A 57,671-nucleotide genomic window follows, 5' to 3' on the forward strand; every position below is an offset into this window, starting at 1 on the left:
TAATCCTCACAAGACGTTGTGGTACTCAAAATCAGCACACCAGCAAGAGCTATGTTTAATATCTTTTTCATTTTCAATGTCATTTGGATTAAAATGTAAGATTCATGCCAACAGTAAACTGCCTGCTACGTGGATAGGCTGAGTAGTCCACACCCGGTGTGAGTGGGGTTTTTCGTCTGGTGGACACTTCAGGATCAAATCCCGTATAGTCTGTCAGGATAAACAGATTGTAACCCGTGATATAGAATCTAAGATTTTCAATACGGGCTCTTTCAATAATCGCCTCTGGTAAAGTATAACCTAAAGTGAGCGTATTGAGCCTTAGAAAGGATCCATCTTCTACTGCCCAGTCACTAAAGATGTACCGATCCATGTATGGACTCCACATGGTGGTGTTGGCATTCACCGCCGCCAGTTGTGCAGGGTCAGTGATCAGTTGACCGGTATTCCAATCTATATTAGTCCATCTCTCTCCCTCTTCCTGAGCGGAGATCAGGTTTCGATACTGATTGTTTTGATTGGCTGAAGTGAACTCCACTTTATTGGCATTGTAGATATCATTCCCATAGCTCCAGTTGAAGGCGGCCGTGAGGTCAAATCCATAAGCGTAGGCGTTGAGCACAAAACCACCTGTATGTTTGGGGTTGGCATTGCCTATAAACCTTCTATCATCGATAGAAATGGTATCATTTCCATCAAGATCCATCAATTTCATCATTCCCGGACGTGGCGTTAATATACCATCTGAAGTCACCACACCTTCCTTGAGTACCCACTGTCCTGAGCTCTCATCATATTCTTCGAAATCATCTACTTCATACCGACCATCAGATACATATCCGTACATCCTGCCAATTGGATCTCCTACTCGGGCCAGGTAGTCGTTGGCAATCTGAGTAGAAGCCCATCCAGTGGTTACTTCCGTGCCCACCAACTCGTCCATCACGCCAAGTGATTTGATGTTATTTCTGTTGAAAGCAATATTGAAGTTGAAATTCAGGCCATAGTCCTTTTTATCCAAAGCGATACCATTAAGGCTTAGTTCGATCCCTTTGTTCTCCGTTTCACCCATATTTCGGTACTGATATTCATAGCCTGTACCTGCTACAGGGAAACGAATCAGCAAGTCGCGGGTGTTATTTTGATAAGCCTCTATCGTACCGGTGACCCGGCCTTGAAGCAAGCCAAAATCCAATCCGATATTTTTAGTTTCGGTGGTCTCCCACTTCAAGTCAGGATTGGCCATGATGGTAGAAGCCGCCCAGTAATTATTTACATCGTTGATGTAAGTGGTATTTCTGGATTCAAATGTTTGTACGGTCTGGCCTCTTGGTATATTGTTATTCCCTGCCAACCCATAACTGGCCCGAAGTTTCAATAAGTACATCCATTTGGTCAACCCGCTCATAAAGCTCTCTTCGGTAATCTTCCACCCGGCAGATAATGACGGGAAATACCCCCAAACATTGTCTCCCTTGAATCGGCTGGATCCATCTGCTCTGTAAACCGCACTGATTAGGTAGCGATTCTTATAATCATAATTAGCCCTTCCGAAGAATGACAACAGCTTATCATCCGGGCTAAAATTGTTATCCGCATAGATAGACTGGCCTTGTGTGGTCAGCTTGAAAGCTTCATCTGCACTAAATAATACTGGATACCCCTGAATTTCATATTCCAACTCATTGGTCTGGGTAAATAGCATTTCATGACCCCCCATCACTTTTAGGTTATGTAACTCCCCCTTGAGAACATCATAAGTCACTGTATTGGTATTTCTTAGTCTTACCTCTTTTCTATCGCTAAAGAGTGCTGACGGCTGATTGGGGAATGCAGGTGAGCGATCCCTTGCTTTGTAGGTGGTCACCCCATAAAAACGATTATCCTGGTAATTGTAGTTATCCACGGTAAAAGAAGTGCTTAGCTGCAATGGATCAATTATTTTCCAGGCAAAGCTCCCTGCGATGTTGTAATTATTCCGTTTTTGCAATCGGTCATTGTCATTGGTGGAAACAATCGGATTTACCAGGTCTCCTGAAGTTTGCTCATTGGTATCATCTGACAGACTCACACCCGATATCGGAATAGGTGCATACGCTACTGCGTGTTTCAATCTGGAGTCCGCAGAAGATACCTCGTTCTGTTCATTGGCTCCACCCCCATTGATTTCTGTATCAGAATAACGCAATGAAAAATTCAGATCAATCTTATCATTCGGAGAGTTTTTGAATTTTAAGGTAATGTTGTTTCTCACATAGTCAGAACCAATCATAATAGCCTTGTCATCATACCTTGCGAAGTTGGCTGAGTAATTGAACTTTTGGCCGCCACCGCGGATGCTGAGATCATTACTAAAAGTGGTTCCTGTGCGGCCATATATCTGTCTTTGCCAGTCATTGGCTGCTTGTCCTTCATATTGATCAAGGTCACCAAATAATCCGAAGTAGTCCTCATAAGATGAGTAATCACCTTCCTCACTGGCATCCAGTACGGCATATTCGTACTGCCACCTGGCGTAATCTTCCGGATCAAGCACATCCAGGGTTTTGGCAATCTTCTTCACGGCATAAAAGGAATTATAATTCACGGTGACTTTACCCTCAGTACCACTCTTAGTAGTAATAATTACTACTCCGTTTGCTCCACGAGAGCCATAAATGGCCGTTGATGAGGCATCTTTTAGCACATCGATGGACTTGATATCTGAGGGGGATAAATCCGATATAGTGCTGACAGGAAAGCCATCCACAATAAACAGCGGTGAACTGCTCTGCGTCAGGGAAGCCCCACCTCTGACCCTTATCCTGACTTCTGCGTCGGGTGAGCCCTCAGTGGTAGATATTTGCACTCCGGCTAAACGGCCAGTCAATGACTCTGCTACACTCGCCACAGGTACCTTCTTCAAAGCATCTCCGGTTACAGAAACCACAGACCCAGTCAGGTTTGACTTTTTCTGAGTACCATAACCAACCACTACCACTTCATCCAATGCCTGTACATCAACATCCATTGACACGTTGATAGTACTTTTCCCGGCGACTGGTATTATTTGGTTAGCGTAACCAATAAAACTAAAAGTCAATGTTGCATCCTCGGCAACAGTCACCTTGTAGTTTCCTTCAATGTCAGTGATCGTTCCCTCTGAAGTTCCCTGAACTACAACGCTCACTCCTGGCAGACCCTCTCCTGTTTCCCGATCAGTAATCGTACCTGTTACGGTCAGATCTTGGGCTGTTGCGCTTGTCATAGATACCAGTACCAATATTGGTAAGAAAAGTACCTTTATCCATGATTTGCGAATAGTGATTTTAGTACACATAATTCATCATATTATAGGTTAGTGGATTTATTAAAAGGTAATGTGATTAAAATCTGAACTCACATTTTGTGTAATCGATTGCACTCTGCGATCAAAAAAAAGATTCTCCCATGAGCCTGAAAGCCCGAAATGTAATGTTGACCCGTAGAATTTATTCATAATCTTCATTCTTTTTGGTTGAAAAAGTTCCTCTAAACAAATGAATTATTCTGATAAATCCGAATTTAACAATTATTAATTATTCAATATTTACGGAATTAACCAGCTCAGCAAATCAGTTATTTACTCATTTCGCCTATTTATTTTAACGATTTTACAATAATATAAGCAAAGCATTGAGCATTAACATGCAATTAACTCTAATCATTGTAAGCATCTCTTATTACAATATTTAAATCTCATTCATACCCATGTATTTCCATTTATTTTTTTCACCTCAATGCACCCTGATTCGATCACTCTCTCCTCGCCAATCCTTTCATTACCGCTCATTTTGTGCTATCCTTTGCACACAATTTGACCTGATCATCATTCACTTTGTTCATATTTCTGAAAATGAGAAAACTCTGGCTATTCACCCTCATGGTCGTCATATCATTCGATGGATTGGCTCAGTATGCCACTGAAATAGTGGTAGACAAATCCGGACAAGGAGATTTCACCTCCATTCAGGAAGCCATCTATTCGACTAAAGCTTTCCCGGAACAGGACATTACCATTTATATTAAGAATGGAGTTTATCGAGAAAAGGTGACCATTTTCTCCTGGAACAACAGGCTCACCCTGAAAGGAGAAAGTACCGATAGTACAAGGATCCTTTGGGGTGACCATTTCGCCTCGATAAACCTTGGAAGAAACAGCACTTTTCACACATTTACTCTCAAAGTAGAGGCCAACGATGTTCGATTGCAAAACCTAACAATTATAAACAGCTCTGGCCCAATAGGTCAGGCAATAGCATTGTACCTGGAAGGAGATAGAATTCAGTTGATCAATTGTAATATCCAGGGGCATCAGGATACGGTCTATACAGCCGGAGAAGGTTTCAGGCAATACTTTAAGGATTGTTACATTTCAGGAACTACCGATTTCATCTTTGGAGGAGCCACTGTCATCTTCGAAAACTGCACCATTGTGTCCAGGTCAAACTCGTACATCACCGCAGCCTCCACCCCTAAATCTGCTCAATTTGGTTTGGTATTTTTGAAATGCAGAATTACTAAAATGGATGAATCTGTGAACAAGGTTTATCTGGGAAGGCCATGGAGGAGTTATGCAAAAACTGCATTCATTGAATGCTATATGGAAAATCACATTCTCCCTGTTGGTTGGCACAACTGGGGGTCTGCCGAAAAAGAAACCACAGTAAGCTATGCTGAGTATGCCTCTAAAGGCCCCGGAGCTCACATGAATGAACGAGCAAGGTGGGCAACAATCCTGAACCCAACAACAGCTGCCAATTATGAACTTGAAGTTATTTTCAATGGATGGATACCTTAATTAATCAACGGCTAGAACCTGAAGTGGCTGATTGAGGCGAAGGACCTCTTTCCTTAATAAAGTCATGAAGCTATCCATTGATTGGATAGGATTGGTACCTTTCTCCCAGACCGCCATAAAGTGATAAGTAACTTCCTCTGATGGATTAAACAAAACTACGTGACTTCCTGCTCCATCAACTACCTCACTAATGGAAGGTGTTTCCACAATCACTGCAAGCCCCAGCTTGTCATCGTTCAAGCTAAACTTGCCATATGTCGCAAAAATGTGATAATTATCAACCACTTCATTGACGTACTCCTCCCCAACATTCTTAACCAGCCCCGTACAGAAACCATCTATTGGATTGCTAAAGCTTATTGAATGAGTGGTCAATGCAGAGCCTGCCTGAATGCTAATGGCAGACCTCAAATCAGTGCGATCACCCCCATCGGCCCATCCATAATAGTTAGTCCTGATTGCTGACTCCAGTAATCCATTCTTCACAATCTGACAGGTTACTGAATCAACCACCCTAAATCGATGAAGGGTGTCATTCCTAAATTGTCCGATTGAGCCCAGGCCTAAAGTCTTCCCCACCTTCAGCAAGTCCATCCCCCACTCACTCAATTCGTGATAAGAGTCAAAGCCATCCAGACCTACACTTTGCAAAACCGGTTCCGGCTTCAACTTTCCAAACACATCCATTCCATTTCTCCAATCCAGATAAAAGCGGTAAGCCATTTGGTCCGATTCCCAGCCCGGCCCTTCATACCTGACAAAATAGGTGTGATCAGTGTGCTGATCAGGTACCCTTAAAAAATCAAGGTTCACAAATGATCCGCCAACGTATTCCTTCTCCGTCCATGCTCCTCCCTGCTTGACGGATAACTCCGCCTGAGTCATTTTGCTGAAATTGGTAGAGCCATTTGAGGTCACTATCTCCAAATTTGTAGTCTCTCCAGGCTCAAGCTCTAGTAGCACCAGGGCTTTCTCAATCATGCCATCTTCATTTTCATCAATAAATTCTGTCGGTACTGTTCTTCCATTAAGTAGCCCTTGCAATGGTTTTTCTGCATCCACATTCAACGCCATAGTAATCACCTCCTTCCGGGCTAAATCCGATGGGTTACGAATAGCAATAGAAGCCATCGGGACATCACCGGTACAAGAAAACAGACATGAAAGGCCAAAAAACAAGATAGGAATGAATTTCATTTTGTGAAAATAGTAAGGATTAAAGGTCACTGACCCATTGGTACAAATGGGAAATCTATGTGAATTCACTCAAATGCGCAATCGTTTACACATTTTTAATGAATTGATCTTGTCAAATTTGTTGTTTCACCAGAAAAATGGTTAATATGAACCTTTAAATTGATTAGCTTCAGGAAATTGTGAAGTATGGTTTTATAACTGCAACCAGAAATTCATTACCGCAAACAGAGCCACAATTAGTGACTACATTCGCGCTGTCTGTACAAATAACAAAAGTTTGAAAGGAAAAAAGACCACCATTCATGAGATTGCAAAAGAGCTGAATACCACCGCATCTACGGTATCCAGAGCCCTGAATAATAACCCGCGAATCAGTGAGGAAACCAAAAAGAAGGTTTTTGCTATGGCCGAAAAACTGGGCTATGAACCCAATACCATGGCCGCCTCACTGCGCAAAGGACGATCACAAATCATCGGAATCATAGTACCCTATGCTGACCGGATATTCTTCTCCTCAGTCATCAGGGGCATCGAGGAGGAAGTGAAAAAATCTGGTTATAATGTTATTATTTGTCAGTCGTACGAGAAAATTGAAAATGAGATAGATGATGTGAATGCACTCCTATCGGCTCAGGTGGCTGGTATTATCATCTCCCTGTCACGGGAAACAAGTACCTATGAGCACCTGAAAAAAGTCATCCAGAAGAACAAAACACTGGTACTTTTTGACCGGACAACTGATGCGCTCAACACTTCCTGTGTGGCCATTGATGACTATCAGGGCGCCTATTCCTCTGTCAGCCACCTGATAGAAAATGGCTACAAGAAAATCGCTTTCTTTTCAGGTAATAAGAAGGTCAGTATCTTCAGAGAGCGTTTCAGGGGCTACCTGGCAGCTTTGAAAGACCATGATTTGCCAGTGGTGGATGATTATATCATAGAAGTACCCAGTGATGTAGAACAAGGCAAACTGGTAACTGAAAAGCTTATGTCCCTCGCGGTAAAGCCTGATGCCATATTTTCTTCCTCTGATTTTTCCGCTCTGGGAGCCACCAAATGGCTTTTGCAGAACAATTATCGCATTCCTGAGGACATAGGAATTGTCGGGTTCGGAAATGATCCCTTCACACAATACCTGGAGCCAACCATCTCTTCAGTCGACCAAAAAGGCAAGGAAATGGGCAAAACCGCGGCACAGGTCTTTCTGGAGCAAGTGGAAGGAAGGAACTCAATCCACCGCAAAGTACTACTAAGCCCGGAGCTCATCATACGCGAATCGTCAACCAAACGATCAATTAACAAAATGGTAATTTAATTCGGGGATTTGGATTGCTAAATGAAAATTCTATAAATTGTGCAATCGTTTACGCAGATTAAGTAATGCTGTAGAAAACGAAAATAAGATCTGAATCAATGAAAAAATTAAGCATCGCAGACCGAACCGCACAGCATCCCATTAAAGCCATTCAATTTGGAGAGGGCAACTTTCTCAGGGCATTTGTAGAGTGGATGATAGAACTACTCAATGAGCAATCCGATTTCAACGGGAGTGTAGCCATCGTGCAACCTCTAGAGAATGGACTTATACACCTGCTCAAAGCGCAGGACGGACTCTATCACCATGTAAGACAAGGCATTGAAAATGGAGAAACCATCGATGAGGTAAAATTGATCCAGTGCGTATCCACGCTTGTCAACCCTTTCGAAGAGCAAGCCGAGTATTTTGCGCTGGCGGAGATTCCCTCTGTGCGGCTTATTTTCTCCAATACCACTGAAGCTGGTATTGTCTTTGACGATTCGGACCGCCCGGAAGCCGGTCAGCTGGCCAATACCTTTCCCGGCAAGCTCACCCAACTACTCAAACACAGGTTCGATCATTTTGAAGGGGACAAAGGCAAAGGTGTGGCGATGATACCCTGTGAGCTCATTGAGCAAAACGGAACCAAACTAAAGAAATGCATTGCTCAATATATTGACCTATGGAATCTGGGCGAAGATTTTCAGACCTGGGTAAATGAAACCTGTGCATTCGCCAATACGCTGGTAGACAGAATTGTGCCCGGATACCCCAAAGATGAGATTGAAACCCTCACCGAGCGCATCGGCATCCAGGATCAGTTGGTGGTAAAGTCAGAGTCTTTCCACCTGTTTGTAATCGAAGCACCTGAGTTTGTTCAGGAACTCTTCCCTGCCCACCGCCTGGGATTAAATGTGAAGTACGTCAAGGACATCACGCCTTACCGCACGCAAAAAGTTCGCATCCTGAATGGCGCTCATACCTCCATGGTACCTATAGGACTGCTCTATGGTCTGGAAACCGTCAGTGAAACCATTGATGATGCCGAAACCGGTAAACTGATGCGGGAGATCATTTTTGACGAAATTGTAGCCACGATTCAAATACCCGGGGAAGATCCAAAAGAGTTTGCAGATCAGGTGATTTCAAGGTTTAAAAACCCCTTTATCAGGCATGAACTCACGGCTATTTCACTTAACTCAATCGCCAAGTTTAAAGTGCGGGTGCTTCCAACCATACTGGATTACCTCAGTATCAAAGGACACCTTCCCAATAAACTCATTTTCTCGCTGGCATGTCTGATTCATTTGTACCTGCGGGACACTCATAGCCTCAAGGATGATGAAACTTATTTGAATTTCTTTGAGTCTATCAAATCAGATGAGCCCGAAACATTGGTGAAAAAGGTGCTGGCCAATTCATCACTTTGGGATCAGGATCTTTCTGTTATCGAAGGTCTGTCCGATTTGCTGACAACACACTTTAAAGCCATTGCTTCTGAGCAATTGAAAGAGGTATTACTGAACATGTAATGATGATACAAGCAATTACCATCCACGAGAAAGACGATCTGGCAGTAGCCCTTACTGATCTTCAAAAAGGAACTGAGGTCACGGTGAATGGCACGACCATCACCCTTCAACACACCATTAATGCCAAGCACAAATTTGCCATGAAGGATTTTCAGGCAGGTGAAGAAGTGCACATGTATAATGTGACGGTGGGCAGAGCAAAAGAGGCCATCAAAGCCGGGGGAGCTGTGACCACAGCCAATCTGACACACCAGTCAGAGTCCTTCAGTGCAGAAGATAAAAGTTCAGAGCCTTTTCAATGGACTGCTCCGGATACCTCTCCGTGGAAAGACACCACCTTTATGGGCTATCACCGCAAGGATGGGCAGGTGGGGACGGCTAACTATTGGTTAGTCTTTCCATTGGTATTTTGTGAAAACAGAAACATAGAAACGATCAAAAAAGCTTTTGATAAAGCCCTTGGTTTTGAAAAGCAAGACCCCTACGTGGCGCTGGTGCAAAACATGGTGGATCGCTTTGAGAAAAACGAACTGGGTGATGGATCTTCATTGGATTTCAAACTGGAGACCATCACACCATCCAGAAAAGCACGGGTGTTTGAAAACATTGATGGCATCAGGTTTCTCACCCATCAGGGTGGATGTGGAGGCACTCGCCAGGATGCAGAGACACTTTGCCGACTGTTATCCGGCTATGTGAATAATCCCAATGTGGCTGGTGCTACAGTGCTCAGTCTTGGGTGCCAGAATGCCCAGGTCAAAATGTTTACTGACGCCCTGCACAGTATCAACCCTACCATCGATAAGCCGATCATTATTCATGATCAGCAGGATACGGGAAGAGAGCAGGAGTTAATCAAAAATTCCATCACCGAAACCTTTATGGCACTGGTAGAAGCCAATAAGCAAACCAGGCAGCCAGCTCCACTCAGCAAGCTGACCATCGGGCTGGAATGTGGTGGATCAGATGGGTTTTCAGGTATTTCGGCCAACCCGGCCATCGGCTACACCTCCGACCTGGTCGTAGCTCTTGGAGGCAAGGCCATCCTGTCGGAATTTCCCGAGCTATGCGGTGTGGAGCAAGAGCTCATTAACAGAATGGATACTCAGAAATTGGCGGTCAAGTTTGTGGACATCATGCGGAGGTATGAAAAAGCAGCCGTAGAAGCCGGATCTGGTTTTGATATGAACCCGTCTCCTGGCAACATCAAAGATGGCCTGATTACAGACGCGATGAAGTCTGCCGGAGCAGCCAAAAAAGGAGGCACCTCCCCTGTCCGGGATATTTTGGACTACACTGAATATGCCAACAAACCTGGTTTGAACCTGCTGTGTACTCCTGGAAACGATGTGGAGTCTACCACAGGCCTGGCCGGATCCGGGGCCAATGTGATCCTCTTCACTACCGGCCTGGGCACACCCACCGGCAATCCGATTTCTCCGGTTCTCAAGCTTTCGTCCAATTCAAAATTGGCAGCCAAAATGCCGGACATCATCGACATAGACACCGGTAAGGTCATCACAGGAGAAAAAACCATAGAAGAAATGGGCAGTGAAATCCTGAATTACATAATAGAGGTGGCCAGTGGTCGTAAAACAGCCAAAGCCATGGACCTGGAGCAGTTTGACTTCATACCATGGAAGCGAGGCGTATCCCTTTGATCTATTAAATCCAGAACCAGAAAAAACCAAACCATGAAAAACCTACTCTACTTAGGCGCGACTATCCTGCTGGCCTGTTGCAATACGCCGAAAGAAACTGCACAGGAAAAACAGGCAGAGGTTCCATTATATGTGCAAATGGCTGACTCTGAGATGAAACGTACCCCAGATCCCAGACTGCTGGATTTCAGAGAAAAGCCAAAGTGGGAATACACCAATGGGTTGGTGTGTCTCTCGTTTTTCAAAGTATGGAAAAGAACAGGAGATGACAGGTTTTTAGATTATGGGAAGTCTTATATGGACTCCATGATCACCGATGAAGGGAAAATTCTTACCTATAAGCTCAGTGACTACAACATCGACCGAATCAACCCTGGAAGGTTCCTGATAGAACTCAACCAGATAACTCCCAAGCCCGAGTACAAAATGGCCATTGAAACACTGCGTGAACAGATGCGCAATCATCCACGCACCGCTGAGGGAGGATTCTGGCACAAAAAACGCTACCCTTCTCAGATGTGGCTGGATGGGCTCTACATGGGCAGCCCGTTTCTGGCGCAATATGCCCAACTTTATGATGAACCAGCGCTCTTTGACGATGTAGCTAACCAGTTCCGGCTGATCGATAAATATGCTTACAGTAATGAGACGGGGCTATACTACCATGGCTGGGATGAAAGCCGGGAGCAAAAATGGGCCGACCCTGAAACAGGCTTGTCACCAGAGTTTTGGGGGCGGGCCATGGGCTGGTTTTCGATGGCTGTTGTGGATGTACTGGACTACTTCCCGGAGGATCATCCTCAGCGAGACAGCCTCATTGTGATCGTAAACAAAATAGCCCGGGGAATCCAAAAGCATCAGGATCCGGCTTCCGGGGTGTGGTGGCAGGTGCTGGACAAAGGCGGCAAAGCTGGCAATTACCTGGAAGCTTCATGCTCCAGCATGTTTACCTACTTTCTGGCTAAGTCTATTCAAAAAGGATACCTCGATAGCAGCTATCAGGCAATGACCAAAAAAGCTTATGCTGGTCTGCTCAGGGAGTTTATCAAAGAGAATGAAGATGGCACCATCAGCCTTACCAACGTATGTGGTGTGGCCGGACTGGGTGGTGATCCTTACCGTGAGGGCACCTATGAGTACTACGTGGGTGAAATCAAACGAGACAATGACCCGAAGGGTGTCGGGCCATTTATTATGGCGTCACTTTGGATGCAGAGTCTCTAGCTTACAGTTTATCGTCCTATAGCGCTGCTTCGGCTAGACTCGCAATGAGCCATTAATCCGTTGTTTCGACAACTGGAGATAATTTCATAACGTGCAAATTCCTTGTAATATAGATTTAGGAAACTAAAACCTGATATGGCCTGTATTTTAGAATCATTTCTAATGAGATAGCTTCTGTTCAGCCTTCACTCAATATCTCGATCTTTCGTCTGAACTGCTCCGGATAGATCTGAATGGCACCACTGTCAGACACCCCAAAACCACCCACCAGATTGCCCATGCGTGCCGAGTGTCTAGGAGCTTTAGTCCTTAGGTAGGTATTCAGAAAGGCCGCACAAAATGCATCACCAGCTCCGACACTGTCTTTTACCGGCATCATTTTAGCACTTACCCTATAGTGTTCGCTACGGGTGCGAATCACACAGCCCTGACCCCCACCAGTAATAATCAGCAAATCGATGTTTGGGTAATCCGCTAGAATCCGAACCGTGAAATCATCCTGGCTCATCTCTGACTCGTATAGCAATGAGCTCAACACCCTCACCTCTTCATCATTCATCTTAGCTATGGTGCAGTAGCCAAATGAAGACTCAATCACCTCTTTGGTATAGGCATCCCGGCGCAAATTCACATCATAAAATATGGTATTGAACGATCCTCTGGCCATGATGAAATCCATCGCTGCTTTGGATACGGGGTGTCGCTGGGCGAGTGTACCGAAGTAAAACGCCCCATATTCGTTCAGTTTGGCTGTATCTATGCCGGACTGCTCGATGTAGTCATAGGCGACATCATTTCTGATGCGGTAGGTGGGCTGACCCTCCTCCAAAAACACCATCACCCGACCGGTGAGGTGGCTATTTCGCTGTACAAAATCCTGACCCACACCGAGTTTGGTCATCTCCTCCACGGCCTGATCGCCAAGCTTATCTGTACCAACAGCCGTGACAATAGACGCCTCTCTACCGCACTGCACCATATGCGCTGCGAAATTGACCGGTGCTCCGCCAAAATGTTTATATCCTTCTATGAAGTCCCATAACACTTCCCCAAAGGCCAATACTTTTGTGTTTTCCATCTGCTGATTAGAGTTAATATTCGCCCTCCCGTGGGAGGGCGAATGTCTATTAAGGTGTTGTAACTTCGATATTTGTAAAGGTCACGTCGCTGTGATCTGCGAAGATGCCCCAGTTGGTACCCGGCGCCCGATAAATTCGAGAAGAAAGTGCCACGTCATCGTTGATATAAACGACTACCATTGAGTTTTCAATAACGATTCTTACATTGTAATCAACGCCTGGACTCAACGTGACAGGCACATCATTGTCCGGAACCGTGCTGGCATCAAGGTTAGGCCTATTGGTCTTGTCAAAGCTGAACCTATTCTCCTGAGGGACAAACCTTAGACTGAACAGGTCATTCCAACCATCGCAGGCACCTACCATAAATCCAAAATCACGAGCCGACGAGACATAATTAACTGTGGCACTGATCTCATAGCGCTCAGCCATCACAGGATCAAAAATAACATTAGTCATGTCATAATCTGCCGGACTGTATAGCCTATAACTATGTGACCCGGTCTGTGTATTGGTGACATCTCCCCACTGACTATTTTTAACTATGGTATAGGGAGTGGTTTCGAGGTGATTTTCCACTGTATGCGGGATCGTCACGGCCAAATCCCCATTGCCCTTCTGAAATAACTTATGCACCACCAGGTTGCCACCCCAGCCGGGGTTTCCACCATCTGTGTGTCCAATATTGACATGCGTCCAGCCCATCAGGTAGCGATCATAACCATCTGATACTGACTTGGCAGCATAAATTCCCTTTCCCTCAAACCGCTCAATTCCAGCGGGCTTGCTCCATGGTCCATTTGCCGACGAGGATTTGCGATAGTAAACATACTTGGTGTCGATATCCGAAAACAGCAGGTAGTAGGTGCTGTTGATTTTAAACACCTCAGCGCATTCCATCATGAAATAATTGTCGGCTCCCCCGTCATAGAGTACTCCATCATAGGTCCAATTCAGGAGATTTCCAGACGTATATTTAGCCAACACACCTTTCCAGGTTCCGTTCACATCCTTTCTGGCACTAATCAGCATCACATATTCATTGTTTTGGGTATCCTCATATACGAAAGGGTCTCTGAAATTATCCTGTTCGTCAAAACCCTGTCCGGTAGGCGGGTATATAGTGCTAAAGTTCGCCTTCTTAGTAAATTGCTGATTCGGCCAGTTAGACGTAGCCAACATCACCCCCTCCTTCTTGCTCACACAGCCCGAAGGGTAATTGGGGTTGTGGCCAGTGTAAAAAGCGTAATACTTTCCACCTTTCTTGATGACACTCCCTGTCCCCACAGCGAAATCCTGATCACACCCCTGATCACTACTAGCCAGCAGCGCATCAGTGCATGTATCATCATACTCATAAAAATTATTGGTAGTAAAGCCATACCAGGGATGACGTTCATTGGATGGATCATCCCAGATATCCTTCAGATAATACACAAAAATCTCACCAGTACCTGGTTCGAAATAAGGCATTACATCTCCGATTCTGTATCCATCAGAGGTCATCGGAAAGATTTGATAATCTTCCTCTTCCGCCTGAGCAGTACAGTTTAATGAAGCTGAGGTAACAGTCTCTGACTCACTTTCAGGTCCTCCGACTTGAGTAATATGAAGCTTATCACAGCTACATACAACAGCCATCAGGGCCAAACTCATCATTTTAAGGGTTTTGTATTTCATTGGTTTATTGTTTGGTTACTCTTTTGCATACACCTGCTCAACCAATCAACCTCCTCAAATAGGCTTCTTCACCTCGATCTTTCTGTACTCAAACCTTGCCTCAATTTCAGCCTCTGAAGCTACCATCTGCACTCGCTGTAATGGCGATCTGGTGAAAAACAGATCAGTAATATTTACTTCTCCATCATTGGCAAATACCTCCATAGATGACCTATCCAGGAAAATCGATAAGTTCCTGATCCCGTCTAATGATGCCTTGTGTTGCCTGGAGAATATTGTGGCCAGGGATACATTGCCACACCCAGACCGATCCACGATAAGTTCGTTGTTGGATACACTCAAAAACAATGAGTCTTTATCCTCATTAGTAAAAACCAATTCAACCGTGCCTTCCATGGATTCGATTTGTACATCCAGTCTGTACGCTTCATTTGTTTGCATTCCCTTTTCCAACTCTGTCAATGCTCCACTTGTGCTTAACACACCAATACTTTCCATCTCTCTGATAGGCACCATGGCCAATACATGATCATTCTCTTTTCTCCTCAGGCTTACTTCCCGCGGAATCGTCATCATATTTCTTCTATTAACCAGACTTACTTTGTTGGCATATGCCCAATTGCTCATCCAGCCTACAAATAATTTTCGACCATCAGAATCGGGAATGTTGTTCCACAATACCCCGGCGTAGTTATCCGCTCCGTAATCAATCCATTTGACCTTCTCCTGATTAGTGGAAAATACACGACCATCAAACTCTCCAACAAAATATTGGGTACCAGATCCACCCTGATAACCACCAGGATTGATGCTCACCAGCATCACCCATTTCCAGTTGCCTTGATCATCCTGAATCCTAAAAAGATCAGGACACTCCCAAACCCCACCATGAGCACCTTCTTCCTTTCCAAAATCGCTCTCGTGTGTCCATTCCAAGAGGTTTTTAGAGGAATAAATGCTCACGTGATCCTTTACAGCCAAGACCATCACCCACTTGTCAAACTCTTCCATCCAGGTCACTTTTGGATCACGAAAATCTTTAATCCCAGGGTTGCTTATCACCGGATTATCCGCATATTTTGTCCAGGTTCGCCCACTATCCAGACTATAAGCCAACGCCTGATTCTGAAAAGTAATCGATCCCTTCAACTCCTCTTGCTGGTTGCTATAAGTGAAAATGGAAACCATCGCAGGGTTTAACTCAGAGCCAAATCCGGTCGTATTATCATAATCCACTACTGCGCTGCCTGAAAAAATAAACCCAAGCGAATCGGGATATAGCGCAATGGGAAGGTGCTCCCAATGAATCATATCTTCTGACACCGCGTGTCCCCAATGCATCGGCCCCCAAACATTGCTATCAGGAAAATGCTGATAGAAGAGGTGATATTCTCCTGCGTAATAGACCATCCCATTGGGGTCATTCATCCAATTGGATGGTGTCGTAAAGTGATATACGGATTGATAGCTGTCTTCTTCCGTCTGCTCGGAGTTCATAGATTTCTGCTTAAACTGACAGGACTCCATCAGACAAAACAGCACGATAAATGCGTTAAGATATTTCATAAGTATAGTGTTTTGATTCAATGATACCGTTCGCTTTTCGGCAAAGGTTGAAATCGTTTATTGTCTTATAATGAGGCACCATCTCATCCATCCACTGACACCTGGCAAAGGTCATCACCGACGAATAATGATTCTATCGGAATAATGCCTACCATCACTGATGTACTTCACCAGATAAAGACCCGGACTCAAAGTATCTGGTATCTGTACCTGATTGGCACCAGCCGATTGTGTGAAAATGACCCTGCCGCCCATATCACAGATCGATACATTACTAATATTATTCTTACCAAATGTTATATATTGACCTGCACTTACCGGATTTGGGTAAACGAATGAATGACCACCATCTACCTTAAGCGGGTCTTCCTGCACCTCCGGCCTCTGAACCTGATCAGCCGTCACTCCCCAGATAGAGGTAAGATCCCAGGCTTCTAAGGACAATAACTCGGTCGGCCCATTTTCACTAAAAAGGGACAATCCGGTACTTAAAACATTGGTGAATGCCAGTGAGCTTATGGAAGTCTGATAATCATTAGCAAACACCTCTACTGATGCCTGATCAATGAAAATATGTAAATCAAGAACACTATCCATCGGAAAATGGACCGGTGCTACTGACTTGCGCTTATAGGCAAAACTAAACGGCGTGCCTGATCGATCAAGTTCCAATGTGGATGACGCTGCATCATAAGTAATTTTAACACCTTCATTATCATCGGACTGGGCGAGGGTTATTCCAAAAACCTGATCTCTGTTGCTGACTTTAAAGGATAGTTTCAGCTCATAGACGTTCCACTCTGGCTGAAATACTGTGACCGGTAGTATTCCATCCACCTGCTGTTTTGTTATTGAATATTCGTTGCCTCGGAGCCCTTTCAACTCCTCAATAGGCTGCTGAATCAGCTGAAACCCAAATTCATTTTTTACCAGACTCAATGCTCGTGGAATGGATTGATTTCCTTTCCATGGCCGAGTGGGCACATCGCGGGCATATGTCCAGTTGCCCATCCATGCCAACCAAACCTTGCGGTTATCGTCAAAGTCATAGTTTCTAAACGTCTTCCCGGCATAAAAATCATATCCCCAATCAGCCCAGTTGGCATTTTCTGTCCGGGTGTCATACAGCTCATCAGAAAACACAATGTGATCGACCAATACATGTCCCCATCCTCCTGTGGCTTCATCTACTATCTCAATATGCCCGGTCTGCCCGATAAATTCACTCACAGACACCCCCCGCCATTGCATGATTTCAGTATTGCTGGAACTTGCTATTGACTGTACAACCTCTCCATTTACAACTAACCTGAAGCCCAATTCATTGGCTGAAGCGCCACCACCTATTTGAAAATTGATAAACGGCCTGCTAATTTCAAATTCCGGGGAAATGAGCTTCCCGGTAGAACCATCACCATTCAAAAAACTATTGACGAGACTTTTGCCTGTATATCCCATCACTTCCTGCTGATCAGAGAAGGTACCTGTAGCAGGAGCATCCCCAAAAGATTCACCCTGCACAGTCCAATCACCATATCCAGCTTCGAAATCCTCAAACACCTCTCCGCCAACGTGACTTCCCGTGAAGAAATTCTCCTCCGGGTCAATCCTAAAAGTAGTGCCATCAAAATCCCCTACCCAAAACTGCATTCGGTTGGGTCCCATGCCACAGGTCATCACCCATTTCATATTTTGGGGATCACCATTAAGTGGCAGCTCAAACAGATCTGGCACTTCCCATATTTCCTTGCGTGCGCCATACCCTTCAAAAGTGCTTTCGTAATCCCATACTTTAAGATCATCAGAAGTATAGATCCTGATGCCCCGGTCTACAGGTTTCGTAATGACCATTACCCATTTACCGGTTTGTTCATACCAAAAGACCTGTGGGTCTCTGAAATCAGGCTCATTACTTTCAATGACGGGGTTGCCATCATAGTACTCAAATGACCCATGGTTGAGACTGGTAGAAATGGCCTGATGCTGGTGACCTGTGGCATCTTCGTGCAAGGTGTAAACAGCGATCATAGCAGTATCTTCAGCTGAATTAAATCCAGCCGTGTTCTCAATATCCATCACTACAGACCCAGACCAGTTTCCGAAACCAGAGGGTGTACCATGAAGCGCATTATTATTGATTTCTTCCCAATGAACCATGTCTTCAGAACGCAGGTGTCCCCACCAAAACAGGTGGTACTTACCACCGAATTTCATAGGCCCATTTGGGTCACCCATGAAACCACTGCGAGGAGAAGCGTGATACTGTGGCCGATACATCTCCGTATACACATCCTGCGCACAGAGTTTGCCTGCCACACACATCAACATCAACAAACGTATAAATATCCTTGTCATAATTGGGATTTAAATAGAACAAGTAGCCATGCCAGGCGGCACGGCTACTCGCAAAAATGTTTATTCCTCCAGGGCCTTATCTGCCAGATACAGCAGGCTGTTTTTTGTAAGAGATGGAATGTTATCATTGTTAGTAACATCACCTACATACCAGTCGTATGTACCGCCCAAAATGGCAATTACGGTTCCCTTATTACCACTTGCAGCCCATTCCACCATTTGAGGCTCGTTTTGTCCACAATTTTCAACCAGGATGGATGCTCCTGTCATTTCTTCAAAGGCAGCACGACGATCATCCAATGGATCAGTATCACCATTTGGTGCCCATGGACCAAAGTTGAGGTTGTATTGGTTAGATCTGTTTTTCTTCTTAGTGCCAGACTCCAGCGTGATAAAAAATGGCGCAGGGCACCCTTCATCAGTACTCGTCACAATGCCGCTAAACAAAGGACTAGAGGTTTCTCCGGCCCATCTTACTCCCCAGGCTCCGTCAGTAGCACCTTCATCCACAGCCAACCCTCCAAAGGAATTGTTGGGAGCAAGGTCAGCAGAAGCTACTACACCTATTTCGTCTACCATTGACCCTGCGAAGTTGCCTAAAAACAGGTTACCTCCTGCTTCATAATAGGTCTTGACAGCAGCTACAAAATCAGCGGACAAAGTCTCACAAGGCGTGTCAAACCCAATCCCTGATTCCATCAACAGGCAGTGATTTGAATTGTTTGGGAACTGAGCGACTTCACCGCCCCACCAGCCTCCATCAAACTGAATCCATACGGCATGATACCCACTAAGATCGGCACCACCAGCCACGTCCTCTATGGAGTGATAGGCCACCTCTGTAGTGGAAGACGCCATATTCTCTGCAAACCATGTGGCAGCCTCCTGATCATCATTGAGATCAAAGTCTGAACCATCCAGGACATCCCAGGAAGCTGCAGTATTCTCTGCTGCCACACCTACGAAAGCAATCTTCCTCAAATCCGCCTGTGAAATAGAAACTGTATACGCTACGGAAATGCTACCAGACTTGTCAGTCACGGTATAAACCACAGGTTCGGTGAAATCAACCGCCGAGCCAGACTCGGGGCTTACACTTGCACCCTCAGACACAGTTACTACCGGAGTGACCGCTGTAATATCTGCTGCGGCCGGCAGCTCCAGCATAACCGTCTTATCTGCTTCATCAATAGATCCACTAATTTCGTCTACCGTGAAACTGATCATAAATGCATCACCAGGAGTGACTTCCTCATCCTTACATGAGATTACCATCATAGTAGCTGCTACCATGAGCAAAGCCACCAAAAACTTCATATTTGTCTTCATCATCTTCATTTGTTTGGTTATTTTATCAGTTATATCCTTTATTCTGTATGTACCTGCCATTGCTCAGGTTAATCTGCTGCTGCGGTATCGGCAAATACTCATGTTTGCCCGCTTCAAACTGTGCTGATTGCAGATATTCTCTTTTTGATTTTTCGGTAATGAAATACTCATTGATCTCCTGAGCGGCTACTCCCCACCTGACCAGATCAAAGAATCGGTGTCCTTCCATGGCGAGTTCAAGGCGCCTCTCCCACCTGAGCGCCTGGCGGGCGTAAGTCTGTGTCCAGGAAGAGCCTTCATAAAGAGCCACATTGTAATTGGAAAGGGGTGCGCCATTGGAGTACTGGAGCAATTCTGTGCTATTAATGGTCCGTTGCCTGATTTGATTAATAATAGGCAAGGCTTCCCCTTGTCTGCCGAGTTCTATCAATGCTTCTGCTTTCCACAAGAGCACATCGGCGAACCTGATCAAAATCGTATTTTTAGAACTTGACATAAATGGAGGGATCCGTTCAAAGCATTCACAATTGGGTGATACATTTTCCTTTAGTGAGGAATAAGGTCCATAAATGCCCGGCTGACGTGCCCATTCATCTTCAGTATAAATAATGGAAGTCTCATACTTCCAGGGCTTCTCAGGCTGTGCCACGGTGTGGTCTAACCGCGGATCAACAGTTTCTGAAGTTAAATCCAAATCGTTCTCATTAAAAGCATCAAACATCGGGAGTCCTGCTTCATCCGTTTTGAAGCTATTGACCAAATTTTGACTCGGTATATGAAACCAGCAGCAACCCAATTCGGTGCTCATTGGATTATTGAGCATAGATGAAAAATCAATATTCCCGGTGGTTGTGCCATCATCATGAGACCGCTGGATGGCCCAAACGGATTCCCTGCCATTTTCAAATTCCCAGAGGAAAGGATTGGCAAAATCTGACTCCAGACTATACTGCCCTGATCCGATTACCTCGTCCACCAGTGTAACCACTTCTTCCATTTTTTCGGCATTGACAGCAACTACCTGATGGTCTTCGTTTTGCTCATAGGCCTGATACAGGAGTACTTTGGCCAGATAAGCCTTGGCAGTGAACTTGCCAGGCCTGCCGGCATCTGTCTGACTTTCAGGTAAGCCACTAGCCGCTGCCCTAAATTCTGATGCTACCAAATCCCATAGCTCCTGATCGGTATATACGGTATTGGAAATAGCCTCAATCTCTTCTACCGATGCTTGCTCATCTATCCATGGGATGTGCTTGAAAAGTATCTTGAGATCAAAGTAGTAATGTCCCCGCAAGAACCTCATCTCAGCAATTCGCTGACTCTTCTTAGGATAGGCGGTTTCATCCACATCCTGCAACCTTCTGAGGGCATTGTTTACTCTGGAAATAGCCGTGTACTGCCTTTCCCATTTTTTGTTATCCAAATCACCTAACACGGATGGCGCATATGCACTCATATCCGGCTGGATGGTGGAAAAAACCTCCATGGCATGATAGATAGAAATATCAGCCGGTCCGTCACCACCTTTGTAGGCATCTCCTGATCGAAGATCACCCCATGGCCACAGCATATTGGGCACGGTATAATGATCGTTACCCAGCATAGCGTATGCTGCGATCACCAGTCCATCGATATTTTCAGGTGAATTGAGGGCTTCATCGCCTACCACTCCCTGGGGGCTCACTTCGAGAAAATCACTACATGAGATGCTCATCATGGCAACCAGTAGTATGAGAAGGTATCTTTGTATCAATTTCATCTCTTATTTGATTAAGGTGTTTAGATTAAAATCCTAGACTTAAACCAGCGGTATAAATGGTCGGAATTGGAAATGCATAATTTGGGTTTTCTGGATCTGGTGCGGTAAAGCCCTTGCTCTTGAAGGTGAGTAGGTTTTGACCCTGCACAAATACCCTTACCTTTCTGACTCCAAGCCGATCTAACGTCGATTGTGGTAAACTGTAGCCTATCTGTAGGTTTCTAAGCTTCAGGTAGGAAGCATTTTCTATGAAATAGGTCGACACTCTACCTTCGTTATTATTGTCAACTATGGTAAGTCTGGGAATGTCAGAGTCCTGATTGGTAGGTGACCATGCATCCAGGGTGCGCTCCCCCCAGTTGGTACCGGGCCACAAGGAGGCAAAATCCGTATAGGTCTTATAGCTATTGTAATACTCTATTCCTGCGACACCCTGCGCAAATACAGCGAACGAAAAGTTCCCGTACGTCGCATTGATATTGAGTCCATAGGATAAGGAAGGATCAGCTACCCCAATGAACGTCTGATCCTCATTGTTAATCACATTGTCTCCATTGAGGTCTTTGTAACGAATCCGGCCCAACCCTTTTCCAGGCTGACTGGCATGACTGTCCACCTCTCCCTGAGTCTGAAACAATCCATCGGCCACATATCCATAGATAGAATTGACGGAGCGCCCTACCAGCGTCTCACCCAAAAGCTCTATTTTGGCATCGTTTGGCACAGCCCCGCTCAGAGGAGTACGGATAAACAAGCTCTGAGGCATGCTCACCACCTCGTTAGTCAGTGAAGCCACATTACCAGACACATCAAAAGCCAGCTTTCCTATATGATCTTCATAAGTAAGGATAGCTTCTAAACCTTGGTTTCTGATGGTACCACCATTTACAAACTGTCCGCTTGCTTCTCCCACAGCTGACAAAAGGGTGCGGAAATAAAGAATATCGCTCGTCTCTTTGATGAAGTAATCCACCGATCCGGAGAATTTTCGCAAGACATAATCCATTCCAAAATCCCACTGTGTGGTAGTCTCCCACTTAAGGTTATCATTGGCTTGTTGATTGGTGATGTAACCAGAAGGAAGCTCTCCCATGTCAGCACCGGCTATGTCATAAGCCGTGCCCAGCGCCGGTCGGTAGCTTGGAGGATTTGGATTGTCCCAAATTGCATCTTCTTTTCCGTAGACAGGTCGGTAAATATTATACACTGCCAGAGGATCAATCTCCTGGTTACCATTTTGCCCCCAACTGGCACGAAGTTTTATATCTACAGGAGTGGCAATTAAACTTTTGAAAAACTCCTCGTTACTCAGCCTCCACCCAACGGAAGCTGCGGGAAAATTCCCGTACCTGTTATTCGCTCCAAACCGTGACGATCCGTCTCGTCTGATAGTGAATGATGCGAGGTATTTATCCTGGAGGCTGTAATCAAATTTACCAAAGAAAGACATCAGGGCCCATCGGTTTCCACCTCCACTATTTAATTGGTTCTCTGCACCAGCGCCGAGGTAAGCGTAGTTTGGATCCTCACTTATATAACCTTCCCTTGACGCACTAAACCATTCCTGAGCGTATTTGATCTGCTCTGTTCCACCCAGAAACTTCAACGACTGATTCTGTAGGTTTAAGTCATATGTAGCTGTGTTGGTCCAGATCCAGTTGCCACCGATACTGGTGTTATTGGCCACCATATTGTCCGGTTCAGATAAAAATCCGGAAACATACCTTTTCCTGATTGATCGATTATAAAACAGGCTATAGTCTACCCCAAAGTTCGTTTTGAACTGTAAGTTCTTGACCGGATTGATCGCTATATAGGCGTTGCCAAAAGGCCTCACAAACTTGTAGCGGTTTTGCTTATTGTCTTCAATTAGCCGGACAGGATTTTGGCGGTCTGTCATACCGGATACGGGGCCACCCCAACCTCCTGCTTCGGTATGTACTGGCACAATTGGGTGCTGTACAAGTGAGGTAAACAATATCTCCCCGGCATTGATCTGAGTTTCTTCCTGATAGGTGACCTGGAAATTTTCCCCAATAGTGATGAGATCATTCAGAAAACTGAAACTCGAATTAAATCGAGCATTGATCCGTTCGAAATTTGATTCCTTTATGGTTCCGTCGTTATCAAAATACCCCACAGAAAACATTATGTTTCCATTCTCCGATCCTTTGGAAATCCTGAGGTTATAAGATTGAATCACTGAGGGCTGAGAAACCTCATCAAACCAGTCCGTATCGGCCGGACGCATGGTCTGTTTGGCATCCAGGTACTCATTGTAGGTAATACCGCCAAGTGCCGGATTGTTGAGATCTCCGTTCCAGGAATAATTGTATATGGGGCTCGTTGGCTTAAGGCCAGCGTTGACAGAGGCCTGCCAAAAAACCTTACCTCGCTGATAGGTATTGAGTGGGTTCAGCTTAGTGGTATACTGCTGTAGTGACCATGAAGCATCAAAATCGATCTGAGCTTCTTTGCTTTTCCCTCTTTTGGTGGTAATGATGATTACCCCATTGGCCGCCCGTGCCCCATAGATACTCGCTGAAGCCGCATCCTTAAGCACCTGTATAGAAGCGATATCGGCTGGATTAATTTCGTGCATTCCGGCCTTGGACGGCACTCCGTCTATGATATATAAGGGATCATTGTTGTTGAGGGTGCCATTTCCCCTAATTCTAACAGTAGCTCCTGAACCAGGCGAACCATCCGTCGTAATAGAAACGCCTGGCACTCTCCCCTGTATATTTTTGATGATATTTCCAGGGGGGAGGTCCTTCACTTCCTCGAGATCAACGACTGCCACGGATCCGGTCAGGTCCTTCCTCCTTTCACTGGTATAGCCTACAACCACCACTTCCTCCAGGGCTGTCACGTCAAACCCAAGGGTCAGATTGATAAGGGAGCGATCACCTACCTTAACCTCCTTTGGCTCATAGCCAATAAATGAAACCACTAGTATATCGGCTTCAGAAGCCTCAAATTGAAAGGTCCCATTGACATCCGTAATCGTTCCGATGGAGGTTCCCTTTATCTGCACTGATGCACCTGGCAAACCCTCTCCGGTTTCCTCATCGGTGATGGTACCCGATATTATCTTCTGTTGGGCATTAGCCAGCATACCCGTCAGCAATAATAAAAATGTCAAAAACTTCTTCATTTTTTAGTTATTAAGGTTTAATGAATGTTGTGCAGATAAACCTGCTACTGCTTCGTCTCCTGCTTCTATTTCTTCAAGTGATTTTCCTTTGGTTTCAGGCATGGCCTTCCAAACAAATAATAATTGGAGTATCATCATTGAAGTGAAAATCAAGAAGGTATTAGATGGCCCTATTTGTCTGGTGATGTATGGAAAGATCAGCGCCACTGCTGCTGCAAGTATCCAATGAGTAAAGCTGCCTAAAGCCTGACCCGCCGCACGCACCTGATTGGGGAATATCTCTGAAATGAACACCCAGATAACGGCCCCTTGAGAGAATGCAAAAAAGGCGATATAAATAAAGAAATAGATAGAAATACTCCCAAAATCTCTGATGTGGAACGACCAGGATATTAAGCCCAATGTGATGATAAGGCCGAAAGACCCTACGAGCATAAGAAAGCGCCTCCCAAACCGATCAATAAATGCCAGAGCCAGTAGCGTAAAGCAGAAGTTAACCACCCCAATCCCGATCGTGGAAATCAAGGAGCCAGACTTGCCCATTTCGGCCATCTCAAATATTCGAGGAGCGTAGTAAATGATGGCATTGATACCCGAGAGCTGATTGAAAAACGCAAAACACACGACCAGAAAAATTTGGGTCTTATACTTAGTATTCCAAAGCGATTGTCTTTCCTCTTTACCTACTGATGAATTTAATATGGAATTGATCTCAGCCTCTACCAGCCTGTGGTCGCGAATGGATAGTAAAATATCCCGCGCCTCGTCCACCTTGCCTTGCTTCACGATTAGCCAACGCGGACTTTTCGGAACAAAAAGCACCGCAAACAGGAATATCAGAGCCGGAATCGCTTCTACCCCCAGCATCCATCGCCAGGCCATTTCACCCATATCTGCTAACCCGTAGTTAGATAAATAGGCGATCAGTATGCCAAAAACGATATTGAACTGGAAGAGCGCCACCAACTTCCCCCTCGATCTGGCGGGAGCGATCTCTGAGATATACAGGGGGGCCGTCACCGAACTTACACCCACACCTATTCCACCAATAAATCTAAAAAACAAAAAGAGGTTCCAGTCAGTCGCCAATGCCGAGCCAACCGCCGAAATCCAATACAGCACGGCAATCCAAAACAATGAATACTTACGGCCCAGCCGCTCTGAGGGTATACCACCGAACAAAGCACCTATCACGGTACCTATTAATGCTATAGAGACTGTAAAGCCATGCTGAATAGCAGTTAACCCCCAGATGCGCTGAACTTCCTGCTCAGCTCCCGATATCACAGCTGTATCAAACCCAAAGAGAAATCCGCCCAGAGCAACTACTATAGCATAGGTGAGGATACGTACATCGTTCTTCTCAAAAACTTTCATGCTAGCAAGTTATGAGATGAGTATCCTGCCGGATGTCAGAAATGTTTCAACAAATTACAAATTCGTTAACACAAATAGATTTATTTGAAAAAAGCTCATTAAAGCGACTTTTAAGGTGATTTAAATTATCCAAATCATAATTCGGCTATTTAGTTTTTGTATCAAATTTTAGAATTTGTATCAAAAACCGCCTAAGTCAAGAACGATCTTGTCATGAATGGGACATAGACACCCACAAGAGGTTAATAGATTCCGGAGAAAAGTGAGGGGATTTTTAAGAGTTTACCCGATTTTGACGGTATTCGCTCGGCGAGATATCAAATTTTGACTTGAAAGTAGACGAAAAATAAGATGGGGATGAAAAGCCAACCTCATAGCATATTTCACCAATGCTTTTATCTGTAGTACTTAGGAGGTATTTAGCCTTTTTTAAACGCACAGTAGTGATATAATCATTTACACTGTAGCCGAGCATAGCTTTCACTTTTCTGTAGAGTTGAATTCGGGAAAGCCCCAGCGATTCGCAAATCACATTTACATCGAGTGACTGATCGGCAATGTTTTGCTCAACCACCGCAGTGAAGTCATTGACAAACTTCTTGTTGAGCTTACCCTCACTCCGCTGAGACTGATCTGAAGGTATTTCGTGAAGGTAATGCTCACGTAATTTCGCCCTATTGGCCAATGTGGTTTTGATTCGCTCCGACAAGAACCTGAAACTAAATGGTTTAGTGATGTAATCATCGGCACCCTCTCTCACACCCTCTACCCGCTCCTCCTCAGAACTACTGGCCGTCATGATGATAAAGGGGATGTGAGCAGTACGAACATCAGATTTCATCTTGGCCAGGATATCACGCCCCCCCAGCTTGGGCAGCATCAAATCACTCAGAATCAAATCAGGAATTTGCTCTTTGGCAAGTGTTACACCAGCTTCCCCATCTTTAGCCCATAGCACCTTGTAAGATTCGGCCAGTTTCCGTCTCAAAAACGCAGCCAGCTCTTGATTGTCCTCAATAATCAAAATGGTAAACTCATGATCAGAAGTAGAATCCTCCTCTCCTTCTTCATAACCAAAACCCTCTTCGATCTCATGGTCATTGACCCACTGATCCCCATCGCTACTCAACTGCTCTGCACTGAAGTGTGAATCTCCCATTTTCAACCTTACTTCAAAAGTAGTCCCAACATCCTCCTGACTCGAAATCTCAATCGAACCATCATGCATGGCGATCAATTCTCTTGAAAGTGCGAGCCCTAATCCTGTTCCATCAGCCCTTGAGTCATCTCCCTGATAGTACCTATCAAACGCCCGGGCCCGCTGATCCTTACTCATACCCATTCCGGTATCGGTAAGCTTTATGACAACTTCATTTTTTTCAGGCTCTGACAATAGCATCACTTTTATGGTGCCGCCTGAAGGGGTAAACTTGAAAGCGTTAGATAGGAGGTTAAAAAACACTTTATCGATCATCGTTTTATCTACCCAGAGATCAATCCGGTCTTCCGGACTGTCGAATATCAGGGTATACCGACCCTTCTTAGCCAGATTTCTGAAAGAATCAGTAATCTCCTTTAGAAATCCCACCAGCTCCGTCTTTGATGCCCGGACTTTCATTCTTCCATTTTCTATCTTTTGAAAGTCCATCAGCTGGTTGACTAACCCGGTCAGACGCTTAACATTTCTCTTAGCAAGCTCCAGATCCTTTTTCATAAAACCTGTGAGGGCATTGCTGCTATGGAGCTCATCCAAAGGCCCCTGGATCAGGGTAAGGGGTGTTTTCAATTCGTGAGAGATGTTGGCGAAAAACTGTATTTTGCTTTGATTGGCTTTGTTCACCTGCTGGGACATCTCCATCACTTCCGATTTTTGTCTGGACACCTCCTCGTTTCTCTTCTTTAAGCTCTTGTTAATCTCTCTTCTTTCCCTTAGGAGCTTCAGGGTAAAGGCAAAAGACAAGGCACTGATCACAAATAACACTGCAATGACATATAAAATGTATTGCTGATTCTTATAGACCACCCTTTGCTGGTCAATTCTCTCAGCCAGTCGATTAATATCCGACTCATGCGCCAGGATCTTATTGGTCTGCATGCGCATCACATGTACATTTGAACTATCTATAACTGTAGTGACCAACTCATTGTCTTTATCATACGGTCTGCCATGTAAAATATCGGAAGCGATCTGAATGGCTACATCTCCGCCTGTGGGGTACAGTAGTGAGGCCTTTAAGATGCCTGATGTCACATAATCAATTCCCCCGCCAGGCCCTGAGAGCGCATCCACTCCGATGATCTCCAGTGTTCCACCGGGAGCTAACTCCCGATAGCTCTCATAGGCAGCAAAAGCCATGATATCATTATGGGCAAAAGCCAGATCAAATGAATTACCGCCTTCCACAAGTTCAACAAAACGCTTTCGGGCAGTCTCCTCCCCACCCCACTCACCTTCTATTTCCGTCACCTCTATTCGAGGAAAGGTTTTAATCTGGTCACGGAACCCATTGTGTCTCTCTATAAAGGGTGTGGATCCCTTCAACCCCTTGATTTCCAGCACTTTTCCCTGCCCATCCAATAGGCTGGCAATGTAAGTAGCTGCTATTTTGCCAATCTTATAATTATTAGCTCCTACGTAAGCTGTGTAGAAATTGGAGTTGGTCTTTCGATCAATCAGTATAACGGGGATACCGCTCCTATACGCCTGATCAACGCTGCGGGTCACCGGCTCTGCCTCATTGGGAGAGATAATCAGCAAATCCACACCCATTTCCACAAGTTCATTGATGTGCTTGTTTTGAGCGTCATTGTCTCCCTGAGCATCCTTGATCACCAAATGCATGTCTCCATGAAACGAAAGCTCTCTTTGCATTTCAGATTGCATCGTCTTTCTCCAGCTATCAAACGAGGTACATTGGGAAAAGCCAACGAGGTATTCTTTATCCTTGACCTGCGGTTTGCATGCCAACAAAAGCACTGAAAGCAAAAAGACTATCGTCTGAAAAGAATACTTCAAGTAATTTGAATAGTTAAGGCGTCACAAAGATGCTATTTATGGGTCATCCCATTTTGAAAAAACATTAAAAATATCATTTTTTCAGAATCATCAAATAGAATTACCCAATATACCACTTTAGTGAATTCACACAGATATAGGTAAGCACCGAGCTAAATCCCTACCCTCAACCCGCACTCAATATCTCGATCTTCCGCCTGAACTGCTCCGGATAGATCGGAATGGCACCACTTTCAGACACCACAAAACCACCCACCAGATTGCCAATGCGTGCCGATTTTCTAGGATCTTTAGTCCTTAGATAGGTATTCAGAAAGGCCGCACAAAATGCATCGCCCGCTCCGACACTGTCTTTTACCAGCATCATTTTAGCACTTACCTTGTAGTGTTCGCTACGGGTGCGGATCACACAACCCTGCCCCCCACCAGTGATAATCAGCAAATCGATGTTTGGATAATCCGCAAGAAGCCGAACCGTGAAATCGTCCTGACTCATCTCCGCCTCATAGAGCAATGAGCTCAACACCCTCACCTCTTCATCATTCATCTTGGCTATCGTACAGTAGCCAAATGAAGACTCAATCACCTCTTTGGCATAGGCATCCCGGCGCAAATTCACATCATAAAATATGGTATTGAACGATCCTCTGGCCATGATGAAATCCATCGCTGCTTTGGATACGGGGTGTCGCTGGGCGAGCGTACCGAAGTAAAATGCCCCATATTCGCTCAGTTTGGCTGTATCTATGCCGGACTGCTCAATGTAGTCATAAGCGACATCATTTCTGATGCGGTAGGTGGGCTGACCCTCCTCTAAAAACACCATCACCCGACCAGTGAGGTGGCTATTTCGCTGCACAAAATCCTGACCCACGCCGAGTTTGATCATCTCCTCCACGGCCTGATCGCCAAGTTTATCTGTACCAACAGCCGTGACAATAGACGCCTCTCGACCACACTGCACCATATGTGCTGCGAAATTGACCGGCGCTCCGCCAAAATGTTTATATCCTTCAATGAAATCCCATAATACTTCTCCAAAGGCCAATACTTTCGTGTTTTCCATTTGCTTATAAATTTTAGAGTTCTACCTGATCAGATTTTAAAGAAGACATTTTCACATCCAATCCTTCCGTAAATGAAATGGACGTATATACCTCATTGGGAAACATCAGATCTGTCATCACCACCAGTCCGTCATTTACAAAGACCTCTATGGAAGATTTATCCATAAAAATCTGAAGCTTTTCTATCTCTACATCCGGCAAAGGTGCTTTATGAACAGACGCAAATAAATCATTAAAATCAGAGAGGCCTGATGATGTTCTATCAATGAGCAATTCATCTTTAGACAGAGAAATAGTGAGCTTTTCAGCCATGTTATTTTCGAAGATCAACTCCAATCCCGACTCAGGAATATTGGACAGTTCCAACTTGTAGGCCGCAGATTCGAGCTGACCACCCGAATCAATAGAACTTGATGTCTCAAAGTGCTCGCCGAGTTCCTCTACTGGCATCGACTGCAAAATGGGCTGATCATTGATCGTGAGCAGCTTCAGTTCTCGTGGTAAGGTCATAGCGCTTCTCCAGTTATCGGTAGGCACGGCTACAGCGTACTGCCAGTTACTCATCCATCCCAAAAACAACCTACGCCCATCTGACTCAGGCACATCAGACCAGGTCACTCCGGCGTAGTTGTCCGCTCCATAATCTACCCATCGGATAGTAGAATCACCAGGTGTAAATACAGATCCATCAAAATCGCCCACAAAATACTGGGTAGCCGAACCTCCCTGTGGCCCTCCCGGATTGATGCTCACCAGCATCACCCATTTTTCAGTTTCATTTTCGTCCGTCAAAGGAAAAAGGTCTGGGCATTCCCATACGCCTCCATGGGCCCCAATAGACTGACCAAATTCACTTTCCAACTTCCATTCTTTTAGGTCTGGAGAAGAATAAATATTCACATGATCTTTCACTGCTAAGATCATCGTCCATTGCTGGAACTCTTCGTTCCATGATACTTTTGGGTCTCTGAAATCTATGATCCCCGGATTGTCCAAAACAGGGTTTTGTTGATATTTGGTCCAACTTCTTCCCCTATCCAGGCTATATGCGATTCCCTGGGTTTGAAAATCAATTCTTCGGGCATCGGCTCCAACCGGATCATGATAGGTATAGATAGCTACCATTGGTGGGTTGTCCCTGGTTCCAAAACCTGAGGTGTTTTGCCAATCGATGACCGCACTACCGCTAAAAATATAACCCAGAGAGTCTGGATATAAGGCAATAGGCAGATGCTCCCAGTTGACCATATCCTCAGAGACGGCATGCCCCCAATGCATAGGCCCCCAAACATTGCTGTCGGGAAAATGCTGATAAAAAAGATGATACTCTCCTTCAAAATAGACCATTCCATTTGGATCATTCATCCATTTAGCAGGGGGTGTGAAATGATAAGCCGGTCGGTATTCCTCTCCTCCGCTTAGTTTGATCGGCTCCTTCTGCTGAACAGTAGAAGCACAACCGTAAAAAATGATCGCAAATAGAATGGTGCTATATTTCATGTGTATAAGTTTATTTTAATGGGTCACATGAAATTCGCATAGACTTTATTCAACCCGCGGGTTGCCTCCGCCTGATGTCTAAAGTCTATGCTCCTTTCAATAGTTTATCGTTTAATTATTCTAAAAACATGCTTTTGACTGTCCGTAGTTACCATCACCAGGTACATTCCAGGGTTCAGTGCCCGAACATCCAGTGTTGAGCCCGTCAGCGTTTGATTTCTGACTTCTCTACCATCCATAGACAGAATGCTCAACTCATATACCGACTCCTTAGGTAAATCCAAATGCAACTCATCAGTCACAGGGTTTGGATATACCCTCAAGACAATCGTTTCCTCCACCTTTTCAAGCTCTTCGGTAATTCGCGCTGTTGCGTTTCCTACAGTAGGGATGATCAGGTTATCAAGGTTGATATGCCCCCATCCACCGGTAGCATTATCTACCAACTTCAGATAGCACTCGGTGCCCACAAATGCGGAAGCATCAAATTGCTTCTGTATGTAATCCTCACTGTCGTTATTGTCACCAGTGGCTTTCATCAGTACGGCACCATCTGACTTACGAACAAGTGCCAGATAGACGGTGTTAAAATCAAATCCTCCACCGATCAAAAAAGTAATGATTCCATTTCCACCCAGTGTAAAATCGGCGGTTTGAAGGGTGCCTGTATCGGCATCACTTCCAGACTGCACGGACCACAAGTGATAAGTACCCTGTGGATTGAATGGGCCTCCCCATCCCCAGTTCACTGCATTGGTAGCATCGGCTGAGACAAATGCATTTCCTGTGGAGGTCCAGCCAGAAAGGTTGCCCGACTCAAAGTCATAAACCAGATATTGCTGCGCCTCTACAGTGACACTTGCCTGATCAGAGAAAGCTCCTTCGTTGGTGGTGACCGTGATCGTAGCACTCCCCGAAGCTATTGCTGTAACCGTACCATTTGCGTCTACTGTGGCCACATTGGTATTGGACGAACTCCAACTTACTCCCTGATTGGAAGCTCCTACTGGCAGTACAGTAGCTGTAAAAGTGGTACTGTGGCCCTCTGTCAAAATCACAGAAGCCTGGTCAAGATCGACCCCAGTCACAGACACGCTGGCTACCGGAATCCTTACATTGTCCAGGTTAATATGCCCCCATCCGCCGGTGGAATTGTCCACTAGTTTGAGGTAACATTCTGTACCCACATAGTCTACAGCATTAAACTGCCTTGTGGCATAGGCTTCACTGTCATTATTATCTCCAGTGACTTTCATCAGTACAGCACCGTCAGATTTGCGAACTAGCGCCAGATAGAGGGTATTGAGATCAAATCCTCCACCGATCATAAAGGTGATCACGCCATTTCCATCCAATATAAAATCCTGAGACTGCATAGTACCAGTATCTGCATCACCACCTGACTTGACAGACCACAAATGATAGCTGCCCTGCTGATTGAATGGGCCTCCCCATCCCCAATTGACATCAGTGGTTACATCACCTGTGACAAAAGCGCTGCCAGTAGTCGTCCATCCGCTGAGGTTTCCAGACTCAAAATCATAAACCAGATAATCCTGGGCCACCACAGTTGCTGTAGCCTGTGCAGTAAATCCACCATCTATTGTAGTCGCTGTTATTGTGGCTGTTCCGGCAGACACTCCGGTGACTACCCCGTCATTGACAGTGGCCACACTAGTATTTGAAGAATTCCAACATATGTCTTGGTTAGTAGAATTCGCAGGTGTCACTGTTGCTACCAGACTCTTTGAGGCCCCGGCGGTGAGTGTAAGCGAGCTGGCATTTAATGACACTCCTGTAGCTGGCACATTATTATTGCCAATAGGCACCACCAGGTTATCCAGGTTGATGTGTCCCCATCCACCTGTAGAATTATCCACAAGTCTGACATAACACTCCACGCCAATGTAAGCCGAAGCATCGAATTGTTTGGAGACATAATTCTCACTGTCGTTATCATCTCCGGTCGCTTTCATCAACTCCACTCCATCAGACTTTCTCACCAGAGCGAGGTAGACAGTATTGATATCAAAACCACCACCAATCATGAAAGTAATAATACCGTCTCCGCCAATCACAAAATCCTGAGACCTTAACGATCCGGTCTCTGTGTCGCTCCCAGAGCTGACTCCCCAAAGATGATAGCTACCTTGTGGTGTAAATGGGCCTCCCCAGCCCCAGTTTGCTGCCGTGGTAACGTCCGCATTGACAAATGCTGTACCAGATATGGTCCAACCAGTAAGGTCACCACTTTCAAAGTCATAGATCAGAAACTCCTGATTAGACACCGTCACGGTGGCCTGCTCTGTGAATCCGCCATCGGCAGTAGTCACCGTCACTACCGCCTGACCAGTGGCCACAGCAGTGACCAAACCTGCACTGCTCACAGTAGCTACCCCCGTGTTGCTTGAAGACCAGGTCACCGATTGATTGGCTGCATTGGAAGGACTTACCGTAGCCGCTAAAGCGAAGGTTGCCTGTGGTGCCAAAGTCAAAGCGGTTTGATTGAGCGAAACGCCTGTAGCTGCTATCGGTGTTCCGGACTGAATAGGAATCCGTACATCATCAAGGTTCAAATGCCCAAATCCTCCGGTAGAATTGTCCACCGCTTTGAGGTAGCAGACTGTACCCAGTGCGGCAGATCCATCAATGACCACTTTGGAATAGGTCTCATGGTTATTGGCTGTCACTTTCGCAAGTAGCGCATCATCAGAGGCACGATAAAGGCCCACAAAAAGGTTGTTGATGTCATTTCCTCCACCTATCAAAAGTTCGATTTGGCCATGGGATCCCAATGTGAAATTGCTTGTAGTAAGAGATCCTACCTGTCCATCTCCTCCATCTTTAAAACCATGCAAGTGATAGGTACCCTGATGCTGGAATAGGCCTCCCCACCAGGCAGTGTCACTCGTGACATCTGCAGTGTCGAAAGCTGCACCTGCTACAGTCCAGCCTGAAAGATTACCACTCTCAAAATCATACACCAGATAAGTTGGTGCATCTGAAACAGTCACTTCGCATGTAGCACTGTGACCATTTGCTGCGGACGCCGTGATCGTAGCTGTGCCTTTAGCTACAGGTGTTAATTTCCCGTCAACAACCGTCACTACCCCAGCGTTGCTGGTAGTCCAGGTAACCTGCTGATTGGTAGCGGTTGCCGGAGAGACCGAGGCTGTCAAAGTACCAGAGGTTGTCAGGGGCAAAATAAGGCTTGACTTGTTTAGTGAAACACTGGTCACACCAATACCTTGTCCTCCGGCCCCTAGCAAGTAGCTCTGTACAGAAGTGAAAGTAGTCGTTCCTCCATCAGAATATAGCTCCACACCGTTACTGCTAACCATGGTTGGATATATCCTATTGGAGAATGCCGCTTTACCATTGATAAACACATCGATAGCAGAGTGGTCAAGGAATATATGGAACTTCTCGGGCTTGCCAAAAGCGGTTTCGTCATAGTCCTCTGTAAAGCTTAATCTTTCAAAACTCCTTGGTGATAAACTAGAATTCAACTTATCCAGAACTACCTGCTTATTCACTGCATCATAGTACAGTCGGGTAATCTCCTGCCCATCATCCGACACAAGGAAGTTCACTCCATACTTATCACCGGCAGTATTCGGGTTGAGTTCCACGATCAACTCCATTGCCTGACCTTTTGCCTGTATCTTTTGTGTACCAGATACGGAAAGGTTAGTTTGGGTGATGGCGGTGCTTGGTATCCGCAATGTTTGCAGCTCTGGAGCCGGACTTTGTCCTAATGTCTGCCCATCTGCCAGCAGGGTGTAAACGCGCGGAAGGCTAAACGTATGGCACCAGCCAGCATCCAGCTGAGCCTGTGAATCCCATCGCTCATCCACGATCCCCATACCCACCAACTGGCCGTTGGTGTTTCTGGCCACTGTAGGAGAAAGGTGCCCATGAATCACGTCCAGATTTTTAGGCTGAGTGTAGTCAGGCGTGAAAAGCCCTCCAGACCAAACACCGGTCCAGTATACCGCCCGGGTGTGACCTGGTCCGGGAATCGGATTGACTATTAGTATGTGTTTGCCATTTCCTATACTTTCAAATACAGGCATTTCCCACAGAGACTGGGCCGGGGCTACCTGATTGTAATCCAATGTAGTAAACTGAGATTGACGTGTCCAGTTGTTCAAATCTGAAGAAGTGTAGTACTCTAGTCCACCTCTTCCACTGGTGAGTTTTGCTCCAATGATCATGTGCCATGTCGTACCTTCTTTCCACAAGTAAGGATCTCTGAAATCTGCCACTACTTCTCGGTCAATCACTGGGCCAAGCTTTGTCCAGTTCTCTAATCGACCATTGCTACTGGTGGCATGCGAAATCCCCGGATTGTAAGGCCCGGAATGATTCACATTGGTATAAAAGGCATGGGCAGTTCCATTGTCCACCACTACATCACCAGACCAGATACCTTTCATGTCATAGCCTGAAGTAGATGACCACTCCAAAGTAGGCCAAAGGGCATCTTTCTCATGCTCCCAGTTTACAAAATCACTGCTGATCATATGTCCCCAGTGCATCATGGTTTTGAATGGACCATTCGGTGTGCGCTGATAAAACAGGTGATATTGTCCATTGTACTCCACCATTCCGTGGGGTTCGTTGGTCCAGTTGGCAGCTGGCATGGCATGATATACAGGCCGCTGAACATCGTTTACAAATCGACTGGATGGTACCGCCAGCGACTCAAAACCCGATGTGGGGATATTGACAACTAAGGCCTGATACTCGGAAGAAATAGCGGCTCCGGATTTCGCAATGTCATATATTTTGGTTTCGTCTATCGCTGCATTAAGTGCATTGATCAGGAAAATCCCGCTGTAGGTATCCACATTGCTTTTACCAATGATCAGGGGAGCAGAAGCTTCCTGTATGGTGCCTCCGTTGGGTATGGATGCCGAAGCTACTTCCTGTCCGTTGAGATACAGCCTCATCACGCTGGCACCTGCATCTACTACACCTGCCACATGTACCCACTCATAGAGCGGAAATGGGTTTGGTGCCTGGCAGGTATATTTGAGGCCATTAACATTCACCGAAAACCAATACACACCAAATGTATTGATCCCGATCTGATAGCCCTGATCTCCCTGCACCTGACTGATGATAGCCGATGGGGTAAGATTACCATAGGGCACTTCGTGATCAGACGGATAACTTTCCAGACTGATCCATGTCTCCACGGTCATAGTACCACCAAAATTGGTGGTCAAATCCCGGCTGGCCCAGGTTGAGAACCCATCGGTTCTTAGCGCCTTGCCGGTGACACCAGAGACTCGCTCTGGTTTATTAAACGTATTCGCAACTTGAAAACTCAATCCTCCTGCCTCATCCAACGCCGTTTGAGTTCCACTGGCTTCATCGTACTTCAGGTAGACGATGGGGTTTTGTGCCATGGCACAGTATGCCCAGATCACCATTATAATGGAGATAAATGTTTTCATCATTTTGTAAGGGTTTAAGTTTAAATCATATGTTCACCTATTGCCTTTTATTCTTTGTTTTTGATCAGTATCCTCTCTGAGTAAAAGAGGGTGCCATCGCTGGCGGTCAGTAAATACATTCCGGCGGGAATTTGATGTACATCTATAGCTGCCCTCTCCTGATCAATGGCTCCACTTAGTAGCTGCTGACCTGAGAGAGAATAAATAAAATATTGGCCGTTTTCTATTCCGGGAGTATCCAGGTTGATCACGTCAAACGAGGGATTAGGGTAGAGCTTCCACCCGGATTTAAAGCCCGATTTCAAAGGCTCCTCGGGTTCCTCTGGCTCTTTGGGTATCTTGTTAAAATGCGTAGGAAGGTTACTCGGTACACAACTTTGATCCACTACTTCATGGTCCAACATGGAGGCCATTTCCCATTTCTTAGCCGACACCACAGATACCTCGCCATCTATCGCTACCACGTCTACCAGGTCGCTTTCCGCCCGAGAAGGATAAACCCTGGCAGAAAACACGGTGAGGTTTTGCACAAACACCTCTAAAGTAGAGTGATCAATGAATATGCGCACGTTCAAAGTGTCATTTGGGTTGAATACAAAATCCCCAATTCTGGTGTTCTTTAAGGTATTCGAAAGGGATGATTGGCGCCTATCCAGAATGATTTTATTCAGTTCATAATCAAAAGTAATGGTTGTATACTCGCGCTCATCTTCATGCTTGAGCACCTGAATTACAAAGTTGGCATTGGAATCAGCTTTGATATCAAATTCCATCTCGATCTGATTCCCTCTAAACTGAGGAAGGTTGTTTCTTTGGCCATTTTCCAAAACCAATTTTTCCACAGATATCTCGTCTGATCTCAACCTGCAAAGATTTGGATGGGGTATTTGCCCAATGGTGCTATCTTTCAGCAGACGCACCTGTCGGGGTATGCTGAAAGTCTGTCGCCACCCGGCATTGATCTGGTCATTGCCATCCCGGTCTTCGGGAATAATCCCGATGTAAGTATCTCCCGTCTCATCATCTGTACCAAAGGCCGGAGCCAGCATGTGGCTATCAAATAACTCGAGTGATTTCGGGGTTTCAAAATAAGGTTTGAAGGTTTCATTTTCCCAGGTGCCCAGCAAATAAATAGAACGTGCACGTTTCCCATTGTTAGGCGTAGGTGTCAACTGTAGCAGGTAGGTATCGCCCGCCAACTTTCTGAAAGTTGGCATTTCCCAAAACTCTCCGTATTCAGAAATGTCAGAATTGGCATACAACCTTGGGATAAGTGTCCAATTGACCAAATCTGAAGAACGGTAGGTAAAGAGTATGCCGCCACCATTGTTTTGTAAACCTGAGCCCACTATCATGTAATACAACCCGTCACTTTTCCACAGGTATGGGTCTCTAAAGTCCATGTGACTAAAGCTGGTAGGCGCATTCGCTAATAAGGGATTGGACTCACTTTCGGTCCAGGTGAGCAGAGAATCCCCGGTGGGAATGGCCATTCCAATACCGGCTTTGGCACCATCTACCCCAGTGTAAAAAATATAGGGACTTCCAGTATTGTCTTTAAGCGTGGTACCTGACCAGGCGCCGAAATTATCGAATCCCGGAGTTGGTCTCAAGGCAATATCCACTTCGCGCCAATGTACCATATCCGGGCTGATCAGATGGCCCCAGTGCATAAAATAGAGCTGAGGAGCATTCGGGTTTTTCTGAAAAAATAGATGATAGTTACCCTGGTAATACATCAAGCCATAGCACTCATTGGCCCAGCTGTTGTTGGGCATCGGGTGGTATTGTGGGCGTAAATGATCACCGGCAAACCTCACGGTGGGATCTATGTATAAATCAATTTTTCTATCAGATACAGATTGACTTGCATCCACGACTTCTGCCTCTGTGAGTGCTAGATTAAAAACTTTCAGGTCATCCAGAGCACCATTGAGCACATTTATCGAGAACCCATTCGCCTGTTGATCAAGACTCCTTTTACCAATATACAAGGTACTCTCCGGAACAGAAATAGAGGATGCCGAAAGTCCTTGTTGCAAAAACCACACTACGCCATCTACATACACTCTGGTCTCCCCGGCATCCAGATCTATAGTAGCTACAATATGATGCCACTGGTAAGTAGAAAGTCTATTTGGTGTATTGTGCACATAAAAAGTATTATCCAGGTGGTACCCAAAGTTAAGTTCCCCATAAGGGCCAACACTGAGGTAAAATCCAGAGGCCTCTGAAGCTGAAGACAGCTCTATAATGGAGGAAGACTCTCTATTGAAAGCCTCAGTGCCATACCATGCTTCTATGGTCAGCGCACGATCGATCCCTGATAAACTAAAGTTGGATTGTGAAATGTACGTTGACCACCCATCCAGTCGCAGGGCGTTTCCATCAGGTGCTGTAATGCGCTCAGGATGATCAAAAATATTTTCGATACTCAGTGACTGTGAAGACACCTGCTCCGTGGTGGTACTTGTCCCGGAAACTTCGTTGAACCCTACATGAAAAACCTCTTGGGCAATGACCTGCTCTGTCAACAACAATCCTACCCAAAACAACAATTGTATCTCCTTCATATCCCTCTATTGATTGATTAACTGTTCGGTAATTATTTGGTTATCAGCAACTATCCTCAAAATGATCACTCCTGAGTAAGTCTCGTTATCCAGGACTATCTCATACCCTTCGTTCTTAGTACTAATGGTAAACGGAAGTCTATTGCCTGACATCCCGATCAACTCAACATGAGCAAGAGACTTTACCCCTTCCACCCGAAACTTTCCTTGGGATGGATTTGGGAAAATTTTAACCCTCGATTTGGGAGTGAAAGTGACCAGCGCCTCCACTTCCCGCCAAATATTCCCATATTCAAAGTGCGAAACCTCGGTAATGGATCCAACGTCCCCATAAAACCTTAGCCCGGTGGCACCTGACATGGGGAAAATACGGGCTGAAATCAATTCCTCACCATCATTTACAAAAACCTCTACTGACGACTGATCTACAAAAATCCGGAAATCCAATGACTGAAGGTCAGCCGCATTAAAATCAAACAACGGAGTATAGTCTCCGGAAAAAGCTACTCCTGAATGCCCCCTATCTAAAAAAACCTTAGCTGTTTTGGGATCATATCCTATCTGGGTATAGTAGCTGCCCTCAGCTGCCAGAATTACCCCTGCACCAGATTGGGTATTTGTATGGTTAATAGAAAACTGTAACTCGTACTGGTTAGAGCTTTGTTCTCTACCAGCAAGGGTAGTATTGAGAACATCCAAATCACCCACAACAACAATCGTATCTTGTCTCAACTGATAGACCTCAGGGGCAGGTTGCTGAAACAGCCGAATACCAGCAGGAGTCTCTTTCAAAGTGAGTTCTCTGGGCAAAGACATTCCTCCACGCCAGGTGGAGGTAGGCAGGTTGCCCGCATATGACCAGTTATTCATCCAGCTCATCCACAGCACTCGGCCATCAGGAGTTTGTTGAAAGCTACGCCCGGCATAATCATCAGGCCCATGATTTACCCAAAAAGCCTCCTTTTGTACAATTGCCCGATCAGAAAAATAGACATGATCCACATTGATGTGCCCCCATCCACCAGTCACTTCATCCACAATCTTAAGTTGGGCAGATTTGCCAGCATATTCTGATACATCCCAGGCGTACCACCTCAGTTGTTCGGTGTTGCTCCCTGTAGCACTCCTCACCACCTGATCGTCAACGATAAGCTTGATGGCCGTCAGGTCTGGGTGGTGGCCACCCCCTATCAGAAAGTTGATATAATTAGATTCAATGATGAAGGGTTCTGATGTGAGACTACCCGTAGCTGCATCACCACCCAGATAGCTATTCACCAGTTGATCTCCCTGAAAATTTGTGACGAGTTGTTGATCGGGGAGGGTACCTGCCACAGGTGCCTGGCCAAAGGCCGTCCCTGTCACCGTCCAGTTTTCATAGCCGGACTCAAAGTCCTCAAAAACCAACACTTCATCTGTTGGGTGGGGATTGAGCAGCAGCTCAAACTCGGGGATGAGCGTAAATGACTTCCCATCAAAATTACCCACAAAATACTGGGTGCCAGATCCTCCGGAGGGCGAGCCTGGGTTGATACTGACCATCAGCACCCATAGTTTCTTTGAGGTGCCTTGCACCTCCAACTGAAACAAGTCAGGGCACTCCCATACTCCTCCGTGGGCACCCATTCCTTTTCCAAAGGCACTCTGATAGGTCCAGTCCTTTAAGTTTGGAGAGGAGTAAAACCCGATTTGATCATGCTCGGCCAATGTTATCACCCAGGTGTGTGTGGATTCATGCCAAAGTACTGTGGGGTCTCTAAAATCGGTAATTCCTTTATTTGGCAACACTGGATTACCAGAATACTTGGTCCAATTTATACCTTTATCCAGGCTGTATGCCAGGCTTTGCTTTTGGGTCTGTCCGGCGCTTGTGTAAATAGCCACCATAGCGGAGTCCCCAAAGCCGCTGGTATTGTGATAGTCTATGACGGCTCCCCCTGAAAAAATAGCTCCCTGACTGTCATTATACAGGACAACACCCTGCTCTTCCCAGTGCATCAGGTCGGTGGATGTAGCATGCCCCCAAGACATATTGCCCCATTGTGTGCCGTGAGGATTGTATTGGTACATCAGATGGTAAGTACCGTTGAGGTAGACCATGCCACATGGGTCATTGACCCAGTTTCGCTCCGGAGAAAAATGATATTGCATACGATATTGCTCGGTATAAGTCTGCGCTTTGGCCAGGTGGCCAAAAATCAGCGTTATAAATATCAAAAAGAGCTTAGTGATAAGATACATGGTGTGTGTGAAAAAACCGGAAGAGGACCCCCCCTCCCGGTTCAGTATGAAGAAAATTTACTTTTCTATTAAATAATTAATTGAATTAACGGTCATTGCAGCATTGTTGCTCACAAATGCATTATCAGCGCCGTTTTGCTCCCACTCATACGCTGCAGCTCCAATCACTATGATCGAACCTTCAGCTGGTGCAGAAGCCCTTGCATGAAGCTCTACTACTGCTCCACAGCACAGGTCTACCACGTGACCCCACGTACCAATAAGTGTAGCTTCCATGGCTGCTTCCCATTTATCTGCTTTATCAAATGCATCCACATGATCGGTGATCGGTGCGGCGTTAATATCCCACATGGAATTATGATCTTCTTTGTACCCAGCTGCTATCATTGGTATCGCAGGATGGCCATAGGAAGTTTGATCTACAGGGTTGGCAATGTCACTGGTAGTGCATCCCTCAAGTATGGCATGACCAGATCGATCCCAATCAGAACTGGAAACAGTCTCAATGGCATTGACATTCAAGTTGACATTAATTCCCCACTGATCAGGGTTTTCAAAACCATCACCACTTCCGTAGATTCTAGGCGCCCATCCATTCTCTTCGTACGGCTTTCCAGCATCATCTGGAATTCTACCCAGTTGGTTGAGGTACTGTGTGCCATGACCGGCCAACACAAAATCTCCACCGGCTGCATGCCATGCTTTAAATGCAGCAACCACTGAAGCAGCCCGAGCTGATGCAGGGATACTCTCTAACAAGCCTGGGTTGTTTCCCGGATCGCTATCCTGATAGTAAACCACCACTTCGATGTATTGCAGGGCATCGGTATTTACACTAGAAAACGGAATATACTCCAGGTCATCACCATACTCTCCCGAAAGATATGTGTAGGCAGCGGCCATGTCTTTTTCTGTAATACTACCCGGAGCATTGGCGTCTCCCACGAAAGCGATAGAGGCAGCAAATTCAGCAGTCACTGAGACCTCAAATGAGAGCTCCTCACTACCATTGGATATGGTATAGGTCACTGCTCCTGCTGAAAAATCCTGAGCAGTACCGGATGCTGGAGATACTGTAACGCCCTCAGGCAAGGTAACTGCAATGGTCACAGCTGAAATATCCGTGCGTGGTGGAAATGGCTGGAAAATAACAGTACCAGCGGCGGCATCTACCACACCCGTTCTGGTGATATCAGCCGACGTAGCTGTGATGGATGTGATTTCCAATGATGGTGCCGGATCCTCGCCACCGTCCCCACAGGCAATAAAGCCCACTGTTGCGATGATCATCACCGCATAAAACAAAATTGACTTCTTCATGATTATTTTGGTTTAGAAAATTGAGTGTTTATTGAAAAGTTGATTGAATTAATAACCGTTATTCTGTTGGTAGAGGCCAGGATTCTTATCCAACTCGGCTTGCGGAATTGGATAATACTCATGAGTACCCTCTACAAACTCTACTCCTTCCAAGTAAGGTGTCACTGTGTATTCATCGGATAAGTATTCACTGATAGTCTGGGCTGTAATTCCCCATCTGTTGAGGTCAAACAAACGATGGCCCTCCATGGCCAGTTCAAGCCTTCTTTCTCTCCTCAATGCCTGACGGGCATAGCTCTGGTTCCATCCGGTAGTTGGATAGGGTTCTATCGCATAATTGGCGGCTGTAGATACTCCGTCCAACGTTCGGACGTACGTGCTGTTCTTAGCTCTGTTTCGGATTTGATTGATGAGTGCCCGGGCCTCATTCAGGTCAATATTACCCTCTATCAACGCCTCTGCTTTCCAAAGGAGCACTTCAGCATACCTGATGATTGCGAAGTTTAGTCCGGAAGCGGCCCATGGCAAACCATCATGCATCCTGGGATCGTTGGAATCTATGACGTGTTTTTTGGAAGAGTAATTATTTGGATAATCTGCACTCCTGCCCCACTCTGAAAAAGTGTAGATGCCGCTCTGTTTCCACGGTATGTTATTTCTTCCTAAAGAGAAATCAACTCTAGGATCCACAGGATTGAGATAGGAAGCTCCGGTAGCATGCGGAGGATTGTCAAATCCATCAAATACCGGCAACCCATTGGCATCTGTTTTGAAAGCGTTCACTAGATTCTGGCTAGCCAGATAAAAGTCGTCCCCTCCCGGATAGGCATTACTATAGGTGACATTGAGAATATTCCCAATATTGTGTCCCAAATCCGGGTTTTCGGTCAATGCAAACTGCACGGTAAATACTATCTCTGAGCTGTTTTCAAAATCAAGTGAGGCCAGATCTTCAAACTCATTCAGCAAAGCGTATTGTCCTGAGCCTATCACCTCATCGGCAAATGGAATTACCTCACTCCACTTTTTCTCCTCTACCAGTATTTTACACATATAAGCCGCGGCTGTATATTTATTGACCCTTCCGAGTTCCGGCTGACTAAGGGGGAGATGGTCATACGCAAATTGCATATCCGCTTCTATCAGTTCCAATAGTTCTTCCTTGGTGTAAGTGGTATTAGACGCTTCTGAGCCCAATACGTTTTCATCCAACCAGGGCACCTGGTTATAGTTTCTCACCATATCAAAGTGAAAATGAGCACGTAAGAATCTCATTTCGGCCATTCTGATTTCAGAAGGATAGTTTGGGTTTTCGTATTCCAAAAGGTTGCTTATGGCCACATTCACCCTGGCAATGGCCCAGGTAAGATTGAGCCATTTATTGAAGGCAAGATCATTGGTAGGGTTTAACACATAAGTTTCAGCCTGATGCATTGGTACCTGGTCCACGATTCCGCCACCGCCCTTGTAAGCATCATCTGATCTGATGTCTGCTATCCAGTTGGTCGTTGGCCCCTGAAAAGTGACATGATGAAGACCTATAAACCTGGCCGTGAGAGAAGAATACGCAGCAGTGATCAGGTTCTCCATGATTCCCTCATCTACCTCTACACCTTCCGCTAGGGCGCCTTGTGGTACCTGATCCAGAACCTGGTCTTTGCATGCTGGCAGAAGTACTGCCACTATCGAAATTGCTATAAATATCTTTTTCATGACTGTCAGTTAGAGTTTGAGATTTAGACCGAGAATGAAAGTGCGGGGTAATGGATAAACACCATTATCAAATCCGCCCGGCACTTCGGGATCAATACCCGAATAATTGGTAATTGTGAATACGTTTTGTACTTCAGCGTAGAGGTTTACATTGAACCCCTCGAATATTTTTGGAGTAAAATTGTATCCTAAACGAAGCGTCCTCATTTTCAGGAACGTGCCATCTTCTATGAAATAAGAGGAGGCTCTGCTTTCGTCATTTCCCTTGTCATCCAAAGTGAGCATGGGCACAGTGGCATCTGTATTTTCTGGCGTCCAGGAATTCAAAATCGCGGAGGTACGATTATAGGTACCTATTTGTGCAAACTCAGAGGTTACCCGAAGATTGTTGTAAATCTCATGTCCAATGGAGCTGTAGAAAAACATATCGAGTGTGAAGTTTTTGTATTTGAGCTGGGAGTTGAGCCCCAGGGTCACATCCGGGTGGGGACTGCCCAGGTAAGTTCTGTCCTCGTCATTGATGATGCTATCTCCGTTGATATCTGCATAACGAATACGCCCTACGCCCTTTCCGGTCTGATTGGCATGTGCTTCCACCTCCTCGGTGCTCTGGAAAATACCGTCTGCCACCCAGCCGTAAAATTCGCGCATCTGCCGGCCTTCAGCGATTCTACCCCCACTATCGAAGTATCTTTCTCCCTCGTAGCCCAAAGGATACCTGTCGTCAAGATCATCTACAACAGATTTGTACCTTGACACCTGCACAGAATTGGTGATTTTAAGCCCTGAGTTGCTCCTATAGAAATGTGTAAGGCTCATATCAAAACCAGTGTTGGTGACCTGCGCAGAGTTTACAAATGGAGCAGTACCCTCGCCAATGGCCAGGGCCAAAGGAGGATTGCTTATCAGGTCAGTAGTAACCTTCTTGTAAACATCAAAAGTAAAATCCAACGACTTATTGAAAAGACGCACATCCGCTCCAATGTTATAGCTTTTTGTCGTTTCCCATCGCAAGAATGGATTACCTCGTGTTAGCACTACAAATCCCTGCTGTACTGATGTATTGGTTCCGGTAAGATCATAGTTTGCATTGAGATCATTTGGCCCGTAAAAAGTGGATTGATTATGCAGAGTTCCGGTATTTTGATTGCCCAACTCTCCATAGCTGGCTCTTAACTTGAAATCATTGAGTACGTTATCTCCTATAGCTCGTCTGATGGCCGGCTCGTCCGTCACTCTCCATCCTACCATATAGGTCAGGAAGTCTCCATCAGTAGCAAACCTAGAGGTCATGTCGTGCCGGTAAAGTACCGTGGCCAAATACCTTTCTTTGAAGATATAATCCAGGCGGGCAATCTCTGAGTATAACCCCCAGTTGCTGCGCCCACCCTCTGCCACGCCTATGTCATCTCCACTGCTAATGGTCAGGTAGCTGGGTGTCTCGGAAGAATAGCCAGTACGTGAAGCAGCCAAATCCCGGTAGCTGTATTGGATAGACTCTATTCCTCCTATTAAGGTGAGGTTATGGTCCTTCTTTCTGAATGAATACTCAGCAAAGTTGTTCCAGGTGAGTGTGACACCCCGACCATATTTATTAAAATAACTATTGTTATCTATTTGATAGACGCCCTCATGTAAACTAGATTCAAAAAAATCATCATAGTAATCGCTGTAGTCCAGGCCCACATTGGTGCGCAGTTTAAAAGCATGTGCGTCTGGTAAGATATCAAGTGCATCCAGCAGGCTGACTTCTCCATGTGCATTACCAAAAATTCTCCAGCTTTTTGTGGTATTATTTCGGTTTCTATCCAACTGACTCACCGTGTTTCTAATGTCCGGGAAGTCTCCTACTCTGCCAGCGTAACCACCATCTGTATCGTATACAGGAAGTGCCGGATGCTGTCGTACTACATCGTTTGCAGCTCCACCCACGCCCACGCGCTCTGAATTAGATATACTAAGGTTCTCCCCCACTTTCATCCATTTGGTAAGATTGTAGTTAGAATTCAACCTGGCAGTAATCCTATTGAAATAAGAGGTGATGATGGTTCCTTGCTCATCGAAGTAGGATGCGCCAAACATCACATTTCCTTTATCATTTCCATTGGATATATTCACATAATACTGTTGAGATTGACCATCTCTATAAATCCTGTCCGCCCAGTTCGTCCCTTCAGGTGTGTAGAGGTAGGACTGATCTTTGCTCGGGTCATCTTTGTCTGGCTGATAGAGCTGTGGATCTGCCGGAATCCCGGGCTTACCACCAAGATCAAAGTACCCGGTAAATGAAGGCGTACCGTTGCGACTGTTTTTATAAGCTCCCCAATAGACCTGTCCCCATTCCTCAGCATTGAGAAGGTCCAGATAGTTGGCGCGCGTCTGTCTACCTACAATCACACCTGCGTCAATCTCCAGCTTATCCTTTTTACCCGTTTTCGTGGTGATCAGGATTACTCCTGCAGCAGCCCTGGCACCATACACCGAAGCTGCGCCATCCTTCAAAACCTGGATAGAAGCAATATCATTTCCATTAAGGTTGTTGGGAGGCTCCTGCGAAGGAATTCCATCTATCACATAGAGAGGCGTATTGTCCCCAAAAGTGGTAAACCCGCGAATATTGACACTCGTGCCCACCGATCCCGGCTCGCCTGTTTGATTAAAGGTCACCCCTGCAACTCGTCCCTGAAGTGCCTGAAGAGGATTGGCATAAACGATTTTTCCAACCTCCTCCATATCCACCACACTTACAGATCCTACCAGATCTTTCTTTCTCTTAGAAGTATAGCCCACCACTACTACTTCCTCAAGGGATTGCAGATCCGCAGCCAGGGCAATATCTAACCTCGTTTGCCCATTTAGTTTTATTTTCTGTGTTTCATAACCAATAAATGAGAACATCAGGGTGGCGTTGGCCTCCGTTGTGATCGTGTATTTACCGTCTATGTCTGTAATGGTTCCGGTATATTCATTTTCAATAGTGATGGTAGCACCTGGTAAAGTCTCACCACGCTGCTGGTCCGTCACAGTACCTGATATGGTCACTTCCTGTGCCAGCACCTCGGCTGCACACATGATGGCCAATAGTAACAAAAATCCGTTGAGTAATTTTTTCATCATATGAGAGGTTTAGTTGCCCACTTCAGCAACATAATTTTCTTTTACTTCTTGAATAGTCGATTGAGAATTTTTCATTTTTACTCCGCCTAAGCGGCTTTGTAGCTCTTCCAGGGAAGCGCCTTTGGTTTCGGGCATCATGAAAATTACAAAGAGTAACTGCAGTATCATGAAACTCCCAAAGAGCCAAAAGACCGTCCAGGGATTCATCGAATTGATCAGCACAGAACCAAACAGGGTGATCAACGCGGCAAATAGCCAGTGAACTCCTGACCCCCAGGCCTGCCCAAATGCTCTGACCTTGTTAGGAAATATCTCTGAAATAAATACCCAGATCACTGCCCCTTGTCCAATGGCATGGGCTGCGATAAACGTGAGTATAAATGTCAGTTTAAATACCGCGCTGAGTTCAGCATAAAAAGCGTATCCGACCATGCCCAGACTGATGATGTAGCCTACTGAGCCAATATACATCAGCATTTTCCTGCCAGAACGATCGATCAGAAATACACCCAGCATGGTAAAGATTAGATTGACCACACCAATAAATATTGCACTAAATAAGGAGTCGGAGCTGCCAAAGCCTGCTTTGACCAGTATTTCCGGGGCATAGTACAAAATGAAGTTGATGCCCGAAAGCTGATTGAAAGCCGCCAGGAGAAAAGCCAACGTGAGTGACCATCTGTACTTAACCGAAAACACGCTGGTATGAGCATTTATATTATTTTTAACATCTTCTTTGATGCGGGCGATGATCGACCTGGCCTCAGATTCACTATTGTTTAATTTTAGTATTTTCAAAGCGCCAGGCTCATCCTTTTTGTGAATGAGTACCCACCGGGGGCTCCTTGGCACACCCAACACCATAATTATATACGCCGCTGCGGGAATGGCCTCAACGCCTAACATCCACCTCCAGTCATTAGCACCTCCTACACCTTGCAAAAGGTAATTAGAAACAAAGGCCACCAGAATACCCAGTACTATGTTGAATTGGTAAAGGGCAACAAGACGCCCTCTGCTGGAAGGTGTGGCAATCTCTGAAGTATAGGTGGGTGCTGCAATGGACGAAATACCAACCCCAACTCCACCAATAAATCTGAAGAAAGAAAACAAATAAGGATCTGTGGCCAATGCCGACCCTAGTGCGGAAGTAAGGTAAAGCACTCCTACCCAATACAATGTGGAGCGCCTGCCTATAAGATCCGTGGGATACCCACCGAAGATTGCTCCCACAACGGTACCCCATAATGCCATTGACATAATGAAGGTGCCATGAAACCAATCACTCATACTCCACAACTCCTTAATAGGAAGGTTGGCACCTGAAATAACTACTGTATCGAACCCGAATAAGAATCCGGCTAGCCCAACCACAATAGCGTAATATAAAATTCGTGCATTCATAATCTTGGAAAACTTTCATCCAAGTTATGTCAAAGGGTCATTTTCAAGTTTCTAATGCCGTACCAATAAATTGCAATTTTGATTTTATAATGCCTAATTGATTGAAATAAGTGCTTTTGAGCTGCATTAAATAGGGTCTAAAATTATGATTTCAGCAAACCACTTTCAATTTTGATCGGAGGTTTTAAAATTGTAACATCCTTATGACTCATGATTTGATTTGAATTCTGAAGGAGTCATACCAAATTGATTCTTGAATGCCGTAGAGAAATATGAAGCTGTAGAAAACCCAACGATATGTGCAATTTCGGAGATATTGTGCTCTCCTTCCAGGATCAAGTGCTTGGCTTTCTTTAGACGAACGTTGCTGATGTAGTCATTAACACTATACCCCAAAAGAGCCTTCACCTTTCGGTATAGTTGCATTCGAGAGAGTCCCAATTCGTGACCTATTTCATTTACTCCAAACCCAGTATCAGCCAGATTCGCCTCTACAATGGCAGTAAATTCACTCACAAACTTTTTATCAATCCGGGAGTTCGACAGTCCTTTCTGATCCACAGGCAGCTCATGGAGGAAGTGCTCTCTCAACTTCTGACGATTGGCAAGCAAAGTGTGAATGCGCTCACAAAGAATGGGCACATCAAAAGGCTTGGTAATGTAATCATCTGCTCCCAGTCGGATTCCTTTGATTTTTTCTTCTGTTGAGGACTTTGCAGTCAGGATGACTATCGGTATATGGGAAGACCTCAAGTCCTCTTTTAATGTCCGAATGACCTCATAGCCAGATTCGTGCTTTAGCATCAAGTCACAAACGATCAGGTCGGGCACCTCATTCATCGCAATCCTAATCCCCTCAGCTACATTGTTCGCCTCCATCACAAAGTAGTCACGCCCCAAACGGTCTTTGAGATAGGCCCGAAGCTCATCATTATCTTCAATCAACAAAATACTACTACTCCCCTCTTCAGATTTTTCCCTAATCTGTGGTTCTTCTGTTGATTCGTAGTCTGCCGGGAAAAGTGATTCATCGGACCTCAGATAGAGGCCTTCCTCAGGGGCAAGCATTGACTCATCCAGATGGTCTTTACCAGTCTTTAGTTTGATTACAAACCTTGTACCCTTGTTGGGGATACTTTCTACTTCAATACTCCCCTTGTGTAAGTCTATGATTTCCTTGGACAAAGCCAATCCCAGGCCAGTACCCAAACTTCTATATTGATCGCCCTGATAAAACCTGTCAAAAATATGGGCCACCTGCTCCTCGGTCATTCCATTGCCAGTATCATCCACAGATACCCTCACCTCATCACTCAGCTGATTGGTTTCCACCCGAATGAATATAGACCCACCCTTTTTGGTGAATTTAAATGCATTGGAAAGGAGATTGAAAAACACTTTATCCATCATATTCCCATCAAACCAGAGCTTCACCTGATCACTGTCATAGATCAGTTTGAAAGCAATCTGTTTATCTACGGCCAGCTTTTCGAAGGAGTCCATGATTTCCTTGAGAAAGGGTATCAGAGGCTGTTCATTGATTCTCAGATTCATTTTTGAGTTATCAATTTTACGAAAATCCATAATCTGATTGACCAACCGTAACAACCGCAACGTATTCTTACGGATCAGCTTTAAGTCCCTTTTGAACAAACTGGCTTCCTTTCGTTCCAGCAGCTCATCGACCGGGGCTTTGATGAGGGTAAGGGGTGTCCTGAACTCATGAGAAATATTGGTGAAAAATCTGAATTTTGCCTGAGTTGCTTCTTCTGCCTGCTGAGCATAAAGGGTGATCTGTTCATTTTTGCTCTGTAGCTCATTATTGATCCGACGCTTTTCTACCAAAGATTTAAGCACGGAAGCCGTCATAATAATGGATATCACCATGGTAAGCGCAAACAAATATGTAAGGGTCCGCTGTGTTTTGAACACCCGCTGGATAACCCCAAGTTTATCCGACAAACTCAGAATATCCGTTTGCTGATCCAATATCTTCCTGGCCTGAGTTTGGATGATTTTCACATTAGTAGAATCCACCACCAGGGTCTGAAGGATGTTTTCCTTCTCATAGGGCTCGCCATTGAGAATTCGCGAAGCGATATCAATAGAAAGATCACCACCCGTCGGGTAAATAATGGAAGCCGTCAAAATACCATTCTCAACCATCTCAAGCCCATTGCCGGTTCCTGGCAACGCATCTATGCCAATATAGTATTTGTTCCTGCCGTCTGGATACGCTTCCTGTGCCACGTCATAAGCGAACTTTGCCGCCACATCTGTCGCCGCAAAAACCACATCATATTGCTCATTGGCAATCAGTTCCCTGTACTTTGACTCTCCCTTAGCGATGGCTTTGACGGAATCTATCTGAATCTGAGGATGCCCTACCATAACCTCACGAAACCCAAAATGCCGATCAGAAAATGCCGTGATCTTAAGGCTCTCGTAGACTTCCAAGACCTTGCCTCTACCATCCAGTAGCCGAGCAATATATTTCCCACCTGCATTCCCTATCAGTTTGTTATCAGCCCCAATGTATGCCGTGTACTTACCGGAATTGATCCTCCTGTCCAAAATAATGACCGGGATGCCCTGCTCAAACACTGATTCGATGATTGGCTGAAGAGGGGCTGCCTCATTGGGAGAAACTATGAGTAAGTCAATGCCATCCTCCACCATCTGGAGTATCTGCGCGATCTGTACACTGGTCTGAGAATCACCATCTTTGAAAATCAGCTCTATCTCATCGTGAAAGATAAGCTGACGCTGCATTTCATTAAACATGGCTTCTCTCCATGCGTCTTTCATGATCGGCTGAGAGAAGCCCACCTTGAATTTTTTCTCTTGTTCCTGTTCAGCCTGGCAGCCAAATAAAAAACTGAAACAACAAATACCCAACCAAATGATTATTGACCTCATAGTTTTAGTTACCCAATACAAGGTTAATAAATCACGAGCAAAACCAATTATCAAGTTGCTTAAAGCAATTTCAGATGCTTATAAATACCTTGTTTATCAATAAAAACCTAAACACCAGCAGATACAAGCCCGATCTCTCTCCTGGTACTATTCCTCATTCGGATTCCAATCCCCCATCACATTCGTCAAAGAATATTTTAAGGCTTCTTCCTCTGTGAGAATATGTGCCCACCGGGCACGGGCCTCTGGCTGATAACCCGCCCCCACATTGGCATACTCTGCGTAGTAGGCTGTTTTCTTTTTTTCCTCTGACCGCCACGGATCCCAACCTTCGGGATGGATCAACTCCCCCAGCTCGCAATTCATAAAAACCGTCTGAGCGTAGGGTCGCCAGGGCCTTCCCAGAAATACGGAACCTGCTTCGGCCGACCCGGTGATTTTACAGTTGTTAAACACAAAGCCAAAAGGGGTCTCCTGTTCGGTGGACGCTGCCGTGATGTATCCATTGCGCTTGCAAAAAATCTCGCACCCTTCAAAATAGGCAGTGGACCACCCGAAGATAAAGTCCACGGTACCCTCGATGTAGCAGTTTTTATAATACTGCCGGCTGTCCTTTCCATGCGGGTAGAGTGTATCCTGATTGCCCAGAAAACGACAGTTTTCAAACTTCACCCGATCTCCGTCTATGCGCACTGCCACCGCCTGACTGCCCTCTCCAAAGGAGTTTTCAAAAGTCAGATTTCGGGCCTCAAAGCCGTCGCCATAAATAAAGAAAGAAGCCGAACCCGACGTTCCGATTTCCTCTCCAAACTGATTTTTTCTGCTGGCATAGTCATCGAAAGTCAAAATGGTTTCTTCAGGGTTTGCACCGATCAGCGACACGTTGATTTTGGAGGTGGGCAAGATCAATTTCTCTTTATAAACCCCGGGTTTGATGTAGATGGTTGTTCGGTTCTTGCGCAGATGAGGCACCGCATCGATCGCCGCCTGTACCTTCTCAAAATCCCCTGTACCATCAGCCGCCACTACAAAATCATAGTTTTGTGCAGACAAACCCAACGACGAGACAATCAATCCTATCCATAAGATATTTTTCATTTTTTCAGCGTTTTCATCGTTTCAAAAACCAGCCCGGCCACCACTCTGGCACCTTCCGGTTGAAAATGTGTATTATCACTTTGACCGTTCGGGTATGCTTCATACACACCAGAATCCAGGTTCATAAAATAGTTTTGGGTAGCATATTCCCGACCCACCTCAGAAAAAGCATCCATACTGAGCTGGTTAAGGTCAATGAACAAAGTATTCAGCTCCTGTGCCACTTCCAGTGCTGCTTCCGGATATTCACCATGCACATTTTGCAGGTGATTGTTCTCCCATGGGTAGTTGCGAGCCACGGGCGTGAGTATTATCGGTGTGGCACCCTTTTGTCGGCTTTGAGTTACATATAGCCGGAGAAACTCCTTATAACCTTCAATGTCCACATAGCGCTCGGTCTTTGTCTCGGCAGCGTCATTATGTCCAAATTGGATGATGACCACATCTCCGGGTTTCAATGACTCATAAACACTTCGCCATCTCCCCTCCTGAAAAAAAGTACGGGTACTCCTGCCCCCTCTGGCCCGATCATCCACCACTGCAGAGTCAGCTGTAAATAAATTTGAAAAAACAGACAGATCTGAGGAGAAGAAAGGCTGAAAAACCTGCCCCCACCCGGTCACAGGGTACCTGGTTTGGTAATAGTCCTTCCCCTCATCGTAATTATTCGCATAATCCGCCATAGTGGAGTCCCCTATCAGGTAAATGGTGACTATGCGCTCTGGCTTTTGCGCAAATCCAAAGACCAGTATTAGGATCCAGACCTGCACCCATTTCTTTACTACCCTCATGCTTATCTGGTTCCCGTTACAATGTGTTTTTTAAGGTCAAGATCCAGCGTTCTGATTCCCGACAGCACCAGCTGAGCCATTTTCCTTGCGCCTATTTCGTTAAAATGGGTATCATCTGCTTTCCCTTTCGGGTAATTGGGGTGCTCACCTGCCTCCAGGTGATGGTAGAGCCATTTTGACTCACGCTCACCCAGCTCACTTACCAGCTCCGTGGACAGAGTAGTCATATCAATCAGCGGCACATGCTCAGAGGCGGCCACTTCCCGTACCAACTCAGCATACTGAGCATGGGTGTCTACCAGTACGCCATTTTCAAATGACCTCCGGGTCACAGGTGTGAGCAACACAGGCAGTGCATCTTTACTCCTGGCGTCCATAACATACTTCCGCAGATTGGTCTGAAACTCTTCAGGGGTGGTGTACCGGCCCACTTTGGAAGGCACCTCGTCGTTGTGCCCAAATTGGATGAACACATAATCGCCCTGACGAAGGGTCTCAAGCACCGCATCCCAACGCCCTTCCTCCATAAAGGATTTGGTACTTCTGCCATTCTTAGCTCGGTTGTCTACCTTGATCGACTCATCGAAGAAAAAGGCAAAAGGCATCCCCCATCCCGTTTCCGGATAGGCATCAATTTCTTTTTCTGCGCAGGTGGAATCCCCTATGAGGTAAATCACTGTTGGCTCCTCCTGCAAAAGTCCAAAAGCCATCAGTAAACCTGACAAAGCGAGAAAAGTCCATTTCTTCATACCTGGATCATTTCAACTTCACGGCTTTTTTACCCACTTCCTTCCCGATGACCACTTCTGTTTTGCAGTCGTCATAATCGGATTTTACCAGAGTCACTTTTTCGGTTTTAGCACCTAGCACGCGCACCAGACCTGAGTCTGGCGTCTTCCCTTCGAAACCGGAAATGGAAATGTTTTTGGTATTATAAATGGTCAATGGAAAGCCTTTGTCAGTCACTACGGTGACCCCTTTGAAAGAAATCCCATCAGCATCTACCATAGAAATCCCCTTTTTGGCTTCTATGTACACATTTTCGAGGTTGATGTTCTTGAGATTCATTTCCGGAAGTCCCTGAAAGTAAGCCGCCGTACCTGACCCTACAGCCGTCACATTTTTGATGTATATATCTTTGAATGAAGGGGTCTTCTCAGTCACAGGCATCAACGCTTCGTCTACCACGGCGGCTTCCTGATCCTCCTCCAGCACAGGGGATTGGCCACCGTAAAAGAGGTTAAACCTGATGGGCTCCGTTGGGATATTGATCATATCAATGTCTGAGATGAAAATATTCTCCACCACTCCGCCACGGCCTCTGGTACTTTTAAATCTCAGGCCAACATCCGTGCCCATGAATGTACATTTGGACACATGAACGTTCTTTACACCACCCGACATCTCGCTCCCTACGACGAACCCTCCATGGCCATGATATACGATGTTGTTCTTAATAATCACATTCTCAGTGGGTATGCCTCGCTTGCGTCCGTCTTCATCTTTGCCTGATTTGATACAAATGGCATCATCTCCTACATCAAAAGTATTGTTATAGATCAGCACATTTTTACATGACTCCAGGTCCAGGCCATCTCCATTTTGGGAGTACCACGGATTACGCACGTTCAAATTGCGGAGAATGACATTTTCACACATCAACGGATGAATGTTCCATGCTGGAGAATTCTGAAATGTGGGACCATCCAGCATCACATTTTTGGACATCTGTATACTGATCATTACCGGCCGAAGGAAATCTTTAAAAGCAGCAAAATCGTCCTTAGAGGAGGCATCAGGCACATTGAAAAAGCCTGCAGTAGCATCTGCTCCTACCTTATAACTGGCCGATGGGTACCAATTCTTTCCATCATCACTCAGCAATCCGCCACTTTTTACCAGTTGCTTCCAATGGCTGTCAGTCACCTTGCTTTTCTTCACAGCCCGCCATGCATCCCCATTGCCATCTATGGTACCTCTTCCTGTAATGGATACATTGACCAGATCCTTGCCATTGATGGGTGACAAACAGCGATAGGTCTCCAATCCTTCAAAACTGATAGCCACCAGCGGGTAGTCGTCTTTATCCTTCGTGAACAGAAGCAGCGCACCGTCCTCCAGGTGCAAATCCAGATTGCTCTGAAGAGTGATAGGCCCTGTAAGCCATATGCCCCGCGGAACGTTGACATGGCCTCCACCTTTGGCCACCACTGCATCGATGGCCTTGGCAAAAGCTTCGGTGTTCCTGGTAAGTCCATCTCCAACTCCTCCAAAGTCCGAAACACTCACCGAGTAGTCCGGAATGGCAGGTGGATTTACCTGCGGCATTTCAAATTCCACATCCTCATAAATGGTGGTCTGGTTTTGCTGAGCCAACAGAAGATTGGCAGATAATAGTGCTAAAAGGAATAGTTTCTTTTTCATTGTGCAATCGATTGTACAATTCGAAGTTAATAAAAACCTGACCGAATGGAAGACCGAAAATAGAAATTATTGAAAAAAGAAGAGTTCTTCGGTTGAAAACTCAATATATCGTAATGCTGGAGATGGATAAGATTGTTACTCCTCCGGTTTTAATGGATCAAGCAATAAAGTTGTGGGGAGATTGTACTAGGCATAGATTTTCGATAGTCGGTAAAGAAAGAAGGATACGTTCCTGACACCACGGAATTGAGATCTTAGTGCTTTGACCTTCGCATTGAAAGACTCAGCTGCTGCATTAGTGCTACGCTTGTCGAAGTAGTTGAGGATGGTTTCGTAGTGGTTTTGGATAGTCCGAGAGATCGTGTGGAATGACTTGAAGCTTAGTTCTTCTACCCGATTGTACCATTGAGCCAGTTTCGTGTAGGCTATGCCCTTGTCTTTTATGCTGTAAATGTGGCCGAGGTTCTGTGCTAGATTATAAGCCTGCTCTAGTCTGGGATATCGCTGAAAGAGTATCTCTGCCCGATGCACCTGAGAAGGTGTCCAACAGTCTTTTCTTTTGAAAAGCAGATACCTGCTTCGAGCAAGGAGTTGCTTGGGGGTATCTCCATTTTCGAGAACATCAGGTTTGAACGTTTCACCGACCTGCTTGCTTAACTCGATTTCATTGTTTTCCTGTTCCAAGGCCTGCCACCGATATTCTATCCTCATTTGCTGTAGAGCATCATAGGCCAGTTTTTGAACATGAAAACGATCTGTGACAAGAGTGGCCCTGGTGAATGTCTTGCGAACAATCTGCTCCATGTTGGCCGCCATATCAAGGGTAACTTCCTTGACTATGCGCCGTTGCTCTACAGGGATCTTACGATATAGGATAGACCTAACCCTTTCACTGTCAACACCTTTAATCATTGCCACAAGGCTCCCCTTTCTGCCATTGGCTTCTTTATTGGTGATGATTGTATAGAGTTCTCCTTGCGATAAGGATGTT

At 45.5% G+C, this 57,671-nt stretch carries 32 protein-coding genes (2 of these 32 running past the window's edge); 5 read left to right on the forward strand and 27 right to left on the reverse strand.

The window, feature by feature from the left end:
* Together RIH33_RS04995 and RIH33_RS05000 are read right to left on the reverse strand one after the other, a co-directional pair.
* On the reverse strand, window positions 1-71 hold the 5' portion of the coding sequence (locus tag RIH33_RS04995; protein WP_406650850.1) for a RagB/SusD family nutrient uptake outer membrane protein. 1,717 nt of this gene lie to the left of the window's left edge; only the first 71 of its 1,788 coding nucleotides appear in the window; its start codon is at window positions 69-71; the stop codon falls past the left edge of the window.
* Window positions 72-88: 17 nt separating this feature from the next.
* Window positions 89-3,247, reverse strand: a complete 3,159-nt coding sequence (locus RIH33_RS05000) for a SusC/RagA family TonB-linked outer membrane protein (RefSeq protein ID WP_406650849.1) — start codon at window positions 3,245-3,247, stop codon at window positions 89-91.
* A 627-nt stretch (window positions 3,248-3,874) separates the two neighbouring features.
* Here RIH33_RS05000 and RIH33_RS05005 point away from each other — a divergent pair.
* The gene (locus RIH33_RS05005) at window positions 3,875-4,819 is read left to right on the forward strand and encodes a pectinesterase family protein (RefSeq protein WP_406650848.1); all 945 of its coding nucleotides are present in this window, start codon (window positions 3,875-3,877) and stop codon (window positions 4,817-4,819) included.
* Here RIH33_RS05005 and RIH33_RS05010 read toward each other — a convergent pair whose 3' ends face one another.
* Window positions 4,820-6,016, reverse strand: a complete 1,197-nt coding sequence (locus RIH33_RS05010; RefSeq protein ID WP_406650847.1) for a DUF4861 family protein — start codon at window positions 6,014-6,016, stop codon at window positions 4,820-4,822.
* Between the two features lie 277 nt (window positions 6,017-6,293).
* On the opposite strand from RIH33_RS05010, the gene RIH33_RS05015 reads away from it, so the two are divergent.
* The 4 genes from RIH33_RS05015 (at window position 6,294) to RIH33_RS05030 (ending at window position 11,730) form a co-directional block, all read left to right on the forward strand.
* Window positions 6,294-7,331, forward strand: coding sequence for a LacI family DNA-binding transcriptional regulator (locus RIH33_RS05015; RefSeq protein WP_406650846.1), 1,038 nt, complete (start codon window positions 6,294-6,296; stop codon window positions 7,329-7,331).
* A 98-nt stretch (window positions 7,332-7,429) separates the two neighbouring features.
* On the forward strand, window positions 7,430-8,845 hold the full coding sequence (locus RIH33_RS05020) for a tagaturonate reductase (RefSeq protein WP_406650845.1): 1,416 nt from the start codon (window positions 7,430-7,432) through the stop codon (window positions 8,843-8,845).
* On the forward strand, window positions 8,845-10,506 hold the full coding sequence (locus RIH33_RS05025) for a UxaA family hydrolase (protein WP_406650844.1): 1,662 nt from the start codon (window positions 8,845-8,847) through the stop codon (window positions 10,504-10,506). Before RIH33_RS05020 ends, RIH33_RS05025 begins: the two co-directional genes overlap by 1 nt.
* A 33-nt stretch (window positions 10,507-10,539) precedes the next feature.
* The gene (locus tag RIH33_RS05030) at window positions 10,540-11,730 is read left to right on the forward strand and encodes a glycoside hydrolase family 105 protein (protein ID WP_406650843.1); all 1,191 of its coding nucleotides are present in this window, start codon (window positions 10,540-10,542) and stop codon (window positions 11,728-11,730) included.
* Window positions 11,731-11,908: 178 nt separating this feature from the next.
* On the opposite strand, the gene RIH33_RS05035 is transcribed toward RIH33_RS05030, so the two are convergent.
* From RIH33_RS05035 to RIH33_RS05150, 24 genes are all read right to left on the reverse strand, one after another.
* Window positions 11,909-12,808 (reverse strand): PfkB family carbohydrate kinase, encoded by a 900-nt coding sequence (locus tag RIH33_RS05035; protein ID WP_406658695.1) that lies wholly within the window; start codon window positions 12,806-12,808, stop codon window positions 11,909-11,911.
* 49 nt (window positions 12,809-12,857) lie between these two features.
* Window positions 12,858-14,489: a GH32 C-terminal domain-containing protein gene (locus RIH33_RS05040; protein WP_406650841.1), complete on the reverse strand. Its 1,632-nt coding sequence runs from the start codon at window positions 14,487-14,489 to the stop codon at window positions 12,858-12,860.
* Between the two features lie 54 nt (window positions 14,490-14,543).
* The gene (locus RIH33_RS05045; protein ID WP_406650840.1) at window positions 14,544-16,055 is read right to left on the reverse strand and encodes a glycoside hydrolase family 32 protein; all 1,512 of its coding nucleotides are present in this window, start codon (window positions 16,053-16,055) and stop codon (window positions 14,544-14,546) included.
* Window positions 16,056-16,169: 114 nt separating this feature from the next.
* Window positions 16,170-18,410, reverse strand: a complete 2,241-nt coding sequence (locus RIH33_RS05050) for a GH32 C-terminal domain-containing protein (RefSeq protein WP_406650839.1) — start codon at window positions 18,408-18,410, stop codon at window positions 16,170-16,172.
* Window positions 18,411-18,470: 60 nt separating this feature from the next.
* Entirely contained in the window at window positions 18,471-19,742 is a 1,272-nt protein-coding gene (locus RIH33_RS05055) for a DUF4960 domain-containing protein (protein ID WP_406650838.1), read from the reverse strand.
* A 22-nt stretch (window positions 19,743-19,764) separates the two neighbouring features.
* Window positions 19,765-21,498, reverse strand: a complete 1,734-nt coding sequence (locus RIH33_RS05060) for a RagB/SusD family nutrient uptake outer membrane protein (protein WP_406650837.1) — start codon at window positions 21,496-21,498, stop codon at window positions 19,765-19,767.
* A 25-nt stretch (window positions 21,499-21,523) separates the two neighbouring features.
* Window positions 21,524-24,655, reverse strand: a complete 3,132-nt coding sequence (locus tag RIH33_RS05065) for a SusC/RagA family TonB-linked outer membrane protein (protein WP_406650836.1) — start codon at window positions 24,653-24,655, stop codon at window positions 21,524-21,526.
* A gap of 3 nt (window positions 24,656-24,658) precedes the next feature.
* Window positions 24,659-26,032, reverse strand: a complete 1,374-nt coding sequence (locus RIH33_RS05070; protein ID WP_406650835.1) for a sugar porter family MFS transporter — start codon at window positions 26,030-26,032, stop codon at window positions 24,659-24,661.
* Window positions 26,033-26,306: 274 nt separating this feature from the next.
* The gene (locus tag RIH33_RS05075) at window positions 26,307-29,048 is read right to left on the reverse strand and encodes a substrate-binding domain-containing protein (RefSeq protein WP_406650834.1); all 2,742 of its coding nucleotides are present in this window, start codon (window positions 29,046-29,048) and stop codon (window positions 26,307-26,309) included.
* A gap of 166 nt (window positions 29,049-29,214) precedes the next feature.
* The gene (locus RIH33_RS05080) at window positions 29,215-30,114 is read right to left on the reverse strand and encodes a PfkB family carbohydrate kinase (protein ID WP_406650833.1); all 900 of its coding nucleotides are present in this window, start codon (window positions 30,112-30,114) and stop codon (window positions 29,215-29,217) included.
* Window positions 30,115-30,127: 13 nt separating this feature from the next.
* Window positions 30,128-31,615, reverse strand: coding sequence for a glycoside hydrolase family 32 protein (locus tag RIH33_RS05085; protein ID WP_406650832.1), 1,488 nt, complete (start codon window positions 31,613-31,615; stop codon window positions 30,128-30,130).
* A 104-nt stretch (window positions 31,616-31,719) separates the two neighbouring features.
* Entirely contained in the window at window positions 31,720-37,083 is a 5,364-nt protein-coding gene (locus tag RIH33_RS05090; RefSeq protein WP_406650831.1) for an Ig-like domain-containing protein, read from the reverse strand.
* A gap of 44 nt (window positions 37,084-37,127) precedes the next feature.
* Complete coding sequence (locus RIH33_RS05095) at window positions 37,128-39,653, reverse strand: GH32 C-terminal domain-containing protein (protein ID WP_406650830.1); 2,526 nt, start codon at window positions 39,651-39,653, stop codon at window positions 37,128-37,130.
* A gap of 6 nt (window positions 39,654-39,659) precedes the next feature.
* Entirely contained in the window at window positions 39,660-41,894 is a 2,235-nt protein-coding gene (locus RIH33_RS05100) for a GH32 C-terminal domain-containing protein (protein ID WP_406658696.1), read from the reverse strand.
* A 57-nt stretch (window positions 41,895-41,951) separates the two neighbouring features.
* On the reverse strand, window positions 41,952-43,214 hold the full coding sequence (locus RIH33_RS05105; protein WP_406650828.1) for a DUF4960 domain-containing protein: 1,263 nt from the start codon (window positions 43,212-43,214) through the stop codon (window positions 41,952-41,954).
* A gap of 48 nt (window positions 43,215-43,262) precedes the next feature.
* Entirely contained in the window at window positions 43,263-44,927 is a 1,665-nt protein-coding gene (locus RIH33_RS05110) for a RagB/SusD family nutrient uptake outer membrane protein (RefSeq protein WP_159584464.1), read from the reverse strand.
* A 9-nt stretch (window positions 44,928-44,936) separates the two neighbouring features.
* Window positions 44,937-48,044 (reverse strand): SusC/RagA family TonB-linked outer membrane protein, encoded by a 3,108-nt coding sequence (locus tag RIH33_RS05115; RefSeq protein WP_406650827.1) that lies wholly within the window; start codon window positions 48,042-48,044, stop codon window positions 44,937-44,939.
* Window positions 48,045-48,053: 9 nt separating this feature from the next.
* Window positions 48,054-49,448 carry a sugar porter family MFS transporter gene (locus tag RIH33_RS05120; RefSeq protein ID WP_406650826.1) on the reverse strand — a complete coding sequence of 465 codons (1,395 nt, stop codon included), beginning with the start codon at window positions 49,446-49,448 and terminating at the stop codon, window positions 48,054-48,056.
* 201 nt (window positions 49,449-49,649) lie between these two features.
* Window positions 49,650-52,367 (reverse strand): substrate-binding domain-containing protein, encoded by a 2,718-nt coding sequence (locus tag RIH33_RS05125; RefSeq protein WP_406650825.1) that lies wholly within the window; start codon window positions 52,365-52,367, stop codon window positions 49,650-49,652.
* Between the two features lie 147 nt (window positions 52,368-52,514).
* A complete protein-coding gene (locus RIH33_RS05130) occupies window positions 52,515-53,465 on the reverse strand; it encodes a pectinesterase family protein (RefSeq protein ID WP_406650824.1) in 951 nt (316 codons plus the stop codon).
* A complete protein-coding gene (locus RIH33_RS05135) occupies window positions 53,462-54,256 on the reverse strand; it encodes a rhamnogalacturonan acetylesterase (protein ID WP_406650823.1) in 795 nt (264 codons plus the stop codon). The genes RIH33_RS05130 and RIH33_RS05135 overlap by 4 nt, the downstream gene beginning before the upstream one ends.
* Before the next feature lie 2 nt (window positions 54,257-54,258).
* Window positions 54,259-55,005 carry a rhamnogalacturonan acetylesterase gene (locus RIH33_RS05140; protein WP_406650822.1) on the reverse strand — a complete coding sequence of 249 codons (747 nt, stop codon included), beginning with the start codon at window positions 55,003-55,005 and terminating at the stop codon, window positions 54,259-54,261.
* Window positions 55,006-55,012: 7 nt separating this feature from the next.
* Window positions 55,013-56,680 (reverse strand): glycoside hydrolase family 28 protein, encoded by a 1,668-nt coding sequence (locus RIH33_RS05145; protein ID WP_406650821.1) that lies wholly within the window; start codon window positions 56,678-56,680, stop codon window positions 55,013-55,015.
* Between the two features lie 186 nt (window positions 56,681-56,866).
* A protein-coding gene (locus RIH33_RS05150) for a transposase (protein ID WP_406650820.1) crosses the window boundary here: on the reverse strand, window positions 56,867-57,671 show its 3' portion. Its footprint extends 119 nt past the window's final position; 805 of the gene's 924 nt are visible here — the last part of the coding sequence; its start codon lies off the right edge, out of view — the gene reads right to left on this strand; the stop codon is at window positions 56,867-56,869.

This window comes from Marinoscillum sp., assembly GCF_040222955.1.
GTDB lineage: Bacteria > Bacteroidota > Bacteroidia > Cytophagales > Cyclobacteriaceae > Marinoscillum.

Bases quoted from the DNA above. Each gene is read 5' to 3' on its own strand.
- RIH33_RS05085 (WP_406650832.1), bottom strand. From the start codon at position 31,615: ATGAAATATAGCACCATTCTATTTGCGATCATTTTTTACGGTTGTGCT.
- RIH33_RS05095 (WP_406650830.1), bottom strand. From the start codon at position 39,653: ATGAAGGAGATACAATTGTTGTTTTGGGTAGGATTGTTGTTGACAGAG.
- RIH33_RS05045 (WP_406650840.1), bottom strand. From the start codon at position 16,055: ATGAAATATCTTAACGCATTTATCGTGCTGTTTTGTCTGATGGAGTCC.
- RIH33_RS05070 (WP_406650835.1), bottom strand. From the start codon at position 26,032: ATGAAAGTTTTTGAGAAGAACGATGTACGTATCCTCACCTATGCTATA.
- RIH33_RS05060 (WP_406650837.1), bottom strand. From the start codon at position 21,498: ATGAAATTGATACAAAGATACCTTCTCATACTACTGGTTGCCATGATG.
- RIH33_RS05125 (WP_406650825.1), bottom strand. From the start codon at position 52,367: ATGAGGTCAATAATCATTTGGTTGGGTATTTGTTGTTTCAGTTTTTTA.
- RIH33_RS05050 (WP_406650839.1), bottom strand. From the start codon at position 18,410: ATGACAAGGATATTTATACGTTTGTTGATGTTGATGTGTGTGGCAGGC.
- RIH33_RS05105 (WP_406650828.1), bottom strand. From the start codon at position 43,214: ATGAAGAAGTCAATTTTGTTTTATGCGGTGATGATCATCGCAACAGTG.
- RIH33_RS05120 (WP_406650826.1), bottom strand. From the start codon at position 49,448: ATGAATGCACGAATTTTATATTACGCTATTGTGGTTGGGCTAGCCGGA.
- RIH33_RS05090 (WP_406650831.1), bottom strand. From the start codon at position 37,083: ATGATGAAAACATTTATCTCCATTATAATGGTGATCTGGGCATACTGT.
- RIH33_RS05010 (WP_406650847.1), bottom strand. From the start codon at position 6,016: ATGAAATTCATTCCTATCTTGTTTTTTGGCCTTTCATGTCTGTTTTCT.
- RIH33_RS05055 (WP_406650838.1), bottom strand. From the start codon at position 19,742: ATGATGAAGACAAATATGAAGTTTTTGGTGGCTTTGCTCATGGTAGCA.
- RIH33_RS05025 (WP_406650844.1), top strand. From the start codon at position 8,845: ATGATGATACAAGCAATTACCATCCACGAGAAAGACGATCTGGCAGTA.
- RIH33_RS05145 (WP_406650821.1), bottom strand. From the start codon at position 56,680: ATGAAAAAGAAACTATTCCTTTTAGCACTATTATCTGCCAATCTTCTG.
- RIH33_RS05080 (WP_406650833.1), bottom strand. From the start codon at position 30,114: ATGGAAAACACGAAAGTATTGGCCTTTGGAGAAGTATTATGGGATTTC.
- RIH33_RS05140 (WP_406650822.1), bottom strand. From the start codon at position 55,005: ATGAAGAAATGGACTTTTCTCGCTTTGTCAGGTTTACTGATGGCTTTT.
- RIH33_RS05000 (WP_406650849.1), bottom strand. From the start codon at position 3,247: ATGACAAGCGCAACAGCCCAAGATCTGACCGTAACAGGTACGATTACT.
- RIH33_RS05035 (WP_406658695.1), bottom strand. From the start codon at position 12,808: ATGGAAAACACAAAAGTATTGGCCTTTGGGGAAGTGTTATGGGACTTC.
- RIH33_RS05065 (WP_406650836.1), bottom strand. From the start codon at position 24,655: ATGAAGAAGTTTTTGACATTTTTATTATTGCTGACGGGTATGCTGGCT.
- RIH33_RS05135 (WP_406650823.1), bottom strand. From the start codon at position 54,256: ATGAGGGTAGTAAAGAAATGGGTGCAGGTCTGGATCCTAATACTGGTC.
- RIH33_RS05110 (WP_159584464.1), bottom strand. From the start codon at position 44,927: ATGAAAAAGATATTTATAGCAATTTCGATAGTGGCAGTACTTCTGCCA.
- RIH33_RS05115 (WP_406650827.1), bottom strand. From the start codon at position 48,044: ATGATGAAAAAATTACTCAACGGATTTTTGTTACTATTGGCCATCATG.
- RIH33_RS05130 (WP_406650824.1), bottom strand. From the start codon at position 53,465: ATGAAAAATATCTTATGGATAGGATTGATTGTCTCGTCGTTGGGTTTG.
- RIH33_RS05040 (WP_406650841.1), bottom strand. From the start codon at position 14,489: ATGAAATACAAAACCCTTAAAATGATGAGTTTGGCCCTGATGGCTGTT.
- RIH33_RS05100 (WP_406658696.1), bottom strand. From the start codon at position 41,894: ATGTATCTTATCACTAAGCTCTTTTTGATATTTATAACGCTGATTTTT.
- RIH33_RS05020 (WP_406650845.1), top strand. From the start codon at position 7,430: ATGAAAAAATTAAGCATCGCAGACCGAACCGCACAGCATCCCATTAAA.
- RIH33_RS05005 (WP_406650848.1), top strand. From the start codon at position 3,875: ATGAGAAAACTCTGGCTATTCACCCTCATGGTCGTCATATCATTCGAT.
- RIH33_RS05030 (WP_406650843.1), top strand. From the start codon at position 10,540: ATGAAAAACCTACTCTACTTAGGCGCGACTATCCTGCTGGCCTGTTGC.